The 51,388-nt window shown below is 59.4% G+C and carries 47 protein-coding genes; 29 read left to right on the forward strand and 18 right to left on the reverse strand.

Annotated elements, in window-relative coordinates; translation table 11 throughout:
• Position 1 precedes the first annotated feature (1 nt).
• Positions 2-223, forward strand: coding sequence for a TOBE domain-containing protein (locus AD928_RS06770; protein WP_062249320.1), 222 nt, complete (start codon positions 2-4; stop codon positions 221-223).
• A 71-nt stretch (positions 224-294) separates the two neighbouring features.
• Here AD928_RS06770 and AD928_RS15210 read toward each other — a convergent pair whose 3' ends face one another.
• Together AD928_RS15210 and AD928_RS06785 are read right to left on the reverse strand one after the other, a co-directional pair.
• The gene (locus AD928_RS15210) at positions 295-2,442 is read right to left on the reverse strand and encodes an ELM1/GtrOC1 family putative glycosyltransferase (RefSeq protein ID WP_306308881.1); all 2,148 of its coding nucleotides are present in this window, start codon (positions 2,440-2,442) and stop codon (positions 295-297) included.
• Complete coding sequence (locus AD928_RS06785; RefSeq protein WP_062141734.1) at positions 2,439-3,767, reverse strand: lipopolysaccharide biosynthesis protein; 1,329 nt, start codon at positions 3,765-3,767, stop codon at positions 2,439-2,441. The genes AD928_RS15210 and AD928_RS06785 overlap by 4 nt, the downstream gene beginning before the upstream one ends.
• A 296-nt stretch (positions 3,768-4,063) precedes the next feature.
• On the opposite strand from AD928_RS06785, the gene pqqA reads away from it, so the two are divergent.
• The 6 genes from pqqA (at position 4,064) to AD928_RS06815 (ending at position 8,098) form a co-directional block, all read left to right on the forward strand.
• Positions 4,064-4,144 (forward strand): pyrroloquinoline quinone precursor peptide PqqA, encoded by an 81-nt coding sequence (gene pqqA, locus AD928_RS06790; RefSeq protein WP_043550231.1) that lies wholly within the window; start codon positions 4,064-4,066, stop codon positions 4,142-4,144.
• A 69-nt stretch (positions 4,145-4,213) separates the two neighbouring features.
• A complete protein-coding gene (gene pqqB / locus AD928_RS06795) occupies positions 4,214-5,125 on the forward strand; it encodes a pyrroloquinoline quinone biosynthesis protein PqqB (RefSeq protein ID WP_062249322.1) in 912 nt (303 codons plus the stop codon).
• A complete protein-coding gene (gene pqqC / locus AD928_RS06800; protein ID WP_062249325.1) occupies positions 5,122-5,865 on the forward strand; it encodes a pyrroloquinoline-quinone synthase PqqC in 744 nt (247 codons plus the stop codon). The genes pqqB and pqqC overlap by 4 nt, the downstream gene beginning before the upstream one ends.
• Complete coding sequence (gene pqqD, locus AD928_RS06805) at positions 5,862-6,152, forward strand: pyrroloquinoline quinone biosynthesis peptide chaperone PqqD (RefSeq protein ID WP_062141737.1); 291 nt, start codon at positions 5,862-5,864, stop codon at positions 6,150-6,152. The genes pqqC and pqqD overlap by 4 nt, the downstream gene beginning before the upstream one ends.
• Positions 6,153-6,163: 11 nt before the next feature.
• The gene (gene pqqE / locus AD928_RS06810) at positions 6,164-7,255 is read left to right on the forward strand and encodes a pyrroloquinoline quinone biosynthesis protein PqqE (RefSeq protein WP_156470134.1); all 1,092 of its coding nucleotides are present in this window, start codon (positions 6,164-6,166) and stop codon (positions 7,253-7,255) included.
• A gap of 93 nt (positions 7,256-7,348) precedes the next feature.
• Entirely contained in the window at positions 7,349-8,098 is a 750-nt protein-coding gene (locus tag AD928_RS06815; protein ID WP_156470132.1) for a DUF2987 domain-containing protein, read from the forward strand.
• An 81-nt stretch (positions 8,099-8,179) separates the two neighbouring features.
• Here the strand turns inward: AD928_RS06815 and AD928_RS06820 are convergent, their stop codons facing one another.
• Entirely contained in the window at positions 8,180-9,184 is a 1,005-nt protein-coding gene (locus AD928_RS06820; protein WP_062249332.1) for a ferritin-like domain-containing protein, read from the reverse strand.
• A gap of 129 nt (positions 9,185-9,313) precedes the next feature.
• Positions 9,314-9,997, reverse strand: coding sequence for an ATP-dependent Clp protease proteolytic subunit (locus AD928_RS06825; RefSeq protein WP_179193783.1), 684 nt, complete (start codon positions 9,995-9,997; stop codon positions 9,314-9,316).
• Positions 9,998-10,185: 188 nt separating this feature from the next.
• Between AD928_RS06825 and AD928_RS06830 the strand changes: the two genes are divergently transcribed.
• From AD928_RS06830 to recJ, 5 genes are all read left to right on the forward strand, one after another.
• Complete coding sequence (locus AD928_RS06830) at positions 10,186-11,250, forward strand: hypothetical protein (protein WP_233419992.1); 1,065 nt, start codon at positions 10,186-10,188, stop codon at positions 11,248-11,250.
• Between the two features lie 153 nt (positions 11,251-11,403).
• The gene (locus AD928_RS06835) at positions 11,404-12,633 is read left to right on the forward strand and encodes an LL-diaminopimelate aminotransferase (RefSeq protein ID WP_062249334.1); all 1,230 of its coding nucleotides are present in this window, start codon (positions 11,404-11,406) and stop codon (positions 12,631-12,633) included.
• Complete coding sequence (locus AD928_RS06840) at positions 12,630-13,946, forward strand: homoserine dehydrogenase (RefSeq protein WP_062249337.1); 1,317 nt, start codon at positions 12,630-12,632, stop codon at positions 13,944-13,946. The genes AD928_RS06835 and AD928_RS06840 overlap by 4 nt, the downstream gene beginning before the upstream one ends.
• Before the next feature lie 52 nt (positions 13,947-13,998).
• Positions 13,999-15,000: a class II fructose-bisphosphatase gene (gene glpX / locus AD928_RS06845; protein ID WP_062249339.1), complete on the forward strand. Its 1,002-nt coding sequence runs from the start codon at positions 13,999-14,001 to the stop codon at positions 14,998-15,000.
• A gap of 59 nt (positions 15,001-15,059) precedes the next feature.
• Positions 15,060-16,853, forward strand: coding sequence for a single-stranded-DNA-specific exonuclease RecJ (recJ, locus tag AD928_RS06850; RefSeq protein ID WP_233419993.1), 1,794 nt, complete (start codon positions 15,060-15,062; stop codon positions 16,851-16,853).
• Here recJ and AD928_RS06855 read toward each other — a convergent pair.
• The 3 genes from AD928_RS06855 to AD928_RS06865 all read right to left on the reverse strand — a co-directional run bounded on the left by AD928_RS06855 (position 16,832) and on the right by AD928_RS06865 (position 19,769).
• Complete coding sequence (locus AD928_RS06855; RefSeq protein ID WP_062249343.1) at positions 16,832-17,488, reverse strand: GNAT family N-acetyltransferase; 657 nt, start codon at positions 17,486-17,488, stop codon at positions 16,832-16,834. The two genes, recJ and AD928_RS06855, sit on opposite strands and share 22 nt — an antisense overlap.
• A gap of 17 nt (positions 17,489-17,505) precedes the next feature.
• Positions 17,506-18,393, reverse strand: coding sequence for an RNA polymerase sigma factor RpoH (gene rpoH / locus AD928_RS06860; protein ID WP_062249345.1), 888 nt, complete (start codon positions 18,391-18,393; stop codon positions 17,506-17,508).
• Between the two features lie 401 nt (positions 18,394-18,794).
• Positions 18,795-19,769, reverse strand: a complete 975-nt coding sequence (locus tag AD928_RS06865; RefSeq protein ID WP_062249399.1) for an RluA family pseudouridine synthase — start codon at positions 19,767-19,769, stop codon at positions 18,795-18,797.
• Positions 19,770-19,969: 200 nt separating this feature from the next.
• On the opposite strand from AD928_RS06865, the gene AD928_RS06870 reads away from it, so the two are divergent.
• Both AD928_RS06870 and AD928_RS06875 read left to right on the forward strand, forming a co-directional pair.
• Positions 19,970-21,058, forward strand: a complete 1,089-nt coding sequence (locus AD928_RS06870) for a FecCD family ABC transporter permease (protein WP_062249348.1) — start codon at positions 19,970-19,972, stop codon at positions 21,056-21,058.
• Positions 21,055-21,870, forward strand: a complete 816-nt coding sequence (locus AD928_RS06875; RefSeq protein WP_062249350.1) for an ABC transporter ATP-binding protein — start codon at positions 21,055-21,057, stop codon at positions 21,868-21,870. Before AD928_RS06870 ends, AD928_RS06875 begins: the two co-directional genes overlap by 4 nt.
• A gap of 10 nt (positions 21,871-21,880) precedes the next feature.
• On the opposite strand, the gene AD928_RS06880 is transcribed toward AD928_RS06875, so the two are convergent.
• Complete coding sequence (locus AD928_RS06880) at positions 21,881-23,344, reverse strand: protein adenylyltransferase SelO (protein WP_062249353.1); 1,464 nt, start codon at positions 23,342-23,344, stop codon at positions 21,881-21,883.
• 213 nt (positions 23,345-23,557) lie between these two features.
• On the opposite strand from AD928_RS06880, the gene AD928_RS06885 reads away from it, so the two are divergent.
• The 6 genes from AD928_RS06885 (at position 23,558) to AD928_RS06910 (ending at position 29,363) form a co-directional block, all read left to right on the forward strand.
• Positions 23,558-24,655, forward strand: a complete 1,098-nt coding sequence (locus AD928_RS06885) for a branched-chain amino acid aminotransferase (protein ID WP_062249355.1) — start codon at positions 23,558-23,560, stop codon at positions 24,653-24,655.
• A gap of 199 nt (positions 24,656-24,854) precedes the next feature.
• Positions 24,855-26,162, forward strand: a complete 1,308-nt coding sequence (locus AD928_RS06890; protein WP_062249357.1) for a DUF1800 domain-containing protein — start codon at positions 24,855-24,857, stop codon at positions 26,160-26,162.
• Between the two features lie 3 nt (positions 26,163-26,165).
• Complete coding sequence (locus tag AD928_RS06895) at positions 26,166-27,374, forward strand: DUF1501 domain-containing protein (protein WP_062249359.1); 1,209 nt, start codon at positions 26,166-26,168, stop codon at positions 27,372-27,374.
• Between the two features lie 196 nt (positions 27,375-27,570).
• On the forward strand, positions 27,571-27,975 hold the full coding sequence (locus tag AD928_RS06900) for a PadR family transcriptional regulator (protein WP_062249361.1): 405 nt from the start codon (positions 27,571-27,573) through the stop codon (positions 27,973-27,975).
• Positions 27,972-28,544, forward strand: coding sequence for a DUF1700 domain-containing protein (locus tag AD928_RS06905; protein ID WP_062249363.1), 573 nt, complete (start codon positions 27,972-27,974; stop codon positions 28,542-28,544). Before AD928_RS06900 ends, AD928_RS06905 begins: the two co-directional genes overlap by 4 nt.
• 27 nt (positions 28,545-28,571) lie before the next feature.
• Positions 28,572-29,363: a GIN domain-containing protein gene (locus AD928_RS06910; protein WP_062249365.1), complete on the forward strand. Its 792-nt coding sequence runs from the start codon at positions 28,572-28,574 to the stop codon at positions 29,361-29,363.
• Positions 29,364-29,439: 76 nt separating this feature from the next.
• On the opposite strand, the gene AD928_RS06915 is transcribed toward AD928_RS06910, so the two are convergent.
• Positions 29,440-29,772 carry a DMT family transporter gene (locus AD928_RS06915; protein ID WP_062141754.1) on the reverse strand — a complete coding sequence of 111 codons (333 nt, stop codon included), beginning with the start codon at positions 29,770-29,772 and terminating at the stop codon, positions 29,440-29,442.
• 254 nt (positions 29,773-30,026) lie between these two features.
• Here AD928_RS06915 and AD928_RS06920 point away from each other — a divergent pair, with 254 nt between their 5' ends.
• The 5 genes from AD928_RS06920 to AD928_RS06940 all read left to right on the forward strand — a co-directional run bounded on the left by AD928_RS06920 (position 30,027) and on the right by AD928_RS06940 (position 37,925).
• Positions 30,027-31,442, forward strand: a complete 1,416-nt coding sequence (locus AD928_RS06920) for a TolC family protein (protein WP_233419994.1) — start codon at positions 30,027-30,029, stop codon at positions 31,440-31,442.
• A gap of 95 nt (positions 31,443-31,537) precedes the next feature.
• Entirely contained in the window at positions 31,538-32,698 is a 1,161-nt protein-coding gene (locus AD928_RS06925; RefSeq protein WP_062249366.1) for an efflux RND transporter periplasmic adaptor subunit, read from the forward strand.
• Complete coding sequence (locus AD928_RS06930) at positions 32,688-35,804, forward strand: efflux RND transporter permease subunit (RefSeq protein WP_062249373.1); 3,117 nt, start codon at positions 32,688-32,690, stop codon at positions 35,802-35,804. Before AD928_RS06925 ends, AD928_RS06930 begins: the two co-directional genes overlap by 11 nt.
• Positions 35,779-36,447 (forward strand): response regulator transcription factor, encoded by a 669-nt coding sequence (locus AD928_RS06935; RefSeq protein WP_062249375.1) that lies wholly within the window; start codon positions 35,779-35,781, stop codon positions 36,445-36,447. Before AD928_RS06930 ends, AD928_RS06935 begins: the two co-directional genes overlap by 26 nt.
• Positions 36,444-37,925 carry a sensor histidine kinase gene (locus AD928_RS06940; protein ID WP_062249376.1) on the forward strand — a complete coding sequence of 494 codons (1,482 nt, stop codon included), beginning with the start codon at positions 36,444-36,446 and terminating at the stop codon, positions 37,923-37,925. Before AD928_RS06935 ends, AD928_RS06940 begins: the two co-directional genes overlap by 4 nt.
• Positions 37,926-37,936: 11 nt before the next feature.
• On the opposite strand, the gene serS is transcribed toward AD928_RS06940, so the two are convergent.
• The 8 genes from serS to AD928_RS06980 form a co-directional block, all read right to left on the reverse strand.
• The gene (gene serS, locus AD928_RS06945) at positions 37,937-39,205 is read right to left on the reverse strand and encodes a serine--tRNA ligase (RefSeq protein WP_062249378.1); all 1,269 of its coding nucleotides are present in this window, start codon (positions 39,203-39,205) and stop codon (positions 37,937-37,939) included.
• 3 nt (positions 39,206-39,208) lie between these two features.
• Positions 39,209-40,036: a twin-arginine translocase subunit TatC gene (tatC, locus tag AD928_RS06950; protein ID WP_043550258.1), complete on the reverse strand. Its 828-nt coding sequence runs from the start codon at positions 40,034-40,036 to the stop codon at positions 39,209-39,211.
• Positions 40,033-40,710: a Sec-independent protein translocase protein TatB gene (tatB, locus tag AD928_RS06955; RefSeq protein WP_082779792.1), complete on the reverse strand. Its 678-nt coding sequence runs from the start codon at positions 40,708-40,710 to the stop codon at positions 40,033-40,035. Before tatB ends, tatC begins: the two co-directional genes overlap by 4 nt.
• 132 nt (positions 40,711-40,842) lie before the next feature.
• Positions 40,843-41,718: an SMC-Scp complex subunit ScpB gene (scpB, locus tag AD928_RS14455; RefSeq protein WP_233419996.1), complete on the reverse strand. Its 876-nt coding sequence runs from the start codon at positions 41,716-41,718 to the stop codon at positions 40,843-40,845.
• 86 nt (positions 41,719-41,804) lie between these two features.
• The gene (locus AD928_RS06965) at positions 41,805-42,806 is read right to left on the reverse strand and encodes a segregation and condensation protein A (RefSeq protein WP_082779796.1); all 1,002 of its coding nucleotides are present in this window, start codon (positions 42,804-42,806) and stop codon (positions 41,805-41,807) included.
• Between the two features lie 47 nt (positions 42,807-42,853).
• Positions 42,854-43,885: an SPOR domain-containing protein gene (locus tag AD928_RS06970; RefSeq protein WP_062249382.1), complete on the reverse strand. Its 1,032-nt coding sequence runs from the start codon at positions 43,883-43,885 to the stop codon at positions 42,854-42,856.
• The gene (argS, locus tag AD928_RS06975) at positions 43,885-45,672 is read right to left on the reverse strand and encodes an arginine--tRNA ligase (RefSeq protein ID WP_062249384.1); all 1,788 of its coding nucleotides are present in this window, start codon (positions 45,670-45,672) and stop codon (positions 43,885-43,887) included. The genes AD928_RS06970 and argS overlap by 1 nt, the downstream gene beginning before the upstream one ends.
• A gap of 39 nt (positions 45,673-45,711) precedes the next feature.
• Positions 45,712-46,881, reverse strand: a complete 1,170-nt coding sequence (locus AD928_RS06980) for a deoxyguanosinetriphosphate triphosphohydrolase (RefSeq protein WP_062141800.1) — start codon at positions 46,879-46,881, stop codon at positions 45,712-45,714.
• A 170-nt stretch (positions 46,882-47,051) separates the two neighbouring features.
• Here AD928_RS06980 and AD928_RS06985 point away from each other — a divergent pair, with 170 nt between their 5' ends.
• From AD928_RS06985 to AD928_RS14970, 4 genes are all read left to right on the forward strand, one after another.
• The gene (locus AD928_RS06985) at positions 47,052-47,423 is read left to right on the forward strand and encodes a HesB/IscA family protein (RefSeq protein ID WP_062249385.1); all 372 of its coding nucleotides are present in this window, start codon (positions 47,052-47,054) and stop codon (positions 47,421-47,423) included.
• On the forward strand, positions 47,420-48,202 hold the full coding sequence (locus AD928_RS06990; protein ID WP_062249387.1) for an exodeoxyribonuclease III: 783 nt from the start codon (positions 47,420-47,422) through the stop codon (positions 48,200-48,202). The genes AD928_RS06985 and AD928_RS06990 overlap by 4 nt, the downstream gene beginning before the upstream one ends.
• A 59-nt stretch (positions 48,203-48,261) precedes the next feature.
• On the forward strand, positions 48,262-49,632 hold the full coding sequence (locus AD928_RS06995) for an amidase (RefSeq protein WP_062249389.1): 1,371 nt from the start codon (positions 48,262-48,264) through the stop codon (positions 49,630-49,632).
• 325 nt (positions 49,633-49,957) lie between these two features.
• On the forward strand, positions 49,958-50,311 hold the full coding sequence (locus AD928_RS14970) for an energy transducer TonB (RefSeq protein ID WP_082779794.1): 354 nt from the start codon (positions 49,958-49,960) through the stop codon (positions 50,309-50,311).
• A gap of 24 nt (positions 50,312-50,335) precedes the next feature.
• Here AD928_RS14970 and AD928_RS07005 read toward each other — a convergent pair whose 3' ends face one another.
• Positions 50,336-51,031: a glutathione S-transferase gene (locus tag AD928_RS07005; RefSeq protein WP_062249393.1), complete on the reverse strand. Its 696-nt coding sequence runs from the start codon at positions 51,029-51,031 to the stop codon at positions 50,336-50,338.
• Positions 51,032-51,388 lie beyond the last annotated feature (357 nt).

Here is a 51,388-nt window from a genome sequence, read left to right on the forward strand (position 1 = left end):
CATTCAGCGCAGAAAACGCTCTAGCGCACGTAACCAGATTACCGGTAAAATTGTCGCCATTCAGCCAGGGGCCACAACCTCTCATATCAGTCTGGAACTGCCGGGCGGGACGGTCATGATGGCATCCATCACCAATGAAGCCGTGGCAGATCTCGGCCTGAAAATTGGCCAGCAGGCGACAGCACTCATCAAGGCATCTGATGTCATGATTGGTGTTGAATAAACACCTGAATGTTTTTTGACGTCTATCAGCGGCATGTCCCCTCAGGGCCTGCCGCTTTTTTTTCAGGCCAGTTATTGGTCTTTTAAAATCCTGTTTTCAAAGTTGCCTGAAAGACCATCCCGGATTGCCCCGACCAGCAGGCGCCAGCGGCGCACCATTTTAACGGGGTGCTGAAGGTGGTAGAGGACGCCGCGCGGGGTGCGACACAGAACTTTTATAAACAGAAACAGAACCATATTGAGATTATAAATCAGCCTACAATCTATACTGTTTTTCTCAATAAAAACGCGGTTCCGCAAAGCGAAATAGGGGCGAATTATCCCTTGCTGCTCCTGTAGCCAGGGATGAAGGCAGGAAGGGGTCTGTGTCCAGGATTGCTCAAGGTCCCTTAGAGCGCTATTGCTGCACATCCACAGCGCCCCTCCGTTACGGGTTATGCGTAATGTATAGTCATAATCATCAAAATAGAGAAAAAAGCGTACATCCGGCAGGCCAATACGCTGCACCCAGTCTTTATGAAACCATAAGCCGCCATAGGCGCCCATTTCCATGGCGCGACATTCCAGCCCGTCCTTCTTCCAGAGTGCGACCGTTTTTTTCTGAAAAGGAGCCTGAACGGAAAAGCCAAAAAAGGAATTGGGCTGAATGGCGTTGGGTTTGTTGTTTTCAACCAGCTTGATGTAGGTGCGCTTGTCCTGACGAAAGCTGGCCAGACAGCAGGAGGGTTTTCCACCCATAAGCCGCCATGTGCGGGCGAGAGCTTTGAGTGCGTCAGGATGGGGAACGGTGTCATCATCCAGCGCCCAGATATGTTGGGTTTGCGCTCTTTGTGCTGCTGCGGCAAATCCTGCGGCAAACCCTTCCGCCGATCCCCCATTGCGCTCCAGCCGAACAGTCGTCACCTGCTCTGCACCCCATATCGCCACACTTGTTTTCAGGTTTTCTGCAACTGCGGGGGCTGTTCCGTTATCCACCAGAACCACGTGCCTGACACCGGCCTGAAAAGCCGCATGCAGAACCTGCTCAACAAATGCAACCCGATTGCCATAGGTCACAACCACAGCGCAGGTTCCGTTCAGGATCGCCTGTTCTGTGAGGGTTTCTGAATGTGTCACGCTTTTTCCATCGCAGTTGATTGGAGACGCATTACAATAATGCTTTTTTAGAATAGGGAGCGCCAGAATACGGGTTCGACATCGCATAAGGTCCTTATCGGCCTGATGCCGCACTGGTGCCCAGCGTAAATCCTGCTCGCTCAGATAAGGGGCGACACAACGGATCGCGCCTGAGCGGATCAGCGTGCGATGCCAATGTGTGAAGTTGGCCCCACTTCCCAGGATCCCTCGCGCGATGAGCCAATAGCGAAGAGGCCGGAGTCCCAGAACGTCCACCCCCTGCTGCAATCGGGACATGAGCGTCTGGCGCTGCGGCAAAGGAAACAGCCAGACCGGCGCACAACTACGCCACGCCTCTGCCAGCATGGATGCACTATCGGCAGTCACCACAAATCGGTTGCCAGTTTTCAGAAAGCTGCCGAACACATCTTCACCGGGCTGGAAGACATGCAGGACGGTACCGTATGTCTTCACCTGTTCCTGCATCCATGCCACCGCTTCAGGCGGTGTTCGCGGACTGGTGAGGATGTGCAGTGCTTCCTGATTGGCATGCGCCAGTTTGCGGGCAAAAATTAACAGACGGCGGGTTTCCGCAAGCCCCATCCGGAAGTGGCGGGACGGGCCGCCATACATCACAATGGTGCCTGTATGGCGCTGGCATTCCGTGCTCTCAGGTTTTGGTGTGAGCGATGCCCCGTTAAAGGGCCACAAGACTCTCAGAACATTCGGCCCCGAAGGATAATCATCCTGCGGCAGCGGAATAATCAGATCCAGATCCTTGGCAGGAATATGGCTCGGCCGGCCGATATGCACCACCAATGGCCTTACGACGCAGGACGCCCGTAACGCACAAGCGGCCTGCACCGCATTCCCAAAAGACAGAATAAGACGCAGCCCTGCGGTCTCTGGCCACTGGGCTGGCGACGAAAAAGCGGGCCCAAGTGGCACTGTCCGGAAGGGGAGCCCCAGCGCCTGCGCCAGCGTCCGACACTGTGCCTGTTCTCCGACCCGCCCTGTATCCAGAATCCAGACTGGCTCGGATAAAACTGCTCGGCTCAGGTCACACCCCCCGCTTTCGCGCTCTGGCTCCCGAACAGGTCTCAGGCTTCGGGTTTGCCTTCAAATGATTTGTTACGGTTCATAATAAGGTAAGGACCGAGACGTGTCAGCAGAATGGCCAGTTCGCTTAAGAGGGTTGCAAATCCCGCACCGGTCATACCCCATGCGCTGGCCAGCACATAAAGCAACGGGAGCGAGAAACACATCGTCACCATGCGGCCGATCAGAATCTGATGCGCCTTGTTCAGAGACACCAGTAGCGGCTCAAGCGGTACGTCCCACAGGTCCAGAATGGCGGTCACGGTCATCAGCAACAGCAGCGTGCGGGTGCCTGTCCACGGGACAGTCAGCAGCAGATGCAGCAGCCATGGCCCCACAAACGTGGCCACAACCAGCACCACAGCGGAAAAAATCGCCAGTGCCTGCAAAATGCGGTTGGTGACCTGACGGATGGAGGCCCAGTCCCGTTTATCCCGCAATGCCACCAGTTCCGGATACAAAGCCGGGGTGAGCATTTGCGCCGGGCGCGCCATGCCGTCGGAAATCTGCCATGTCACATTGTAAATGGCGGCGTTTTCCGGCCCTAAAACCGCGCCGACAATCAGCACCGTCAGGCGGGAGCCCAGACGTCCGAGCGCCTGATCCAGACTGGTGGAAAAGGTAAAGCGCCAGATCCCTTTAATCGGGCTGAGCCATGGCACATTGACCAGCCGAAACCCTTTCAGCTTGTCAGAACGCGCCATGACCCAGAAGGCCAGTCCATAATCCAGTACAAACGCTACAGCCGTGGAGCAGTACCAAAGCAGCAGAAAAGCCGGCAGCGTCCAGTGCAGGAAAAACCCTGTCACGCACCCCACGAATTTGACGACAGAACTGGCCGTATCCGCCAGAACCGCCAGTTCATACCGGTTGGCCAGCCGCAGGACGCCCATGGCGCAGCCCGTATTCATGAACAGGATGACGGTCATATACCACAGCGGAATATGCCCATAGGCGGCCGCCCAACCGGAAAGATGCGCCAGCCAGATACTGGAGAAAAGCGCTACGGCCAGCCCCATGAGCGCGCCAAGCGCATCCAGCATGGTACAATGGCGGAAAAGGGTCTGAAACGGTTTTTTCTCGGCGGCTTTGTAAAGAGAGGTGCCGTATTGCAGCAAAGGCTGCCAGGCCTGAAAGCGTGTCGCCACCGCGCAGGACATGACGAAGGAACTCATCAGCAGCAGGACGCCGTAATCCTCCAGCCCGAGCGTACGGACGGCCAGAGCGGTGCTGGCCAGCGCAAGCACGGCCATGGCGCCTCTGCCTGTCAGCAGATAGCCCGTGTTCCGAAACACCCGTCTGAATAACGCCTTGATCTGACTATTCATCAGCCTTCACGCTTCCTTCTCCCGCCTGAAATAGCCTGCGCACGGCACATTATGCCGGGCCGTGTTTAGAAGCCATGCGGCGGAAATAGCAAATCGTCGCGTTTTGGTGTGCCGTCTGTTCAGGGGGGATCCCTGTTCACACTTCCGTGAAAAGGATGAAAAAGACCTCATATTTCTGTGTGCAGGGTTGCACCCTTCGGGCTTTTGCTCACACTCGTTTCTGCGCGGCCAGCCTCCCTCTGGCTCTTTTGCCAGAACAGGAGGCCGCCTGATACATGACCCATAAACGGAGAGTTCTCATGGCCTGGACCACACCGAAAATCACCGAAATCCCGCTTGGCGCTGAAATCAACAGCTACGTTTGCGGCCAGAAGAAATAAGCCTTTCTGCCGCCAGCGCGACCTGCATCAGGTTCGCACTGGCGGCATTTTTGTTTTAAAAAGCCGCGTATGCTTGATCTTCTTGTTCTAGGCGCTGCCGCAGGTGGCGGCTTTCCTCAGTGGAACTCCAACGCGCCCGGTTGCCAGCGCGCCCGCGCCGGAGACCCAAACGCCCCGGCCCGCACGCAGGCGTCCCTCGCCGTAAGCGGGGATGGTGAGCACTGGTTTATCCTCAATGCCTCGCCCGATCTGCGCGCCCAGATCAACCAGACCCCTGCCCTGCACCCCAAAGACGGTTTGCGTTCCACCCCCATTGCCGGTGTGGTGCTGACCAGTGGCGAGATTGACGCCATTACCGGGCTGCTGACCATGCGGGAACGGCAAGCTTACGGGCTCTATGCCACCGCCTCTGTTCTGGCCCAGCTGGACGCCAACCCGATTTTTGATGCGCTGGACCGCACATTGATACCGCGCAAGACCATGGTGCTTGACGAGCCCCTGTCTCTGATGCCCGGCAATCTGCGCATCACGCCGTTTTCCGTCCCCGGTAAAGTGCCGCTTTATGCTGAGCGTGGGGAAAACCCGGCTGAGATCATGAATAACGGGGAAACCATCGGTCTGGACATTACGGATGGCCAGCATCGTGCTCTCTTTATTCCCGGCTGCGCCATGATGACGGACGCCCTGCGCGACCGCCTGAACGGGGCCGATGTGGTATTTTTTGACGGCACGCTCTGGACGGATGACGAGATGGTCCGTGCCGGACTGGGCGCCAAGACAGGCCGCCGTATGGGCCATATGTCCATTGCGGATGAGCCGGATGGTACGATTGCCGCCTTCCGCCCACTGAACGTAGGCCGAAAGGTGCTCATCCACATCAACAATTCCAACCCCATTCTGTTAGCCGACACGCCTGAACGCAGGCAGGTTGAAGAGGCAGGCTGGGATGTCGCCTATGATGGCATGAGGATAACACTATGACAGACCGGCTGCTTTCCCCCGACGAACTGGAAGCTGCCTTACGGGCTATTGGTGCGGAACGGTACCACAACCTGCACCCCTTCCACCGTGCCTTGCATGATGGAAAGTTGAACAAGGGGCAGGTGCAGGCCTGGGCTCTGAACCGCTATTATTATCAGGCCAGCATTCCCGCCAAGGACGCCACACTGCTTGCCCGCCTGCCCACAGCAGAACTGCGGCGGGAATGGCGGCGGCGGCTGATTGACCATGACGGGACCGAACCCGGCACAGGCGGCGTAGCCCGCTGGCTGAAGCTGACCGATGGTTTGGGGCTTGACCGTGCGTATGTGGAATCGCTGGACGGCCTGCTCCCCGGTACGCGCTTTGCCGTGGAAGCTTATGTGCATTTTGTGCGAGACCGCTCCATTCTGGAGGCCATTGCGTCCTCTCTGACAGAGCTGTTCTCTCCCACCATTATCAGTGAACGTGTGTCCGGCATGCTGCGGAACTATGCGTTTATTACGGAAGAAACGCTGGCTTACTTCGCCCCGCGCCTGACACAGGCCCCGCAGGATTCGGCCTTTGCGCTGGCTTATGTGAAGGAACATGCCCGCACTGTAGCCGAACAGCAGGCCGTGCTTGGCGCGCTCAAGTTCAAATGCGGCGCTCTGTGGTCCATGCTGGATGCGCTGGATTACGCCTATGTCACGCCCGCCCGCATTCCGCCGGGGGCTTTCCGTCCGAGTGAGGATGCAGCATGACAGCCGCCACCCTTCTGGCGGAAACCTGTATGCCGCGCTTTGCCCGTGGCACACGGCTGCAATATGACCGCGTGCGGGAACAGTGGTTTGTGCAGGCGCCAGAGCGTGCGTTTCTGGCCGATGCCGTTGCGGCAGAAATTCTGCAACTGGTGAACGGAAAACGCTCTCTGGCGAAGATTATTGACCAGCTTGCAGACAAATTTTCTGCTCCGCGTGACGTCATTGCACAGGATGTTTTGAGCATGACGCAGGAACTGGCCGACAAGCAGGTTCTGCTGCTGGCATGACCCGTTCTGCCATGATCAAAGCCCCGCCCCCCATGAGCCTGCTGGCAGAGCTGACGCATCGCTGCCCGCTGCAATGCCCTTATTGCTCCAATCCGCTTCGACTGGACCCGCGTGCAGGCGAACTGGATACCGCAACATGGATGCGTGTGCTGGATGAAGCTGCCGCCATGGGCGTGTTGCAGGTGCATTTTTCCGGGGGGGAACCCATGGCCCGGCCTGATCTGGCTGATCTGGTCCGTCATGCGGTGTCGCTGGGGCTTTATACCAATCTGATTACCTCCGGCGTGCTGCTGAACCGTGACAGTCTGAAGGTGCTTTCTGACGCCGGGCTGGACCACATCCAGCTCTCCTTTCAGGATGCGGACGCGCAGGAAGGCGAGCGGATTGGCGGCATGGCAGGCGCTCAGGCCAAAAAGCTGGAAGCGGCTCGCCTGATTGTAGAAGACGGCCTGCCCCTAACGCTGAATTTTGTCATCCATCGGCAAAATGCGGAACGCGTGCCGGCCATGCTGGATCTGGCCGAGCAGCTGGGCGCACGCCGGGTGGAAATTGCACATACGCAGTATTATGGCTGGAGCCTGCTCAACCGGGACGCCCTCCTGCCGGACCGCGCACAATTAGAAGCCACGGAACAGGCCGTTGCCGCTGCACGAGCGCGGTTTGGCAACCGGCTTGCGATTGATTTTGTGACACCGGATTATTACGCCGAACGCCCCAAACCGTGCATGGGCGGGTGGGGACAGCGTTTCCTCAATATTTCGCCCTCCGGCAAAGTGCTGCCATGCCATGCGGCGGAAAGTATTCCGGGGTTGACCTTCCCCTCCGTCGCAGAAGACTCGCTTGAAGCCATCTGGCAGGACTCGCCGCTGTTCAACCTGTATCGCGGCACGGACTGGATGCCCCAGCCGTGCCAGAGTTGTGCCTTTAAAGAGGATGACTGGGGCGGTTGCCGCTGTCAGGCTCTGGCATTGGCCGGACAAGCCGACGCGACGGACCCAGTCTGCCACCGCGCCCCGGCGCATGACCGGATTGAGCAGGCCATCGCAGAGCGCCCCGCAACACCGCCTGCGTTCCGTTACCGCCGCTATAGTAATACGGTTTAAAAGGCTTTCCCCAAGTCGTAGATTGTCCATGTTTTGGTAAACAAGAAGCAGTATGATTTGGGGTGTCCCTTTTATGCTGCGAGGCGGCTTTTAATGCGCAGACTCAGTTTTTTCTCGCTCCTGATGACCTGTTGCGGGGCGTACTTCTCCCCGACATACGCCCAGACATCGCAGCCTGAAAATATAGAAGTGCATGCCACGCGCACAGTACAAGTTCAGACCTACCGCGCCGTCGCGCGCGTCTTCAACCGCTTTAACGCATTCCCTGAACAAGACCGGGCCAATCTTTCGCTCCATGTGCTGGGGCGGCTCCAACCCGAAGATGCACCGCTGAAAGCCTCCGGCCTGCATCTGCAAACCCAAAACGGCCCCATCCCGCTATTCAATGCGGATAATGATGAACTGACTGTGCCGCTGACGAAGGCCCTATGGGCCGAAAACCCGCCTTTAATGGCCAACCTGACATCAGATGAGTTTATAGGTTTCACCTTCCAGATTGCCGTCGCAACGCCTCAACCGAACCAGTTCACAGATGCCGAAGCGCGCCATTGGCTAAAGCAACTCAATAACTGCATGGAAGATGTCGTGGGGGTAATTGTCGCCTTTATGCTGCCGGATGCGCATCGGCTGATTGTTTCGGTCGCCCCGCATAGCCGACTGGAGGCAGTCAAAAATGACCAGTCCCAGCTTCTTCTGGATAACCAGAGCGATACGCCGCAAACCTTTGTATTCAGACCGCAGGATTACCCCCGCGATACGCTCTTCCGCAGCACCAAGGCGTTCAATCAGGTCCTCATAAAAATCCCGCTTGATCCCCATGCACGCATGAAGCGGAAAGCGTGAGCCCCTGCAAAAAACTAAAAGGCTCTCTGAGACACGGTTGCGGACAGGAAAGCTGAATACTCCCTGCCCGCACAACCTTGATTAGTGCCGGTTGGCGCGTACCAGACCGGAAACAAACTGCCACCCACGCCCGACATCACGAATAACGCGCGCAATGGCCGGAGCTGTGGTGGGACGCAGCAGGCGCGGGTCATAGCCCGCAAAGCGCCGGTCATCTTCTTCCAGACACAGATCCATAAATTCCGGCAGGTTCAGATCAACGTTGGCAATATCTTTTGCGCCGGTGACGGTAAAGTTGTTGTCCTGCGTGTGGACCTCGCCTTTATCATCCACAGAGGTGGCAATGCTCATGCGTTCATAGGCAAGAAATGCCCAGACCGCCCAGACCTTCATCTCAAAGAACGGACGACGCCACCAGGGCATGACCGCCCGATACCAGGCCAGCCAGTTAGCAAACAGCAGAATGTGGCGACATTCTTCCTGCATCACCGGCTCGAACGTATCAATCAGCTCCGGCGGGAAGAAGCCGGAACGCTGGGCCAGTTCAAACAGGCCAAACGCGAAGAAGCTATCGACGCACTCTGAAAAGCCAGTGACGAGATAGGCCCATTCAACGTCTTTCGGCTCAATGTACGGCGGTTCCGGCGCCATTTTGATGCCGTAGGCCTCAACCAGCTTGGACAGAACTTCCTTATGCCGGTTTTCTTCCCACGCATTGCGGGAAATGGCGTCTTTGATATCCGGATCGGTCACGAGACGGGCATAAGCTGCCATACGCAGGCGGGCCTTACCCTCCGTCTGCACTGCAATATCCCAGATCGGCAGGGAAGTGATGCGGTGCAGCGTTTCCGGGTCCAGCTTCGGCCAGTCAATGACGGAAGGCCGATACGGATTGAAGGTTTCGCGGAACATCGCCGCAATCGCCTTCTTATGCGCGTCAGACCCCGGCTTCAGCGGGCCTTTAACAGGGCTGAGCCAGTGGCGGGCTTTATAATCGGCCTCAACCACAGCCTCATTATCGGGCGGCGGGGGCAGATCATCCACACTGTCTGGCAGGCGGGAATAGATATCGCTGAGAGAACCCATGGCAGGAACCCGTTTACTGGGGGCGCTACGCCACCCGCCCCTGCCACAGCAGAAGCGGGCCACGCAGGGCCCGGGACAACAAACTGACTCCTCTCCCTCCGCAGAAGGAGAGGAGCGCGGGTCTTCCGTTTAGTGAATGTCGGAAAGCTTCGAAATGATCTTTGTCACTAGACCATAGTCAATTGCTTCTTTGGCGGACATCCAGTGGTTGCGGTCCGTGTCCTTGACGATTTTTTCATACGTCTGGCCGGTTTCCCGGGCGAACAGACGGTTCAGACGCTCACGCATCTTGATGATTTCGCGTGCTTCGATGTCGATATCCGTTGCCGGACCGCGCACACCGCCCATCGGCTGATGGAGCAGGAAGCGGGTGTTGGGCAGACAGAAACGACGGTCTTTCTGGCCAGCCGCAAAAATCAGCGCACCGGCAGAGGCCACCCAGCCCGTGCCGATCATGTTGACCGGAGCCACCGAATCGACAAAGCGGATCATGTCATGGATGGTGTCACCACTTTCCACGTGTCCGCCGGGAGAGTTCACATACACATCAATCGGCTTGTCCGACTCACCGGCCAGCGCCAGCAGACGCGCTGTGACGTCCCGGGCCACCTTGTCGTTAATCCCGCCAAAAATCAGCACTTTGCGCTGTTTGAACAGCTTGTTCTCCAGCTCCCCTTCCGGGGCCGCCGGGGTTTTGGCGTCTTCTTTTTCCGGTGCGTCCGGGGACTCCGGGTTATCATCATCCAGCCGGATGGGATCGCAGGGGGAAATGCCCGTCATGCCAGTCTCCGCATGTTCTGTGTCTCTGTTCATGTCTCTTATCCTGCTCTGCCTGCGCGCCCATGCCAAGGGGCAATCATGCGAGGGTGATCCCCTATCTCGCCACAACGGCCCGAAGAGGGTAGAGTGCCCCCTGTTTTTCACCCTGCCAGCGGAGCAACCGTCACGTCATGCAGCAAGCGTGCCCAGAACAGGACCGGCCTTTCCGGCACCGTGTTTACATGGCTTTTCAGTCCGGCAACCCTTTTCGGTCCGGGTTACTGGTGGCGACAGGCGTGCTCTGCCTGACAGGATGCAGCCATAAAGACCCCGTCGATACGACGTTTGAGTGGATGCAGCATATGCGTGGCGGCGTCATTGCCGCACAGCGGCCACCGCCGCCCGGTATTTATGACCCCTACCCACATGTGGGCCTGACGCCGACTACAACGCCGGAGGTCCCCTCCCCTCAGGCACGGTCCCTGATCACGCAACAGCTGATCCGTGACCGGAACCTGATGTACCGCACTGTGGCGGCCAACGGCACCCTGATGCCCGAAATCCCGCCACCGCCCGGTGCTGCTGCATCAGCCACACCAAAAACAGGTACGGCACCGCATGCTGGAAACGACGCTCCGCAACCCGCGACACTCCCGGAAGGCACAGCCGGGGCTATTATGGATGCCGCAGACGCCCCGCCACAGCAGACTGCCGCCACAGCTGCCTCTGCCGGGAAAAGCGCTCAGTCCGCCATTCCGTCTGCCCCCTCACCTGACTCCGGCACTCCGCCCAAAACCGGGAAAAAGACCGAAGCTGGCAAGCAGGACGCCGAAGTCGCCATGCCGGAAGTCGGACTGCCTGAGGTGAAATCTACCGCGCAGACGCCCCCCACTCCGGCCAGCGCCATTCCGCAAATTCCGGCAGGGCCGCCCACGCCGCCGTCTTTCCCCGGGTTTGATGTTCCGTCAGACGCCTATGTGCCGGATGCCGTTCGCCCCAATTATGATCTGTCCGACGCCAAAGGCACGGCGATTCATTGCGTTCCGCAGTCCGACCAGATTTCCTCCGGGCAGGATGACGCGTTTGCAAAGCTGGTCGCCAAGACACCGCATGGGCCGTTCTATGTGCGGGGCTTTGGGTCTGCTGCCTCACTTGATGCGCAGGATCAGGCTGACGCCGTGCAGCTTGGACTGCTGCGCGCCCAGAATATTGCCAAAAAGCTGATCAGCCTGAACGTGCCCGCCTCCGCCATTCACATCCGGGGGGATGCGTTTGGCATGGGCGCACGAATTGCCACGACGCCCTGATCCCTTTCTCCGTCCTGCCGGTGGGATAATCTCATAGTTGAGAACAGATTATCCCATTGGGGCGGTTGCCTGTTCTGTTTCTGCGATTACTATGTTTTTCCCCCGTAATCGTGCGGGGTCTGACCCCTTTCCTAACAAGGGCATTTGAAGTCCATGACCGAAGAATTCCATCGTATCCGCCGCCTGCCGCCTTATGTTTTTGCCTCTGTCAATCAGGCCAAAGCGGCAGCCCGAGCGCGGGGCGAGGATATTATTGACCTCGGCATGGGCAACCCGGACAGTCCCACCCCGCCGCATATTGTGCAGAAACTGGTTGAAACTGTTCAAAACCCGCGGGCGCACGGCTATTCCGTCAGTAAAGGCATCCCGGGCTTGCGTAAGGCTCTGGCCGGATATTATGAGCGCCGCTTTAACGTGAAGCTCAACCCGGATACCGAAGTGATCGCGACACTGGGGTCCAAGGAAGGGCTGGCTAATCTGGCCTCTGCCATTACCAGCCCGGGTGACACCATTCTGGTGCCAAACCCGTCCTACCCCATTCATCAGTTCGGCTTTATTATTGCCGGAGCCTCTGTGCGCTCCATTCCCGCCACGCCGGATGACACCATGCTGCGGGCGCTGGAGCGGGCTGTGCGCCATTCCGTGCCCAAGCCGACGGCACTGATTGTCAACTTCCCATCCAACCCTACGGCCTATCTGGCGGATCTGGATTTCTACAAGGAACTCGTGGCGTTTGCCCGGCGTGAAGAAATCTTCATCCTGTCTGACCTCGCCTATGCAGAAATCTATTTCGGCGACCTCGTGCCGCCCTCCATTCTGGCTGTGCCGGGGGCCAAGGATTTTGCGGTCGAGTTCACATCACTCTCCAAAACCTACTGCATGGCCGGCTGGCGTATGGGGTTTGCGGCTGGGAATGAGCGGCTGATTGCCGCCCTCACCCGCATTAAATCCTATCTGGATTATGGGGCTTTTACGCCCATTCAGGTTGCAGCCGTGGCGGCTCTGAACGGCCCGCAGGACTGCGTGGCGGATATCCGTGCCCTGTATAAAGATCGGCGAGATGTGCTGATCCGTGGCCTGCATGCTGGTGGCTGGGATGTGCCCTCACCAGAAGGCTCCATGTTTGCATGGGCCCCCATCCCCGAACCGTTCCGGGAACTGGGTAGCGTCGAATTTTCCAAACTTCTGCTGAAAGAAGCTGGTGTGGCCGTGGCCCCCGGCCTTGGATTTGGTGAGCATGGGGAAGGCTATGTGCGGATCGGGCTGGTGGAAAACACCCAGCGTCTACGTCAGGCCACCCGTGCCATTCGTGGTTTTCTTTCAGCCCATGGCGTAAAAGCGCCTCCTTCTTCTGCCAGCAAGCCGGAGCCTGTTGAATCGTGACGTCTTCTTTTTCCACTTCCCCCCTTCGTCTTGGTCTCGCTGGTCTCGGCACAGTTGGCGCTGGTGTTATCCGGCTGCTGAACACCAATGCGGATCTGGTCACAGCCCGTGCGGGCCGCCCGCTGAAAGTCACCGCCGTCAGCGCCCGCGACCGCACGCGGGACCGTGGGGTCGATCTGTCTGGCATGCGCTGGTACGATAACGCCACCGATCTGGTCGCCGACCCGGACGTGGATGTGGTGGTCGAACTGATTGGTGGTTCAGAAGGCACGGCGCGCGCTGTGGTGGAAGCCGCCCTTGCTGCCGGAAAGCCGGTGGTGACCGCCAACAAGGCTCTGCTTGCCATTCATGGGCCGGCTCTTGCCCGGCTGAGTGCTGAAAAATCTGCACCACTGCTGTTTGAAGCCGCCGTTGCGGGCGGTATTCCTGCCATTAAAATGGTGCGCGAAGGTCTGGCGGCAGACCGTCTACTGCGGATTGGCGGCATTCTGAACGGCACCTGCAACTATATCCTGACCGTGATGCGGGAAACCGGGAAGGATTTCGGCACCGTTCTGGCCGATGCGCAGCAGCTGGGTTATGCGGAAGCAGATCCCTCCACCGATATTGACGGTCTGGACGCTGCCCACAAGCTGACCATTCTGGCTGGCCTGGCCTTTGGGCAGCCGGTGGCGTTTGAATCACTGCATGTGGAAGGCATCCGCCGCATTGGCGCGCTGGACCTCACCTTTGCCCGCACGCTGGGCTATCGCATCAAACTGCTGGGCATGGCCCGCATGGGTGATGATGGGCTTGAAGCCCGCGTGACCCCCTGCCTTGTGCCGGAAAATGCGCCCATCGCGCAGGTAGATGGCGTGTTTAACGCCGTCGTCGCAGAAGGTGCTTTTGCTGGCCGCCTGATGATTGAAGGCCGTGGCGCGGGGGCTGGCCCCACCGCCAGTGCTGTTGCGGCTGACCTTATTGATATTGCCCGCGGACATACCATCCCTGTTTGGGGTGTTCAGGCCACAGATACGCCTCCTTTGCAGGCTAACCCGGTTTCTGCAGGCACTGGTGCGTTCTATCTGCGTTTACTCGTGGAAGATCGACCCGGTGTGATTGCGGACATCACGGCTGTCCTGCGTGATTGCGGCGTTTCTCTCCGCAGCATGTTGCAGCACACGCCGGAGCAGAATGATGCCGATCCTTATGTGCCACTGGTACTGGTGACGCATCAGACGTCTGAAGCCGCCATGCAGGATGCTGTCGCGCGGATTGATGGCCTGGATGTGGTGACGGATACGCCGGTGATGATCCGGATTGAAACGGACTGAGCGTCTTATAAAAGCCCAGCCCTGGCCTTAAACAGAGAGGATTATCTCTAGAATGTCTGACGCGATTGAGCCGATTCCGAGTTTTGTGGTTTCTGACCGCAATCTGGCCCTTGAACTGGTCCGTGTAACAGAAGCTGCTGCTCTGGCCTCTGCCCACTGGACAGGCCGTGGCAAGAAAAACGACGCTGACGGTGCTGCTGTTGAAGCCATGCGCACGGCGTTTGATACCGTGGCTATTGATGGCACCGTCGTGATCGGCGAAGGCGAGATGGACGAAGCGCCGATGCTGTATATCGGCGAGAAAGTCGGCTCTGGTGGCCCGGCCATGGATATTGCCGTGGACCCGCTGGAAGGCACCAATCTGTGCGCCAAGGACATGCCCAACGCCATTACCGTTGTGGCACTGGCCGAAAAGGGCAACTTCCTGCACGCACCCGATGTGTACATGGACAAAATCGTAGTCGGCCCCGGCCTGCCCGAAGGCGTGGTGGATCTTGACTCCTCCATTGAAAACAACCTGCGCAATCTGGCCAAAGCCAAGGGTAAAGCAATCCGGGACCTCGTTCTCTGCACGCTGGACCGTGAACGGCATGAAGAATTGATTGCCAAAGCGCGCGAAGCGGGCGCTCGTGTTCGCCTGCTGACTGACGGGGATGTGGCCGGGGCGATTGCCGCGTGTCTGGATACCAGTCAGGTTGATATTTACGCAGGCTCAGGCGGTGCGCCGGAAGGCGTTCTGGCGGCTGCGGCAATCCGCTGCGTCAACGGCCAGATGCAGAGTCGCCTGCTGTTTGAAGATGACAGCCAGCGCGAGCGCGCCCAGAAAATGAACCCCGGCAAAAACCCGGACCGCAAGCTTGGCCTGCATGATCTGGCCGCTGGCTCCGTGCTGTTCTCCGCCACGGGTGTAACGTCCGGCACGCTGCTGAAGGGCATCCATCAGTATCCGAACCATGCCGTCACGCATTCTCTGGTCATGCGTTCCAAGTCCGGCACCGTGCGGTTTATTGAAGGCTATCACAACTTCAAAACCAAAACCTGGACCCCGCAATAAGGCGCTCACCCACCAGAATGAACGTTTTATTGCCTGAGAAAATGGACACACTCCCCCCCATGCCAGAGGCCCGCGCGGCCCTTGGCGTGGAAAGCAGCCTGACAGGCCGCCGATGGGTCTGGCGGGACGGGGCGGAAGACCCCGCCCTGCTCCGCATGGGGGCGGCCATTGCCCAGCGGGCAGGCCTTCCGGAAATTGTCGGGCGGCTTTTAGCCCTGCGCGGCATTCCTCTGGAACAGGCTGCCCATTTTCTCGACCCGAAACTCCGCGCCCTGCTTCCTAACCCATCCAGCTTGCAGGATATGGATAAAGCCGCTGCCCGCATGGCGCAGGCGGTCCAGCAGGGTGAAACTATCGGGATTTTCGGGGATTATGACGTGGATGGTGCGTGCGCCTCCGCCATCCTCGCCTCGTTTTTTGAAGAACTCGGCTGCACTGTTCACACACATATTCCCGACCGCATGACGGAGGGCTACGGCCCGAACGTGCCGGCTCTGGAAGGGCTTGTGGCGCAGGGAGCCTCACTGATTATTTGCGTAGACTGCGGCACGGCTGCCGGGTCTGTTCTGGGGGAACTGGCTGGTAAGGCCGACCTGATTGTTCTCGACCACCATAAATCCGAAGATGCCCTGCCCCCTATTCTGGCGACGGTAAACCCGAACCGGCCAGACTGTGCCTCTGGCCTTGGCCATATCTGCGCCGCAGCTCTCGCGTTTCTGGCGGCCGTTGCCACCAGCCGGGACCTCCGCACTGCCGGATGGTTTCATGACGCGCAGCCCGCACCGGACCTGATGCGCCAGCTTGATCTGGTTGCCCTTGCCACCGTGTGCGATGTGATGCCGCTGCATGGGCTAAACCGTGCCTTTGTGACGCAGGGCCTGAAAATCATGGCGCGTCGCCAGCGCACCGGCCTGAACGCGCTTATGGAAATTGCCGGTGTGACCAAAGCACCGGATGCCTTTACCTGTGGGTTTGCGCTTGGGCCGCGCATTAATGCGGGTGGCCGTATTGCCGAAGCCGGACTGGGGCTGACCCTGCTCCGTAGCACAGACGCGCATGACGCCCGCACTATGGCGGAGCGTCTGGACGCGGTGAACCGTCGCCGTCAGGGCGTGGAAGCTGAAATTCTGGACCGCGCTATGGCACAGGCAGCCGAACAGCGGGAAGCAGGCCACCCGGTTATTCTGCTGACTGGCAAAGACTGGCACCCCGGCGTGGTCGGCATTGTGGCTGGCCGCATCAAGGAACAGTTTAACCGCCCTGCGCTAGTGGGTGCGGAACAGGAAGATGGCTCCATTAAAGGCTCCGGGCGCTCTGTGCCGGGGCTTGATCTCGGCACTGTGATTATTGCAGCGCGTCAGGCCGGTTTGCTGACCAGCGGTGGTGGCCACGCCATGGCCGCAGGTTTCTCTCTGCCTGCGGAAAACATTGAGCGCTTCCACACCTTTCTGGATGAACGGCTGGCCGATGCCGCAGTCCTGCCGGATACGGTGGATGTTGCGCTGGATGTCGCACTGTCTGTCTCGGGTGCAACGGTTGAACTCGCGGAAAATCTCGCCATGCTCGCCCCGTTTGGCGCGGGCAATGCTGAGCCGCTCATTGCGGTTTCCAATGCACAAATTATCCGCTCAGACCGGATTGGGCGGGATGGCAACACCTTGCGCCTACTTTTGAAAGGGCAGGATGGTGGCCGCCTGAAAGCCCTGCTGTTCCGTGCGAATGATAATCCACTGGCTATTGGGCTGGAAGACAGCACGCGTCCACCCGTCCATCTGGCGGGCTATCTGCGTTCGGAAACATGGAACGGGCGGACGGACGCGACCTTCTTCATTCAGGATGCTGCACGCGCCTGAAGGCCAGAGCTTACAGCCTGATGATGCTGATATTTTTCCGTCAGACACCAGTGCAGATGGTTGCGCACCGCGGGCCATTCTGCCGCAGTCACGCTATACACGCAGGTATCGCGCAGTGAGCCATCGGGAAGCCGCTGATGGCAGCGCAAAATACCATCCAGCCTAGCCCCCAGCCGCTCAATGGCCCGGCGGCTGCGCTGATTGAGGTAATGCGTGCGGAACTCGACTGCCAGACAGCCCAGCGTTTCAAACGCATAGGAGAGCAGAAGCATCTTGGCTTCCGTATTGACGGGCGTTCTCTGCACACAGGCCGCATACCATGTGGAGCCAATTTCCACGCGCGGGCCGGCCTTATCGATATTCATGAAGGTCGTCATACCGACGATGCGGTTATCCTGCAGGCTGACCACCGTATAAGGCAGCATGGTGCCGCGCTGCTGCAAATCCAGACGGCGCTCAACCTCAGCCAGCATGGCCTCGGGTTTTGGCACCGAGGTGCACCAGACTTTCCATTGCTCTCCATCCTGCACAGCTTGCCGCAGTCCCTCCACATGAGTGAGGGACAGGGGCACAAGCTGGACATGCTGGCCTGTCAGGCCAACAGGAGCGTCGGGGAAGGTACGTCGTGTCGTCATAGGAACTCAGGAGGGCCTTAGCCCTCCTGTGCTGCTCCGCGACGGGCTTCGACTTCTTTCTTCATCGCGGCCTGAACTTTTTCAAAAGCCCGGACTTCAATCTGGCGCACGCGCTCACGCGAGATACCATACTGATGGGCCAGATCTTCCAGCGTAGACGGCTCATCCGTCAGGCGACGTTCCGTAAAGATGTGCCGCTCACGCTCGTTCAAAGAGCTCATGGCGTTGGCAAGCAGGGCTTTACGACCAGAAAGCTCTTCGTTTTCCGCGTAGGTTTCTTCCTGATTGACCTGATCATCCACCAGACGATCCTGCCACTCATTATCCTGATCAGCCCGCATGGGGGCGTTCAGGCTGTGGTCGGGCGCGGCCATACGGCGGTTCATGCTCACCACATCCTGCTCGGACACGCCAAGCGTGGTGGCAATTTTGTTCACCTGTTCGGGCTGAAGGTCACCGTCATCAATCGCCTGCATCTGCCCTTTCAGGCGGCGCAGGTTGAAGAACAGTTTCTTCTGAGCCGCAGTGGTGCCCATTTTAACCAGAGACCAGCTATGCAGAATGTATTCCTGAATGGCCGCACGGATCCACCACATGGCGTAGGTTGCCAGACGGAAGCCCTTGTCCGGGTCAAACCGGCGCACGGCCTGCATCATGCCGATATTGCCCTCACTGATGAGTTCATTCACCGGCAGGCCATAGCCCCGGTAACCCATAGCGATTTTTGCAACCAGCCGCAGGTGAGATGTCACCAGTTTGTGCGCGGCCTTTACATCGCCCTTGTCCTTCCACAAATGGGAAAGACGAAGTTCTTCTTCCGGAGTGAGAAGGGGATATTTACGGATATCCTGAAGATATCTTGAAAGATTATTTTCAGGACCAACATTGATGACAGATGAGACCATCGACTGAGCACTCCTCTTAACTGGAAAGCTCCCTGCAGCGCCTCAGGTTCCGTGAAAATCTGATAAGCGTTGCGTAGAGTTAGGCAAGTTTCCGGTTAACAAGCGGATAAAAATTATGTCCTCTTCCCTCGCCCCCCGAATGGGCAGCGCGAAGGAAAAAACACCCGGTCCGACGGCCTTGCGGACATGTCGGAAAGGACGTTGACGGTGCGCCGGAATTACATTTCTGTCAAGAAAATCCCCGCAAACCCGCAGTTTGCTTAGGGCATGACTGCTTTCTGCCTTTCAGGCGAAGAGGCAGACTCGGAACCGGGCGGAAAGGACTGGCATAGTGCCTTTGACGCATGCAGCCCCGGAAAGTTCCCCGTGGGGCGTTTAAAAACGCATCCGGTTTGATAAAGTCAGGCGATCACCGCTTTCTTTGGATTAAGCCCCAGCGCTTCACCCAGAGCCAGCATATCCTCGGGCATCGGGGCTTCAAACAGCATCTGCTCCCCATTACGAGGGTGAGTAAAACCCAGACGCGCCGCATGCAGGGCCTGCCGGGGGAAATCCAGTGCCGCCGCCCGCGCCGTGGAGGAAAGGGCTTTGGCCGCTGCCGGAATACGCCGCAGATAAACCGGGTCCCCCATCAGCGGGTGACCATTCGCCGCAAAATGCACCCGGATCTGATGCGTGCGGCCTGTTGCCAAGCGGCACTGCACCAACGCCGCGCCCATCTCAAAGGCCTGCAAGGTACGGTAGCGGGTGAGCGCCCATTTGCCACCATGGGTAACAATAGTCATGCGTTTGCGGTCCCGCTTGTCCCGCCCAATGTCACCTTCATACTCGCCTTCCGCTGGCTGCGGGCAGCCCCAGCAAAAGGCCAGATAGGCACGGTCTATCCGTCGGGCGGCAAAATCGGCCGAGAGTGCGAGGTGCGCCTGCTCCGTTTTGGCGGCCACCATCAGGCCGGATGTATCCTTGTCCAGCCGGTGCACGATGCCGGGCCGCCGCTCCCCACCAATGCCTTTCAGACTTTCCCCGCAATGGGCAATCAGGCCATTCACCAGCGTGCCGGTCTCGTTCCCCGGGGCGGGATGCACCACAAGGCCTGCCGGCTTATTGAGCACAATCAGATCCGCATCTTCATACAGAACGTCAAATTCCACGCGCTCGCCTTGCGGCACAGCAGGTGTGGCGGGGGGAATGGTCAGAACATAAGTCATACCCGCCCGCACGGTCTCGGCGGGTTCTGTGATAGGGGCCGCATTGCCTGCCAGATGCCCCTCTTCAATCAGCGCTTTGACGCGCGAGCGGGACAGTGTGCCGGACTGTGCGGCCACAAAGCGATCCACACGGTCTCCGGCATGCTCCTCGGCAGCAACAAAAACCAGAGACGTGCCAGAAAGAGTCCCGGCAGGCGTTGAATCGGGCTGAGGCGTGCCGGTTTGCTTCAAAACTGTTCTACTTTTTTCAGGCGGGACGGAAAGCGCGAGTAAAAGCCTTTTATCCTCTGTGGCGTCAAGAACGCAGCAGTGCAGCTCATGCGGTGCGTATGGTTTTATCATACAGCAACGGATGCTAGGCAGAGAACATGACAGCCCTCCGCCCTTCTGGCCCCTCTCAGCCTTCCGGCACGCCGTCGCTGGCGCAGATCAGAGCCGCCTATCAGGCGTTGCTGGCCCGCCGGCTGAGTATTCTGGCCATTCTGGGCGGCGCTATTTGCCTTTCTGTGCTGCTGGATTTCTCTCTGGGGCCCGCCGGACTTTCCCCCGCACAGCTTATCCATACGCTCCTGCACCCTTCCACTGTGCCTGCCAGCCAGCGGATTATCGTCTGGCAGATCCGTCTGCCTTACGCGCTGATGGCGGTCTGTGTGGGAGCGGCCCTCGGGCTTTCCGGTGCTGAAATGCAGACCATTCTGGCCAATCCGCTGGCCAGTCCATTTACGCTGGGCGTCTCGGCGGCTGCGGCCTTCGGGGCCTCACTTGCCCTCGTATTAGGGCTACATCTTCCGGGGCTGCCTGATACCTGGCTGATTGCGGGTAATGCGTTTGTCTGCGCCATTGGCTCGGTTTTTCTGCTCGATGTGGTCGGGCATTTGCGCCATGCGCGCACGAGCACGGTGGTGCTGTTTGGCATTGCGCTTGTTTTTACGTTTCAGGCGCTGGTGTCCCTCATGCAGTTTATGGCTAGTGAGGATGCGTTGCAGGATCTGGTCTTCTGGACCATGGGCAGCCTGACGCGCACCACATGGCCCAAAGTTGGCTTGCTGGCGGCAATGGGCGCACTTGTCGTGCCATTCTCTTTCCGGGCGGCATGGAGCCTGACCACCCTGCGCATGGGGGAAGAACGCGCCGCCAGTCTGGGTGTGAATGTGCCGCGCGTGCGCCGGGGCGCGTTGTTACGGGTCAGCCTGCTTTCCGCTCTTGCGGTCTCATTTGTTGGTATTATCGGATTTGTGGGGCTGGTGGCACCACATATTGCCCGCAGGCTGCTGGGGGAAGATCATCGCTTTTATCTGCCGGGTAGCATGCTGGCGGGCGCGTTGATTCTCTCACTGTCCTCTGTGACAGCCCGCATGCTGATCCCCGGTGTGATTATTCCTACGGGCATTGTCACGGCACTGGTGGGTATTCCGTTTTTCCTCAGCATCGTATTGCGGCAGCGCGGCTTATCATGACGTCGGCCCCCTCCCCCCAAGCCGGGCTAAGCGCCACACATGTCACGGTGCAGTATGGCAGGCGCATCGTGTTGCAGGACGTGACCGCTGGCCCCTTTAGGCCCGGCTCGGTCTGCGCTCTGCTGGGACCGAATGGCAGCGGCAAATCCACCCTGATGCGTGCCATGGCCGGACTGGTGCCGTCCTCCGCCTGCGTCACGCTAAATGGTGCTGAACTGTCCGGTATGAGCCTGACAGACCGCACTGCGCGCTGCCTGTATCTGCCACAGGCCCTGCCTGCTGCGGTGCATCTCCCGGTTCTGGAAGCCCTGATAGCGGCCCGTAAGACGGCTGACCGTGCCCGCGTTCTTTCGGCCTCTGACGCGCCGGAAGAAGACGCCATTCAGTCCGCGCTGGAAAGCCTCACTCTCTTCGGTATTCCGCAGCTCGCCATGCAGGCCATGGACGAACTCTCCGGCGGTCAGCGGCAACTGGTCGGGCTGGCGCAGGCACTCAGCCGTAAGCCAGACACTCTGCTCCTGGATGAACCCCTCAGCGCGCTGGACCTGCACCACCAGTTTGCCGTGATGGATATTTTGCGTCGGGAAAGTACTGCCCATCAGCTTGTTATCGTGCTGGTCCTGCATGATCTGAACATTGCCCTGAACATGACAGACTTTGTGACGGTGCTGCATGACGGCCAGATGGTTGCCTCCGGCCCACCTGCTGCGGTGCTGACCCCTGACCTGCTGCGCGAAGTTTATCGCGTCCACGCCCGTGTGGAAGAAGGCGCGGACGGCAGGAAGTTTGTCAGCGTGGACGGGATTGCATGAGGCCGTTCCCTCAGGTTCCACAAAACGTATAACGCACCCGCTCACTGGCCTGTGCCGGGCGAGCATAGGCCTCTTTGCCCGGTTGGTCGTCATATGGATGGGTGCAAACGGCGAGCAAGTCTTCAAACGGCGCGAAATCACCCTCTTCCACCGCCGCCTTGATCATAGCTTCCACCAGATGATTGCGGGGGATAAAGGCCGGGTTGACCTGCTTCATGGCGTCTACGCGAGTTGAGACGGAAACTTCCCCCTCCTGCGCCAGACGCTGCCGCCAGCGGCCCAGCCACGCCCCAAACCCAGCGAGGGGCTCTGGCACAGTCTCCCCGTTTATCGCACCCTCGGAGCTAAGGGCGCGGAAGGTCTGTGTGAAGTCCGCTTCCTCCGCCTGCATCGTCTCCAGCAAGCTGCGCAGAAGGGCGGCATCCTCCGGTTGCACTGTGTTCAGCCCCAGCTTGGCCCGCAGACCAGCCAGATAAGTTTCCTGAAAACGTCCTTCAAACGTAGCGAGGGCCTGTTGCGCAACGGGCACGGCCTGTTCTTCATCATCCGCCAGTAACGGCAGGAGCGCTTCTGCCAGACGGGTCAGGTTCCACAGGGCCATACTAGGCTGATTGCCATACGCGTAGCGCCCGCGTTCATCAATAAAGCTGAACACCGTAGAGGTGTCATACTGCTCCATGAAGGCGCAGGGTCCGTAATCAATCGTCTCGCCAGAGATAGCCATGTTGTCGGTATTCATCACGCCGTGAATGAAGCCTTTGAGCATCCACTGCGCGACCAGATCAGCCTGTGCCGCAATCACCTGCTCCAGCAGAGACAGATAAGGAGCCGGAGTCTGGGCTGCATCGGGATAATGGCGGGCTATGGCGTAATCAGCCAGTAGCCGCAGACCCGTAAGGTCCTGACGCGCCGCAAAAAACTGGAACGTCCCTACCCGGATGTGGCTAGCGGCCACGCGGGTCATCACAGCCCCCGGCAGAGGGGTTTCACGCATGACCTGCTCGCCGGTCACGACTGCGGCCAGAGCGCGGGTTGTGGGGATCCCCATCGCGGCCATGGCCTCGCTCACCACATATTCCCGCAGCACGGGGCCGAGTGCGGCGCGCCCGTCTCCCCGGCGCGAATAGGCGGTGCGGCCAGAGCCTTTCAGCTGAATTTCACGTACGTGCCCGCTGGCGTCCGTCACATCCCCCAGCAGCAACGCCCGGCCATCCCCCAACTGCGGCACAAAATGCCCGAACTGATGCCCGGCATAGGCCAGCGCAAGCGGCTGCACACCGGGCGGCATATGAGAACCGGAGAGCATGGCAACACCTTCCGGCCCGGAAAGCCAGACGGGGTCCAGCCCCAGAGATTTGGCCAGAGGAACATTCAGTTTGATCAGTTGAGGCGCTGCAACCGGCGAGAGAGCTGCGGAGGCATAAAAATGGTCAAGCAACTGGCTGTAGGTTTGCCGCAGGGAAAAGGAGGTCATGCAAAGGCCCTTCATGGTCACAGCCAGTGGGGAAAAATCCGGGTCGGGCGCGCAGGAAACAGCCAGACCGCAAGCGTGAAGCTGATATGGGGACGATGGCCCTGCTCTGGCAACACACTTATGATCATGTTATTTAACCGCCACCATCGCAACAAACCCTGTCAATGCAGGCACAGACACACTGCACAGCAGGCCGCGGAGACGCCAGACGTTATGAGCACCCCTACCAAGACCGCTTTCCAGATTACGCCAAAAGCCGACCGGGTCTCCCCGGAAGAGCGGGCCGCCCTGCTTGCCAACCCCGGTTTTGGCCGCGTCTTTTCCGAACATATGGCCGTTGTCACCTACACGGAAGGCAAGGGCTGGCACACGCCGCAAATCCTGCCGCGCGGGCCGCTGACGCTGGACCCGGCTGCCTCTGTCCTGCACTACGCGCAGGAAATTTTTGAAGGCATGAAGGCTTACCGCGCCCCCAATGGTGAAGCCCTGCTGTTCCGCCCGGATGCCAACGCCCGCCGCTTCCGCCATTCTGCTGAACGTATGGCCATGGCACAGGTGCCGGAAGAGCTGTTTCTGGATGCCGTGACGCAGCTCGTCACCATCGACAAGGACTGGATTCCGGCGGCTGACGTTGGCACGCTGTATATCCGCCCCTTCATGATTGCGACGGAAGCTGCTCTGGGTGTGAAACCTGCTTCTGAGTTCAAATTTCTGGTGATTGCCTGCGCAGCCGGGGAATATTTCTCCAAGGATGCCGGCCCGGTGAGCGTGTGGGTGGAAGAACGCACGGTACGCGCCTCCCGCGGTGGCACGGGTGAAGCCAAATGCGGTGGCAACTATGCAGCCAGCCTCACAGCCCAGATGGAAGCCAAGGAAAATGGCTGCCATCAGGTGCTGTTCCTGGATGCGGTTGAACGCAAATGGATTGAGGAAATGGGTGGTATGAACATCGTGATGGTGTTTGATGACGGCACCATCCTCACGCCCCCGCTGGAAGGCACCATTCTGCGCGGCATTACGCGGGATTCCCTGCTGACGCTGGCGCGGGACAAAGGCCTGACGGTGCGTGAAGAACCCTATGCGATTGACCAGCTTTACGCCGATGCCAAATCCGGCCACCTGAAAGAAGTCTTTGCCTGTGGCACGGCTGCGGTTGTGACACCCATCGGCACGCTGAAAAGCGCTGAAGGCACCTGCGTGATCAATGAGGGCAAAACCGGCGAGGTCACCACGGCCCTTCGTAAAGCCCTGTGCGACATCCAGTATGGCCGCGCGGATGACGCGCATGACTGGGTGAAGCAGGTTTCCTGAATTTCCGCTTCTTAACTGCGCGTTTTTTAATCCCGCCCGGTACGTTTTGTCCGGGCGGGATTTTTTATGAGGGCGCGTCCTTCACTCTCTCCACTCGTCTCGGAACGAACGGGCATCCCTGTCCAGATTTTGCCACATAAAGCGAGCAACCTTTCAATAAGTCCAGCAGTTCCCACTCACGGGACATCGTGAGGATGTCATGCGACTTGTCAGTGCAATCAACAGGTTTGGCTGGGGTCAGCGAGACGACACGCTCGCAGAGGCGTCGCTCCATGACTGGCTTTCACGTCAGTTAGGCCAGCCTGATACAGCGGTCTTTAGAAATGTTGGGCCATGTTCGGAGGGTCTCATTGCCCTGCGGGAACAGCGCCGCACCAAAATGCAGGGCGACCCGCTGGTCACTCCAATTTTTCAGGCAGAAGTCGCCGCTCAACTGGATAACCTGCTTCTGACGGAACAGCCTTTCCGGGAACGGCTGGCGTGGTTCTGGCTCAACCATTTTACGGTCAGCCTTCGTCAGGGCAGCACAAAAGCCGTGCTTGGCGCGTATATGCGTGAAGCAATCCGCCCACATGTCACCAGCCGCTTTTCGGATATGTTGCTTGCCGTCATGCGGCACCCCGCCATGCTGATGTATCTGGACAATGCGTCTTCCATTGGTCCCAACAGTCCGGCGGGGCGCAAAAGCCATCATGGCCTGAACGAAAATCTCGCCCGGGAATGTCTGGAGCTGCACACGGTCTCTCCTGCCGCAGGCTATAGCCAGACTGACGTGACATCCTTCGCCGCGATCCTGACGGGCTGGAGTATCGACATGAAAGCCGAACAGCCCGGCTTTGTATTTCGGGAAAAAGCGCATGAACCGGGTGAGAAAACCGTCATGGGCCAGACATTTCCCGAAGGCGAGGACGGCGGCTTACAGGCTTTGCATTTTCTGGGCACTCATCCTGCAACGTACCGACATATAGCCACCCAGATGGTCGGACACTTTATTTCTGATACGCCTGCGCAGCAGGATATCAGCCACATTGCCGCGGTGCTCCAGAGCAGTGAAGGAGACCTGCGGGAAGCGTCTCTGGCTCTTGCAACGCTGCACGATGCCAACCGGACAGGCAGCAAATTCCGCTCCCCCATGGACTATGCCACCGCCGTTCTCCGCGCCCTCTCATTCGGCGGAGAACCCAGTCAGCCAGCCGATCCGCATTCTCCCGCGCATGTGCTTTACGCAGCCTTTGCCTCTCTCGGCCAACCGTTATGGAAAGCCCCGTTACCCAATGGCTGGAGTGACAACGCGGCAGAATGGAGCGCGCCTGCGGACATGCTGGCCCGTACGGACTGGGCATGGAGAATGGCCGCCCATGCCCGGAATGCAGACCCAATGGAGATTGCCCATATCGCCCTTGGCCAGGCGCTGCGCCCCCGGACAGAACTTGCCATGCATCACGCTGGTTCCCGTCAGGACGCGCTGGCCCTGCTTTTTTCTTCACCCGAATTCCAGAGGCGTTGACCCATGATGATCCATCGTCGCACTGCCCTGCTGGGTCTGGCTGCAAGCTGGACACTCGGGCGTTCCTCTCTTGCTTTTGCCGGTCCTGCCGGTGGGCCGGACGACCCACGCCTTGTGGTTATTCTTCTTCGCGGCGCACTGGATGGCCTCTCGGCTGTCACACCGTATGGAGATGCTGACCTCAAAACACATCGGCGGGACCTTGTTCTTCCTGAACCCGGGCAGGAGGGTGGCCTTCTGGATCTTGGGGGGTTTTATGGGCTGCATCCTTCTCTTCAGACACTTCACACCCTTTATCGCGAAGGACAGATGCTGCCTGTCTACGCCGTAGCTGGGCATTATCGCAGCCGCTCCCATTTTGAAGCACAGGACTATCTGGAAAGCGGTGCAGATAACCGCCTGAGCAGCGGCTGGCTGAACCGCGCTGTTGCAAGCCTTCAGGGTAAAACAAACAGGCCTGATGGATATGGGCTGGCCATGGGGCTGACTATTCCTCTTCTGTTACGTGGAACGGCCCGGGTTGGAAGTTATGCGCCAGCAGGAAGCCAGCACCCCAGCGAAGATCTTTATCATCAGATTTCTGCTCTGAACGCTTCCGACCCGGTTACAGGACCTGCTTTCAAAAATGCTCTCAGAGCACGTGGCTTTTCAGACGCGGCCATGACGGGGATGCCAACATCTTCCTCGCTCGACAAGCTCCACAAACCCGACGCCTTTACCCAGCTTTCAACGGCCGCAGGACAGATGCTGTCCACCCTTCATGGCCCTCGGATTGCCGCCCTGGAAATCGGGGGATGGGATACGCATGCGGCGCAGCTTGGCCGTTTGGGAAGCCCTCTTGCCCAGCTGGATCGCGGGATTAATGCGTTGCATCAAAGTCTGGGGGAGAACTGGAAACATACGGTCGTGCTTGCCATGACAGAATTTGGCAGAACCGTACGAATGAACGGAACAGGTGGCACGGACCATGGCACCGGCACAGTCACCTTTCTGGCCGGAGGGGCCGTCGCGGGCGGCAAGGTTGGAGGAACATGGCCGGGCCTGCGCCCCAGCCAGCTTTTTGAAAACAGGGACCTCAGCCCCACAACAGACCTGCGCGCCGTTGCGGCAGGTGTTCTCTGCGATCATCTCCACCTGTCCCCACAGGCCATTGCAACGGTGTTCCCCGGCCCGAGAACAGAGCCCATGAAAGGCCTGATTGCCTCGGCCTGAAGGGGCTTCTTTCAGATGACTGATCCGAAGCTGGCTCAGGGCGTCATGCGAACCCTGAGGCTGGAGAAAACTTTTCATAAACCACTACCTTGCAATAAATGGTTCTGGTTTGTATTGAATAGCTATCGACAGCCACCAGCGAGTCGTCTGCGTCTGCCAAACGCCGGCAGCAGGCCCCTCCGGAACAGGAAAAACCGTGGAACCCAACCTTGTTCAGTTCAAGAAAGGCGTGCTGGAGCTGTGTGTGCTTGCCCTTCTCTCCCGGGCGGACTCATACGGTTATGACATTGCCAGCCGCTTGTCTGAGGCCATTGATATGGGGGAAGGCACCATCTATCCGCTCATGCGGCGGATGCAGAAAGATGGTCTTGTCTCAACCTATTTTGTGGAATCATCCTCAGGGCCGCCCCGTAAATATTATGCGCTGACAGAACATGGCCGCCAGAGCCTGAACAGCCAGCGCACGGCGTGGACTGCCTTCACAAAAGCCGTCCACGCCATTCTGGGGTCTGACGACACAGCACCCGCCGCTTCCACCGAACCCTCTCCTCCCCCCACCACTCTGACGGTGCAGAAAACCGTAAGGAACACAAAGGCATGAACAGCAGACAGATGTTCCTGGACCAGTTGCGCGCAGGATTGAAAGGCCTGCCGCGCTCTGTTGTTGAGGATATTCTTGCCGAATATACCGCGCATTTTGACGAAGGTCGTGCTGCCGGTCGTTCTGACGGTGAGATTGCCGCAGCACTAGGTGACCCGGGCCGGCTGGCGCGGGAAGTCCGGGCCGAAACCGGGGTGCGGCGGTGGGAAGATGAACGGAGCCTGAGCAACGCGCTGGGCGCGATTGTGGGTATCCTTGGGCTCGCAGCACTCGATCTTCTGGTCGTCCTCCCTGTGCTGATGACGATAGGCTCCGTGGACCTCGCGTTTTTCATTGTGGGGATCTGCATCTGTCTGGCAGGCAGCCTGATGCTGCCTTTCGCGCTGATTAACATACTGCCGGGGTTTGATGGAGACTGGCTTCAGGGCCTGCTGATCAGCCTTGGCATGGCCAGTGGCGGGGCTTCGATTGTGGCGGTGTGTGCCCTGTTTACCATCGGCACGCTTAATCTGCTCATCCGCTATGGCCGCGCCCATTACCGCCTGATTGCCAAAGCCAATCCCTCCTGATCCGCCTGCTCTTCAAGGAATTTCATCATGATCCGTGGCATTACAATGATCGCGCTGGGTGGCGCAGCCCTTTCCGCTCTTTGCTTTGGTGCGGCAGCATCCCGCGGGCCGGTCCTCTTCCCGGCAACAAAATGGACCGTTGACTGGACGGACACCGGAGCCGCAGGCCCAACCCAGACGCGCACGCTGGACTGGCAGGGCAGCAACGCCCTGACCCTCAATCTTCCTGCTCAGATTATCTACAAGCAGGGAGACAAACCCGGCATAACCGTCAGTGGGTCGGAAAAACTGGTAGAGCGTGTCACCCTGAAGGATAACACGCTGGATATGGCAGAAAATAAAAGTCACCATGTCCATTGGCGGAGTAGTTCACTGATCGTCACCATTACGGCCCCGGCTCTGAATACACTCACACTGAACGGGTTTGGCTCTCTGGATTTGCAGAATTACCAGCAGCCGCATCTGGACCTCACCATCAATGGGGCTGCCAGCGTGAAAGCCCATGGCCATACAGACAGTCTCAAACTGGTCATTGATGGTGCAGCCTCTGTCAATCTGTCCGACATGACGCTCTCTGACCTTGATCTCTCCATGGACGGGGCCGGGTCTGTCAAAGCCGGACCGACGGGGCGCGTTAAAGTATCCATAGATGGGGCGGGGTCCGTAAAACTCACCAACACGCCGCAATCTCTGACACAGCAGGTCGACGGGATTGGCTCGGTCTCACTCCCGCACGCCACAGCAAAACCTGCGTCCAAAACCGCTCCGCAGTCCAATAAGGACAGTGACGGCGGGGAGAATGAAGATTTGTCTTTCTAAGAACAGAAGGCATCTGTGCATCACGACGCAACAGGCTGGCACCCGGTGTCAGCCTGTTTTTTTATGGCCTGTGGGTTCAGACAGACTTTGAGAGCAGGTTGATCACCAGCACCCCGGCCATGATCAGCGCAATACCTGCAAGAGCTGGCAGGTCCAGTGACTGTTTGAAAACCGTCGCGCCGATAAGGGACACCAGCACGATCCCTACACCGGACCAGATGGCATAAACCACCCCGACCGGAATGGTCTTAATGGGGAGGGACAGAAAATAGAACGCCACCCCATATCCCAGCAGACTGATGATACCGGGCAGGCGTTTTTCAAAACCATGCGACGCGGTCAGGCAGGAGGTTGCAAACACCTCGGCAACAATGGCAACTGCCAGATAGAGATAAGGTTTACCGGGCACGCGTGACCTCACCAGACAAAGAAGAAAAAGCGCACAACGCGCCGTGCGAACCCTGCCAGACAGCAGGGAAAACAGGCAAGAGCATAGCCTGAAAGGAATGCGCCTCTCACGGCGTGTTCAGCTTCCTGTCAGGTTCAGGCTCTATGCAGGAGTTCCTCCTCGCCTGGCGCGTACCATGCCAGAGGGAAAAACCATGTTCAGACCAGGGTGTATGGTAGTTGATGAAGCCCTCTCGCTGTTGCTTAGTTTTGCTGATGGCACTCAGCATTCCGTATCCGGCCTTTGCTCAGAGTGTTTCCTCCTCACTCAGCGCGGACACATCCCCACGTGACCGCCTCTCCTTCCCCGATGCCCTTGCCATGGCATGGGCGCAGGACCCGCTCCGTTCGGAACTAGGCACCAACCGCCGCTCTGCCGAATCCCGGGCCAGAGCTGCCGGAAGCTGGTTTGCCGGCGGCCCGTCCCTCTCCGGTTCCTATTTTGATGACCACGCCGTAGGCTCCAACCTTGGCTATACAACTTATGAAGGCGGCGTGAGTGTACCGCTTTGGCTGCCGGGGCAAGGCAACGCCACCCGTAAGCTGGCCCGTGCTGATGCAGAGGCCGCCGCTGAACGGAGCAGTGCTGAGCATATGGCTCTTGCCGTCCGCCTTCTGGATGCGTCCGCCGCCGTCCTGTTGGCGCACAAACGCGTCGCCACCACGCAGGCACTGTCCAGCGCTGCCGCACGCCTGAGTGCCAATGTCGCCCGCGCAGCCCACACGGGCGAGATGACACAGGCCGACCAGCAGATGGCGGAAGCCGCCCTCGCCTCTGCCCAGACGGACGCTGCCATGGCGCAGGAAGAAGCCCAGACGGCTACCGCCGGACTGGTCGCCTTGCTAGGGTCTCCGGTGGCGCCCGACCTTCTGGCCTTTTCCGCACCACAAAGCGCTGAGCAGAAACTTGTGGCCCACACAGTGGAAGACAATGACCCGCGAATACGGACAGCGCAGAAAGAAACCGCCGCTGCCCGTGCCGATCTGGTTCTGGCCCGTCGTTCCTTCATGCCCAACCCGGAGATTGGCGTCGGGGCGATTCATGAAAAACAATATGGCAGCCCGTGGGATAACCGGGTGGGGGTGAACTTCACCATGCCTCTGCCCAGTGCCGTGCATAATGCGCCCCTGCTGGCCGAAGCCCGCAACCGCGTGGCAGCCGCAGAAACGCAGGAGACGCTGGCCCGCCGCATGGTGCGGCAGGAACTGGTGCAAATCCGCGCTCGCCTCGCATCCGCCTCTGCGGCGCTCAAAAGTGCACAGACCGCCGCCCAGCAACTGGACCGCCGCGCGGATCTGATGGAACGCTCATGGAAGTTGCAGGAAAACTCGCTGGATGATGCGCTCCGAGCAAGACAGGCGGCCTATACAGCTGATCTGGTGAGAGATCGGGCGGAAATCCTCTGGCACAGCGCCATTCTTCGCGCCCTGATTGCAGCCGGCGCGATACCCGGGCTTGAGCAAACCCCTTCCGCACTGCCCCGGCAACCTTCCGCACTGGTTGTGCCTACAACAGCAGAAACCGACAGCATGAATGATGCCGCCCCTCCGCACACACGGCAACCGGGGGAAGCGCTCCGTATCCCGGAGATGGTCTCCTCTCCCCGCAGCAGTGGCGCACCAATGCCATGAGCAGGCATCCGCATACTCCCCGCACCCATGTTCCTGCCACAAGAACATCCCTGTTTTACAGCAGATCCTTTTTTCAAAAACCGAAATTTTTACACATGAAATTTCTTGCTGCTGTTCTGCTCGGCCTGACAGTTGTTCCCGTGCCTGCTCTGGCAGAAGGCACACCTCTGCCGCCCCTCACCCTCTCTGCTGAGGCCATCAGGAACGAGGGGATTCATATAGCCCCTGTCACGCAGGGCACGCTGGCGCATATGCTGCCCGCCATGGCCCGTGTGCTGCCGGATACAACGCGCACCGTCACGCTTCATACCGCAGGCGATGGGAAAGTGCTTTCTGTGCTCGTATTGCCGGGGCAGACGGTAAAAGCGGGCCAGCCTTTGCTGACGTATCAGAACCACACACTGCATCTGGCCCGCCTGCAGAACGCCCAGACACGGGCCGCCCTTGCCGCCGCCAGCGCAGACCGCGCCAATGCTGCGGCGGCGTATGATCGGGCGCGCGCACTGGCTGGCACGACCGTCTCTATTGGGGAAATGCGCCGCCGGCTGGCTGTGCTGAAAGAAACACAGAACACCGTTGCGACCCATGAAGCGGAACTGGGCGTGCTGGCCCACCGCCTGCAGGAAGAATACACCTCGCCTACGGAAACACATGGTTCGGATGAAACCTCGACCATCATTTCCCCTCTGGATGGAACAGTCACGCAGGTTGAGACAGCAGTCGCTGCGGATGTCGCCCCACCCGTGCCGCTGCTGACTGTCAGTGACACCGCCCATGTCTGGGTTGTTTCAGACGTGCCTCCACAGGATGCGCAACGCATTGTGCCGGGCGGCAGACAGGAGACCTTTTTCGCACCCTCAGGTGACACACTACAGTCCCCGCCCCTGCTCTCCACCATTGAAACCATTGATACCGCGACCGACCCGACAAGCGGGCTGGTGCGGGTCCTCAGCCGCGTTGCCAATCCTGCCGGACAGTTGCGCCCCGGAACAATGCTGAACAGCCTTTTGCAAACGACACAGACAGGCTCCGGCCTTATTGTGCCGGCGCAGGCTGTTCAGACTCTTGGAGACCAGACTGTCGTTTTTGTGCAAACCGCGCCAGACCATTTTCAGCCGACCCCCGTGCGCATCGGCATGGAGGAAAATGACAAAACTCTTATTCTCTCAGGCCTGAAAAATGGCGATCAGATTGTAAGTGATGGCAGTCTGGCGCTGAAAGCCATGGTGCTTCTGCCCGGTATGGATGCGGACTAAGCCCGTGCGAACATTTTTTGAAAAACTGAATCAGGCCCGCTTTCTGCTGCTGGCCTTTCTGGTTCTGCTCATGGCGGGAGGCTGTGTCGTTTTGTCGGGCCTGCCGGTGGAGGCTGTGCCGGACATCTCCCCTCAACAGGTTCTGGTCTCTGCCGTAGCGCCCGGTCTGGCGACGGAAGAAGTTGAAAAACTGATTACCTTTCCTGTGGAAAGCAGCATGGCGGGTATTCCGGGCGTGAAGGATTTACGCTCAGTCTCCCGCTCCGGGGTCTCGGTTGTTTATGTTCAGTTTGAGGATGGCTCCGACATCAATCTGGACCGCACCCGTGTGAACGAACGCATGGCGCAGGCCCGCACGCTGCTGAGCGTGCCCGGTGTCACCCTGAACATGGGACCGCTAACCACCGGCATGGGGGAAATTTTCCAGTTCCAACTCAAAGGCCCTGGCCTGTCACTGATGGACCTTAACCGCCTGATGAACTGGACCGTATCCCCGCAACTCAAGCTGGTGCCGGGTGTAGCGGAGGTCAATATTGGCGGCGGTGCTGAAGAAACGTGGGAGGTCACGCTCGACCCTACCCGTCTGCTCGCTTATGGCCTCTCCGTAGGCGATGTATATCGCGCCATAGATACCAGCAACGCGGCTGCGGGCGGCGGCTGGATTGAGCATCATGCCGAACAGCAGGTTGTCGCCGGACGTGGACTTCTGCGCTCCCTTAAGGATTTTGGGGCGATTACCGTCAAAACCGGACCGGGAGGCACCGCCATACGCCTGCGGGATCTGGGCCGCATTAACACAGGACCACGCACCCGTCTGGGAGCCGTGACGCGTGACGGAAAAGGGGAAATCGTCACCGGCGTTGTGATGATGGAAAAAGGCGCAAGTTCCGATGCCACGCTGGCGGGCATCCGGGCGGCTTTGCCTGCCATCACGCAATCCCTCCCTGCGGGTGTAACGCTGGCCCCTTATTACAACCGCGCCATGCTCACCAACCGCACCATTGCGACGGTGCGGGAAAATCTTCTTATTGGCGCAGCACTTGTTGTGGCCGTGCTGCTTGCGGTTATTGGCAATTTGCGGGCATCGCTGCTGATTGCGTCCGTTATTCCATTCGCGCTGGTCTGCGCCATGACGGGCATGCAGGTATTTGGCATTTCTGCCAATCTGCTCAGTCTGGGCGCCATTGATTTCGGCATGATTGTGGATAGCTCTCTGGTGGTCGTGGAGCATGTCCTCAGCCGTCGGCTGAAGGAACCAAATCTGCCATTTGGAACATTGGTGCGTTCTTCCGCAGAACAGATTGTCCGGCCAGTCAGTTTTGCCATTCTGGTCATCATCATGGTCTATCTGCCTGTGCTGACGCTGGAAGGCATTGAGGGCCGGATGTTCCGACCCATGGCGCAAACCGTCATCATGGCGCTGGCGGCCTCCCTCCTCTACTGTCTGGTATGGATCCCCATCCTGTGCGTTTCCGTGCTGCGGAACACGCATGTGCCGCATGAAACCCGGCTGATGGCATGGTTACGCAGGCATTATCTGCCCCTCTTCTCACGCTGTGTGCGCAGGCCGCGGCTGCTTGTTGGCGGCAGTCTTGGCGTATGCCTTCTGGCCGCCGGTCTGGCCATGCCACTGGGCAGCGAGTTTGTGCCCCAGCTGGAAGAAGGCGCGCTGACGCTTACAGCCACGCGACTGCCCAGCACCGCACTGCAAACCGTTCTGGGGTCCGTCCGGCAACAGGAACGGCTGATCAAAAGCTTTCCGGAAGTAGAGACAGTCGTCAGCAACACCGGCACAGGCGCGATCCCGACGGACCCGATGGGACAGAACGAAACCGACAGCTTTATTTTGCTTAAGGAACCTCGTACCGGGCGCTCTCAGGCAGAGCTGGTCGCCGCCATGAACAAGACCCTACAGGAGAACCTGCCCGATGCCCTCTATTCCTGGAGCCAGCCTGTGCAGATGCGGATGGATGATCTGCTCTCCGGCGTGCGCACCCAGATCGCCGTGTCTGTTTACGGGGATGATCTGCCAACGCTCTCCCGCCTGAGCGAGCAGGTTGTTAAAGCCCTCAACAGTGTGCGGGGGGCTGCTGATGTGATGGCAGCGGATGAGGGCACAATTCCGTTCCTGCATATCGACGTCAACCGGGAAAACGCAGGCCGACTGAACGTGCGCGTGCAGGATATTCTGGATCTGGTGGAAGCCATCGGGGGCCATATCGGGCGACCTACAACGGCCAACAATGCCATTATCGCCACACAGGCCCAGCTGGACCCGGCACAAACACGTACCCTTGCCGCAATTGGTGCCCTGCGCGTGCCACAGGCGGACGGGCGCGGGACTGTCCTGCTCTCTCAGGTCGCGGATATTCGGCAGCAGGATGCTCCGCCACGCATTAGCCGGGACGGCATCCGTCGACGTGTGATCATTCAGGCCAATGTGCGCGGCCGGGATCTGGCTTCTTACGTCACCGAAGCCCAGAAGGCTGTGCAACGCACCGTCACCCTCCCGCATGGCTATACTATCCGCTGGGATGGACAGTTCCGAAACCTTCAGTCTGCCTCAAAAAGGCTGGGTATTGTTGTGCCTGTCGCCCTCACGCTGATTTTCCTGCTGCTCGTTGCGGCCCTTGGCACCGTGCGACTGGCCCTTCTGGTGTTCTGCAATCTGCCTCTGGCCGCCTCTGGGGGGATTTTTGCGCTGGTACTGCGCGGGCTTCCCTTCAGCATTTCTGCCGGTATCGGGTTTATTGCGCTCTTTGGCGTCGCGGTGCTGAATGGCGTGGTGCTGGTCAGCACCGCCGAGCAGATCCGCCGCCGGGGCGTGGGGGCGGCCCGCGCCGGATTCACAGCCGCCAGAGAACGCTTCCGGCCTGTCATGGCCACGGCCCTCGTCGCCAGTCTGGGCTTTTTCCCCATGGCGTTTTCCGCCTCTGCCGGGGCGGAAGTGGAGCGCCCGCTGGCCAGTGTGGTGATTGGCGGGCTGGTAACCTCCACCCTGCTCACATTGTTTGTTTTGCCTCTGCTCTATGCGCGTTTTATGAAACAGAAGACCCGCCCAAAAGAGGACACTGAGCCGCATGCGTATCCTGATTATGGAAGATGAACCCCATCTTGGTGCTGCCGTGCAGGAACGGGTAAGGCAGGCGGGACATACGGTGGACTGGTTTACCACGCTGGAAGATGGCCGCGCCGCTCTGGCGACTGTGCAGTATGATGTGCTGCTGCTTGACCTTGGTCTGCCTGATGGCAGCGGCCGCACCCTGCTGCGGGAAATCCGCCAGAGCAGCTCCCCTCTGGCCGTGCTGATTACCACGGCGGAAGATCAGGTGAGCGACCGCATTGCCGGTTTGTCCGACGGGGCCGATGATTATCTGGCCAAACCATATGATCTGGATGAACTGGTCGCCCGGATTGCCGCCGTGGGCCGCCGCTACCGCCCGCTGGTCGATAACCGGCTGAAAGTGGGCGATATCGACATTGATCTGGAACGCTTGCGCCTGACGCGGGACGGACAGGTGATTGACCTGACAGCGCGGGAATGGGCACTGGTAGAGCTGCTGGCCCGCCGCCCGGGTGCAATCTGCTCGCGTGAGCGGATAGAAGATGCGCTGTATAATCTGGGAGAAGAAGTTGGCAGTAATACCATAGAAGTCTTCGTCAGCCGCGTACGCAAAAAACTGGGCGCGGACATTATCCGCACCGTACGCGGACGCGGCTACTGCCTTGAGCAACCAGCAGCTTCATGACCTCGTCCCCGGACAAACCTGTACGCCCCTGGCGGCTGGCAACGCGGCTGATCCGTGGGGTAACGGGGGTGGTGATTGGTTGTCTTGCGATTGTCACTCTGATGACAGCCGGCTTTACAAAATACGAGATTACAGAACGCCTGGATGACTCCCTGCAGGAAGTAGGAGAGCGGCTGCAATTTGCCGTTCTGGCCCTGAACCAGCAGGGGCCGGGGCATGATGTGGCGCATCTGTCCGATATCAAACCCACATCGCTGGCCTATCAGATTACGGATACCGCAGGCCATGTCCTGCTACGATCTTCCAATGCACCCGCAGTCCGTTTTTCCGTACCGCTTTCCAGCGGGTTTTACATGCTGCCGCAGTTCCGTGTGTATGTAACACCCGCTGCGCAGGTGGACCGCTTTATTCTGGTGGGGGAACCCCGCCTGCATCGCACACAGGCCACAAATAAAGCCATTCTGATTGCCGTGCTGCCCATTATTGGCTCGGTGCCCTGCATCTGGCTTCTGGTCATCTGGATTGTGCGCCGGGGGCTGCGGCCGCTGGTCCGCCTGCAGGATGAAATCCGGGAACGAGGCAGCGGCAACCTCAAACCGGTGCCGGAACTAGCTTTGCCAGTTGAACTCTCCACCATTCAGGTCGCCGTCAATTCTCTTTTAGAGCGTTTACAAAAAGCGCTTTCTGCAGAACGCGCTTTTGCCGCCAATGCGGCGCATGAACTCCGCAACCCGATTGCCGCCCTGCTGGCACAGGCGCAGATGCTGCGTTCCACAGCCTTACGCAAACCCTCTGGCGCTGCCAATGCAAACCCAGAAAGTGATGCTGCTCAGGATGCTGCAAATACCAGGCAACGGCTGGATGCACTCATCAGCCAGATCCATCGCCTGAGCCGAACAGTTGAAAAACTGCTGCAACTATCACGCGCTGTTGCAGGCACGGCGTTGCGGCGAGATCAGTTTGACCTGCTTCCCGTGCTGCATGTAGTAGCGGATGAACTGGACCGGCCTGACCACGCCTGCCCACGCATTGTGATTGAAACGGGTGACCTGACACAGCTGGATGTTCTGGGGGATCTGGATGCAGCAGGCATCCTGTTCCGCAATCTGCTGGAAAATGCTTTACGCCATAACCCGCAGGGGTCTGCCGTGCAGGTGCATGTCACCGCCAGCTCCGCTCTTCCGGCGTGCTGTGTGGCTGACACCTCGGCTGCTGATCAGGCACAAGCCTATGAACACAGCGCCTGCGTCACGATTCAAAACACCTGCCCGCCTCTCGGCCCGGATCTGCTCAATCGTCTGACGGACCCGTTTGTGCGCGGCAATCCCAGCACGGAAGGCAGCGGGCTGGGGCTGGCCATTGCACGGACAATCGCCCGGCAAATGGCCATTCGGATGGACTTATTTTCTCCCATCCCCGGACAGAACGATGGGTTTATGGTGCAACTGACATTCCAGAAAGCCCCTCCCCGCGCCTGACAGAAAGGCCTCTAGCCAATCCGTTCCAGGCCGCCCATGTAAGGCCGCAGGACGTCTGGCACCGTGATGGAACCATCTTCATTCTGACCGTTTTCCATCACTGCAATCAACGTACGCCCGACTGCCAGACCAGAACCGTTCAGCGTGTGCACAAACACCGGCGCACCACCGCCCTGCGGGCGGAAACGGGCATTCATGCGGCGTGCCTGAAAATCGCGCGTGTTGGAGCAGGACGAAATTTCACGCCATGCTGCCTGACCCGGCAGCCATGCTTCCAGATCAAACGTCTTAGCGGCCCCAAACCCGGTATCGCCCGCACACAGCAGCACCCGGCGATACGGCACGCCCAGCTTTTCCAGAATTTTTTCAGCACAGCGCGTCATGCGCTCATGCTCTGCTTCACTCTCTTCGGGCGTGGTGACGGACACCATTTCCACTTTTTCAAACTGGTGCTGGCGCAGCATGCCGCGCACGTCACGCCCGGCAGACCCGGCCTCACTGCGGAAGCACTGGCTCAGCGCCGTCATCCGGCGGGGCAGCGTGAGAGCATCCAGAATGTCGCCCGTGACAGAGGCCGTCAGCGGGACTTCTGCCGTGGGGATCAGCCAGCGGCCATCTTCTGTGCGGAAAGACTGATCGGCAAACTTGGGCAGCTTATCCGTGCCATACATGGCAGCATCATTCACCAGCACCGGCACCTGTGTTTCTTCGTAGCCGTTCTCATCCGTATGCTGATCCAGCATGAACTGGCCCAGTGCACGGGCCATACGAGCCAGTGCACCACGCAGCACCACAAACCGGGCACCGGAAAGTTTGGAGGCCATGGCAAAGTCCATCAGGCCCAGCGCTTCCCCCAGCTCAAAATGCTGGCGTGCCGTAAAGCTGAACTCACGCGGCGTGCCCCAGACATGCTGGACCACATTCGCCGTTTCATCCGGGCCTTCAGGCACGGAGGGGTCAAGCCGGTTGGGCAGGCTGGCCAGAATTTCAGCGCTCTGGCCTTCCAGATCGGCCACACGCCGTTCCAGTATTTCCATCTCGGCACGGATCTCAATGCCTTCGGCTTCCAGCGCGCTGCTATCACCACCGGTGCGCTTCATACCGCCAATTTCACGCGCCAGCGCCTTCCGGCGGGCCTGTTTTTCCTGCAGGGCCGTCTGCGCCTGACGCCGTTCTTCATCCCATGAGACAAGCTTCTGCGCGACAGGGTCGATCCCGCGGCGGGCGAGATCGGCATCAAAAGCGGCAGGGTCTGCGCGCAGAGCGCGGATATCATGCATGGATCAGGAAGCCTCTTCCTCTGGAGTGGTCTCTTCGGACAGCGGGTCCGGCCTGGTCTTAGGTTCAACAAGCCGGGCTGCCACAATGGAAATTTCGTAAAGAAGGACAAGCGGCACCGCCAGCCCTATCTGGGTAATCACATCCGGCGGCATCAGAATGGCGGCGATGACAAACGCCCCCACAATGGCATACCGACGAAAGCGCTTGAGCATATCGGCGGTCACAATCCCCACCCGCGCCAGCAGGGTGAGCACCACCGGCAGTTCAAACGCGACCCCAAACGCCATGATCAGCTTCATGACCAGTGAGAGATATTCAGACACCTTGGCCTGAAGCTCAATCTGCACGCCGCCAGAACTGCCCGGTGTCTGGAAGGACAGGAAGAACCGCCATGCGATGGGGAAAATGAAGTAATACGCCAGCGCCGCACCCAGCAGGAACAGGATGGGCGTTGCAATCAGAAACGGAGCAAAAGCCCGCTTTTCCGACCGGTACAAACCGGGGGCGATAAAAATCCACGCCTGAATGGCAATAATGGGGAAGGACATAAATGCCGCCCCGAAAAAGGCCACGCGGATATAGGTGAAAAAGGCCTCATACAGCGCCGTGTAGATCAGATGCGGCTGCTCACCCTGCTGCCGCATGATCTCGCCCAGAGGCCGGGCCAGAAAGAGATAGATGTCACCTGCAAAATGGTAACACAGCGCAAAACACACCAGAAAGGCCGCGCCGGACCATAAAAGGCGGCGGCGCAGTTCAAGCAGATGGTCAATCAGCGGCATGGGCTGATCGTGGATCGGATCATCCTGCAGGGGTTCGTTCTCCTTCATAGCCCGCGCCCGGCCTCCATGCCGTCAAGCGCCTGCGCAGGGTGCTCAGCAACTGACTGACCCGGCACAGCTGGCCCCGGCGCCACCCGGCGTTGCCCGTGCATCAGCCGCACGGGGGGCAGAATCGCAGGCGGGAAAAGCCGCGCACGTTCCTTGACAATCCGCCGCACATGATTGGGCGGCAGTTCCGGCGGAGCATCCACCACTTCATCTTCCACCGGCGGGTTGAGGTCATCCAGCCCGGCACCGCTTGCCGCAGAAGGCGGCAGGCTGGGCAGACCAACGCTGCGTTCTTCCAGCATGGCGGTCGAACCACCTGTCGTGCCGGCAACAGCGGTGGGACGCGGCGGCGTATCCAGTCCGCGCGGACCTGCGGGGCGGACTCCGGGCGGCTCATCAAAAGACCGAGCCAGTGTGCCATCCCCATCAATGGCTTTCATGATGCGGCCCCGTACGTTCAGGTTCCGCAGATCCCGCACATGGTCGCGCACTTCCGTCAGGTCCGCCTCGCGCACCATTTCATCCACGTGCGACTGAAACTCGCTCGCCAGCTTACGTGCTTTTTTTACAAACCCGGCCAGCCCCCGGATGGCCACAGGCAGATCCTTCGGACCAATGACGACCAGCGCCACCGCTCCTATCAGCGCAATTTCCGACCAGGCAAAATCAAACATCCGCAGGACCACCCATCAGCATGAAGCGGGAGAACGAGCCTCTCCACCCATGCGTCTCTCTTGCACGCGTACCCCTGCCCCATGCCAGTACGCCGGAGAGGGCAGGATTTACGCGCAGACGCCGCAGATCTATCACGACCGCCCCGGCTCGGAAACAGTTGCGGCTCCGGCATCTGCCTCCGGCTGGGCGGATACGTCATCAGGCTGAGCTGCCGCATCCGGTTCCAGTTCGGGCTGAACGGGGGCAACCTCTCCCTCAGCGGGGGTTAAATCAGGGTCCGTTTCAACCGGATCGCCTTCTATACCGTCATCGGAAGGAACAACCTCATCCGCATCTACCAAATGCTCTTCAGACGCTTCCGGCTCTGCAGTGGTATGCTCTGTTGCATTCTGGGCGGGCTTTCTAGCTGAGGTCAGCGTATCCGGCACGTCCACCAGAAGTTCCTCGCGCCGGGGCAGGTCAGACAGAGCACGCAGGCCGAAATGCCGCAGGAAATCAGGCGTTGTGCCCCACAGCACCGGGCGCCCCGGCACTTCCTTGCGTCCGCGCGGGGCAATCAGAGACGCCTCAATCAGCGTATCCAGCACATTCTGGCCGAGACTGACCCCGCGAATTTCTTCAATTTCCACGCGGGTACAGGGCTGGTGATAGGCAATAATCGCCAGCGTTTCCATGACCGCACGCGGCAGGCGACGGGGTTTTTCCAGCACGCGGGTGAGAGCAGGAGCCAGATCTGGCGCTGTGCGGAACTGCCAGCCACCGGCCACTTCCACCGGCATGACGCCACGCCCTTCATACCGCGCCACCAGCGCTCCCATGACAGCTGCCACGAAGGCCCCGAGATCGTCCACGCCACCTGGCACCAGTTGCCGGAGTTCCAGCAATTCCGCCAGACGCCGAAGACTGACCGGTTCGGTACCCGCAAAAATCAGAGCTTCCGCCAGACGCACGGCGTCATCCGGCACGGCAAACAGCACATCTACGCCTTGCGGCTCTATACCAGACAGAGCGGCTATAATCTCCGGCGTATCGGCCACCACCTGTGAAGGTTGCGATACCTGCGAAGCGTGCGGGATCGTCTCAGATTCTTCGCTCATGGGGTCTCCCTGCCTGTGCGCCGCGCCTTGCGTCCGGGCCTGTCATCATGCGCGGCTGGCGTAGCACTTCCCTCCGCTGCTTCAACGTCCTTCACCCGCCTGCTCGCCGTTGCGGCGTCATCCGTATGGTCGGTATCCTCGTCCATCGAAACGTCCTGCTCCGCATGCGGGCGCAGCAGGATTTTGCCGAAGGTTTCATCCTGCCGCAGTTCCAGCCGACCGCTTTTGGCCAGTTCCAATCCCGCAATCAGGGTGCCTGCCACGGCGGCCCGCCGCTGGCGCATGGCCTCCTCCCCCACGCCTTCTTCCGGCAACTGCTCCGGTAAAAAGGCATCCAGACTGTTCCAGCCCGGCGGGGTTTTGCCCAGCAAGCGAGTCAGACGGGCAAGCGCATCCTGCACCGTCCAGAACCGGATAGTGCGGGGTGCATAAATCCGCTTCCGGGCGGTACGCCGCATGGCCGCCATATAGGCGCGCATGAGTTGCGGCATATCCAGCGCCAGACCGGAGCGGTCAATTTCAATCAGGGTTTCGCCCTCACCCCGGGCGAACACATCGCGCCCCAGCCGAGGCCGGGCATCCAGCCAGCGGGCCAGTTCCGTCATGCAGGCCAATTCGATCAGCCGTTCCTGCAAAAGCTCGGCGGCGTCTTCCCCCTCCGCTGCCAGTTCATCTTCCGCAGGTAGCAGCAGGCGGGATTTCAGCCAGGCCAGCCAGGCGGCCATAACCAGCCAGTCTGCCGCCAGTTCCAGCCGCACTTTGCGGGCAGATTCCACAACAGCGAGATACTGTTCCACCAACTGCAGGATGGAAATGCGGGACAGATCAACCTTCTGCGCCCGCGCCAGATCCAGCAGCAGATCAAGCGGGCCTTCAAACCCGTCCAGTGACAGCAGGGGGACACGCGGCACACCGCCATCCCTGCCAGCGTCCGCACCTACCGGAACAGCAGCGCCAGAAGCCTCTGCCGGGTCTGGCTGAGGCTCTAGTGTTTCCATCTCTGGCACACTCTCAGGCGGCTGCGCGGCATCCATTCTGTCTGCCCTTAATGAACCTGTGTGCAGCCCAGCCCGCGTTCCCGCACGGCACTACAGAAGCTGCGCGTTTCCGCGACCGAGGCAAAGCCCCCCACCCGCAGGCGATAGAATACAGCGTTATCCCGCTGTACTTTTTCGATCACCGGTGAGCGGTCTGCAAACAGGGTCGGGTAGCGCGTTTTCAGGCGGCTCCATTCCTGCTGTGCCTGTGCTTCGTTCTGAAGTGCCGCCAGCTGGACGCGGAACTTCCCGCTGGTGCCCGCACTGGCCGCCGGGCCTGCCTCTTCCGTTTTACGGGCGGGTTCAGCGTCTTCCGCAGGCGCAACCTTTTTCGGTGCAGGTTTAGGAACGACCTTGCCAGGCACGGGAGCAACGGGGGCTGCCGTCGGTGCGCTGGCTGCGGCATCCCCGGAAGCGGAGTCATCCGCAACACCATTGCCGGATTCAGGCAGGCTTTCCGGCTGCTGAGGGGCATCGGTTTGGGCAGACGTGCCCGCAGGAGCAGACGCGTCACCTTCCGGCGCACCCCCATCCGCTCCGGCGGAAAGACCTTTGGCCTGATCGGCAGATGCTACGTCACCGGGGGCGGAACCTTCCGTGGCTGCCGTTTTGGCTGCCTGCTGGCCATATTGTGCGGCCAGCGCCCCCGGATTAGGCTTTTCCGGCGCGGGTACCGGATGCGCCTGCCCGTCATCAGCCTCCGGCGCGCTCAGGCCATCCACCTGCATCCCGCCCGGATCAACCGGCTTGGTCTTCATGGCAACCGGCGGCGGCCCGAGCACGGGCACCCCGCTCTGATGGTGGCCCATCAGCGCCCAGCCACCAATGCCCAGCACCAGCAGACCACCCAGCCCCGCAGCCCCGTAAACCAGCCGACGGGTTCCGGTATCACTGCTCAGAAACTGAGAAATCACGCCAGCCCCGACGCCGCCCGCAGGGGCAGCCGGACGGCGCGGAGGCGGCGCATCATAATCCGTGCTCATGCGTTCCCGCGCACGGTTGATGCGCTCGTCAAAAGACCCTTTGTCGTTTTCGCTCATTAACGCATCTCCTCCACAGGCTCTACGCCCATGACAGCCAGCCCGGACCGAATCACGGTTGCAGTTGCCGCAACCAGTGCCAGCCGCGCCCGCGTGGCATCAGGCGCATCGGGCTGGAGAAAGCGCAGAGACGCATCATCCCGCCCACGGTTCCACAGCGCGTGGAAATCACCCGCCAGATCCGCCAGATAGAAGGCCACGCGATGCGGTTCACGCGCAAGTGCCGCAGCTTCCACCAGACGCGGCCATTCTGCCATACGGCGCACGAGCGCCATTTCTGCATCGGAATTCAGGCAATCCAGCGGCACAGCGGCCAGAGCGTCCGGCGTAATGGCCCCGTAAGAGCCTTCTTCCTGCGCGGCCCGCAGCACGGAGCGGCAGCGTGCATGCGCATACTGCACGTAAAAGACCGGGTTATCGCGCTTCTGCGCCACAACCAGATCCAGATCGAACTCCATCTGTGCATCGCTTTTGCGGGTGAGCATGGTGAAGCGCACGGCATCCTTGCCCACTTCATCAATCAGGTCCCGCAGCGTGACGAAGGTGCCTGCCCGCTTGGACATTTTCACCGGCTGGCCATCTCGCAAAATATGCACGATCTGACACAGCACCACTTCCAGCGGTACGGTGTCGTTCGTCACGGCACGTACGGCCGCCTTCATGCGTTTGACGTAACCGCCATGGTCCGCGCCCCACACATCCACCATCATCTGCGCACCACGGGCCACCTTGTCCGCATGGTAGCCAATATCATTGGCGAAGTAGGTGTTGGTGCCGTCCGATTTCCGCATCGGGCGATCCACATCATCGCCAAACTGGGTGGAACGGAACAGGAGCTGTTCACGCTCTTCCCAGTCATCCGGCAGCTTGCCTTTGGGGGGCTCCAGCACGCCCTCATAGAGCAGACCCTGTTTTTCCAGCTTGTCGATAGCGGCATCTGTCACGCCATCGCGCAGCACCTGTGCTTCGGACGTAAAAACATTCTGGTGCACGCCCAGGGCTGCCAGATCATCTTTAATGGCCAGCAGCATCTGCGCCACGGCAAAGTCGCGCACCGTGTCCAGCCATGTCAGTTCCGGGGCCGGATTTGCACCGGGTTCCGCCAAATTGTCCCCATACTGAGCGACCAGTGCTTCACCCACCGGGATCAGATATTCGCCACGATATTGCAGGCCGGTCGGGGTCAGAGCGTCAAACGCTTCTTCCGTCACGGTGGTGCCCAGAGCCTGCAGGTAGCGCCAGTAAACCGCCCATGCCAGCGCCTTCACCTGTGCGCCGGCATCGTTGATGTAGAATTCCTTGGTAACGTCAAAGCCTGCCTTGGCCATCAGGTTGGCAAGCGCATCACCCACCACGGCACCACGGCAATGGCCCACATGCATCGGGCCGGTGGGGTTGGCGGACACATATTCCACATTCACCCGCACACCCGCGCCAGACTGCGACTCGCCATAGGCTTCCCCGGCCTTCAGCACGGCAGGCAGAGTGGCGCGCAGCACGTCCGGGGTGAGTGTGATGTTTACAAAGCCCGGACCGGCAGCGGCCACGCGGGCAACGCCTTCAACTTTCTCCAGTGCGGCGACGAGGTCCGTGGCAATGTCGGCAGGCTTGCGGCGGGCCGGCTTGGCCAGCAACAGGGCCGCATTGGTTGCCATATCCCCATGCGAGGGGTCACGCGCCGGGGTGACTTCCACACGGGCCAGCGTTTCTTCCGACACATCAGGCAGCATCGCCCGAACGGCGGCCAGAACGTGGTGACGATAACGCTGGAACAAACAGTCTGACATTACACTCAAGATCCCAAAGAAAGCGGTAGAACCGCGTTTTCAGCCTGCTATGGACAGATCAGTCAACCGGCGATGTTCTTCCATCGCGTAGCGATCCGTCATGGAGGCGACATAATCGGCCACTGTACGCCGCAATCCGGCCTCGTCTCCCGCCAGAGCGGGCTCACGCCAGCCATCGGGCAGCAACTTGGGCGACTCCACCAGAATGGTAAACAGTTCGGACGTCACATGCTTGGCCTTGTAGGTCATGCGGTTGACGCGCCAGTGGCGGTAAAGCTTTGCAAACAGGAACTTCCTGATGCTCTTGTTGGCCTCTGCCATCTCCGGGCTGAAGGCCACAACGGGTTCCGATGCTGCCCGAATCTCTTCCACACTCTGCGGAGCCAGATCGGCCAGTCGTTTCCGGGTGCAAACCAGCACGTCCGTTGTCAGAGCGTGAATGACGCGTCGGACCATTTCGTGCCGGATGCGCTGCTTTATATGCGGCGTATCCTTCGGTAAATCGGCGGCCAGCTTGCGGGCATCCCGCAGGGCCTCCCCCACCAGCGGCACATCCACCAGATCATCCAGTGAAAGCAGGCCGGATTTTACGCCGTCATCCAGATCATGCCCGTGATAGGCAATGTCATCCGCAAGAGCGGCCACCTGCGCCTCCGCCGAGGCATACGTCCCCAGATCCAGAGACCATTGCGCATCAATCTCCCGCAAACGGGCCGAGGGATTCCTTACCGGCCCATTATGTTTAGCCAGCCCTTCCAGTGTTTCCCATGTCAGATTCAGGCCATCAAACGCCAGATAGCGCCGCTCCAGCAGTGTCACCTGCCGCAGGGCCTGCGTATTATGGTCAAACCCGCCCCACGGCTGCATCTGGGCGGCAAGGGCTTCTTCTCCCGCGTGGCCAAACGGCGTGTGGCCCAGATCATGCGCCAGAGCCACGGCTTCCGTCAGGTCCTCATCCAGCCGCAGATACCGCGCCATGGAGCGCGCCACCTGTGCGACTTCCAGAGAATGGGTCAGCCGGGTACGAAAAAAATCGCCCTCATGGTTGATGAAGACCTGTGTCTTATATTGCAGGCGACGAAAGCCGGAGGAATGCACCACACGGTCCCGGTCACGCTGCCAGGGGGAGCGGGTGAGTGATTCCTCTTCCGCATGCAAGCGGCGTCCCCGCTCCGGTGCCATATGCACGGCGTAGGGTGCGAGAGACATCTGTGCGGCAGCCTGTAATCCCATAAGTCTTCCGGTCCTGCTTGCTCTGGTGTGGGCGGTTTTAGCCCCGCGTCCATAGAAGAGGCACCCTAGGCCATTGCGTGAAAATTGACCATGCACGCCCTCACTGCCCCTTCAAACCAGAGCCCGCGCACGCTATCTACAAAGACATGACCCAGCCCCAGCCCTTTTCCGTCTCCGATGCCGCAGCCGCGCGCATTGCCCGCGTGATTGCATCACGCACCGCTTCTGCTTCCGCAGAGGGGAAAGCCCCGCCTGCCGCGCTGCGCGTGGCGGTGGAAGCCGGGGGCTGTAATGGCTTCCAGTATCAGTTCAAACTGATCGGGCCGGACGATATTGCACCGGATGACATCAAACTGGACAAGGGCGAAGCTCTGGTGGTGGTAGACCCCGTCAGCCTCGACCTGCTGGCCGGTGCCCAACTGGACTTTGCGGACAAACTGATGGGCGCGCATTTCACGGTGAATAACCCGAATGCAGCGTCTTCCTGCGGGTGCGGCACGAGCTTTTCCGTCGCATGAAAATCGCAAGCTGGAACGTCAATTCAGTCCGTCAACGGCAAGACCTGATTCTGGACTGGCTGAAACGCCATGAACCAGACGTGCTGATGATGCAGGAAATCAAATGCGAAACCGCGCATTTTCCCGCCGAAATCTTTCGGGACGCCGGGTATGAATGCGCCGTTGTAGGCCAGAAATCCTACAATGGGGTGGCGACACTGGTGCGCGGTGACTTTGAAACCACGACCGACCACCTGCCGGGATTTGAAAACCCCGCAGCCCGCTATGTTGAAGTGCGCACGCAAGGGCTGACGCTGGGCAACCTCTACCTGCCCAACGGCAACTCCGGTGGGGAAGAGGGCTACGCAACCAAACTGGCGTTTTTCGATGCGCTCGCCTGCCGCGCTCAAAGCTTCCTGAATTCTGAAACCGATTTTGTGCTGGCTGGCGATTATAACGTTTGCCCGACCTCTGAAGACTACGCCCCCGGCGCTCTGGGGCCTGATGATGCCCTGGTGCGGCCTGAAAGCCGGGCAGCATGGCGGCGTCTGGTCTGGCTGGGACTGACCGATGCTCTGCGCGCCGTTCACCCCACCGGCACCGCCTACACGTTCTGGGATTATCAGGCGGGAGCATGGCAGCGCGACTGCGGCCTGCGTATTGACCACGCTCTGCTCTCCCCCCGCGTTGCGGAGCGGCTAATTGATGCCCAGCCTGACAAGGAAGAGCGCGCCATGGAACGCCCGTCCGACCATGTGCCGCTGATTGTAACGCTGAAAGACCCGGCTGCCGCAGCCTGATCGCATACCCAGCATTAAGCCGCCCGCCTGACGCGGGATGCAAGACGGAGTTTGTCTGTATGAGCACTGCCCCTCAGTCCCTTCTTTCTATGGCAGAGGCTCTGGCGGACGGCAGGCTGCGCAGTCGGGATCTGGTGGAACAGGCGCTGGACCGCATTGCGGACCCACAGGGTGAAGGCTCCCGCACGTTTGTCGCCGTGCATACTGAAGCCGCTCTCGCTGCGGCGGATGAGAGTGACCGCCTGCGCAGGCAGGGTCGCCCCCTCCCCGCTCTTTCAGGCCTCCCTGCCTCAGTCAAAGATCTGTTTGATGAAGCCGGGTCTGTGACCAAAGCAGGCTCCCGCGTTCTGGAACACGCCGCCCCAGCCACACAGGACGCCCCGGCCATTGCTAATATGCGCAAAGCCGGGCTGATTTCCATTGGCCGCACCAGCATGACCGAATTTGCGTTCTCGGGCGTGGGCATCAATCCGCATACAGGCACACCCGCCAACCCGTGGGACAGAGCAAATCGTCGCATTCCGGGTGGCTCATCCTCCGGGGCGGCCATCTCAGTCACAGATGGCATGGCTGCGGTCGGTATTGGCAGTGACACAGGCGGCTCCTGCCGTATCCCCGCTGCCCTGACCGGGCTTGTTGGCTACAAGCCTACCGCCTCACGCATTTCCACCGCTGGCACAGTTCCTCTGTCTTTTACGCTGGACTCCATCGGTAGTCTGGGACGTACTGTGTCCTGCTGCTGGGCAGCGGATCGCGCCTTGGCCGGGCAAAGCATCAACCCGACGGATGCGCCTGTGGCAGACAGCATCAGCGCGCCGCGTCTGGGTGTTCTACGTAACTACGTGACCGTCGGCATGGACAGCATTGTGGCCCGCACCTATGAGCACGCCCTCCAAAGGCTTGAGCAGGCAGGCGCTATCCTGACAGACGTGACCTTTCCGGAGCTGGACACGCTGCCGGAAATTAACGCGCTGGGCGGTTTCCCCGCACCGGAATCCCTCACATGGCATGAAAAATTTATTGAAGAGCACGGCGATCTTTATGATCCGTTTGTTTTAAAACGCATTTTGCGTGGCAAAGAACAGACTGCCGTCGACTACATCACACTCCTGCTGCGTCGCCGCGCCTTGATTGCAAAAGCGGCTGAGTTACTGGATGCGTATGACGCCATCCTGATGCCCACGGTGCCCATTATCGCCCCCCGCATTGATGACCTGCACGATGACGCCGTTTACGCGATGACCAACCTGCTGCTTCTGCGCAACCCGACAATCACCAATTTTCTGGACCGCTGCGCCATCAGCCTGCCATGCCATGAGCACGGCTCTGCGCCGGTTGGAATCATGGCAATGGGGCATCACATGCGCGATGACCATTTGTTGAATGTTGCCGCGTGGATGGAGCAGGCTTTGGAATATACCCCCTCTTAAATTAGTCCCGCTTCTCTCATAATTATCAAAAGAATTTTTAGAAAATTCTGTTTTAAAAAAGATCAGAAACACCTGATTACGAAAGGAAATACTCAATCATGAGATGGTTCAGATCACGCCTCATCTGTCACCTTCTTGGGCATCAGTGGTCCCCGTGGGTGCTCCAGCGTTCATGGGATGGGAAGCAGGATTTTCTCCATCGCCACTGCACGCGACAGGGATGTCTCGCAACCGAGAAAAAAGCACCCTGACCCTGAACAGGAAGAAGCCGTTTCCAGTTCCTCACCTTACGGCTATCGTCTTCAAAATCCCGCAGGAGGCGAATTTGAAAAGAGTTATCCCGGCAACGCTCACACTTCTTTTGGCGGCATGCGCAACGCAGGAAAAGCCCCCGGCACCTGCGGACGCTATGAGCGCGTCTCAGCCTGTCCAGCCTGCACCGGCTTCTCCAGAACCGACGGCACAGAACCACGCGGAAGCCACCGTTGTGATGAAGGCCGATATCAGCAAAGACGGCCACAACGTAAACTGCCGGATCATATCAAGCGAAAAGCCTGATCTGGACGATATCTCTCTGGATTATTGCCGCAATGAGAACTATCGACGCCCCATCAAAAACGGTGTTCCCGTGATCGAGCATGACCACCTGGTGACCGTTAAATATCACGTGGATAAGTGACGGAGGGATCACCGTTCCCCTTACTCAGGAAGCAGGCTTTCTATCATTATTCACGTAAGCATACTTGCCGCCTCGGTGCAGGGCGCGCTGATACGCGGGGCGGTCATGAATACGGCTCAGGAACGCTTTCACGTGAGGCCGACCGTCCGTCGCCTCGGCGCGGGCAGCAGCGGCTTCAAGAGGGAAGCTCATCTGGATATCCGCTGCGGTAAAGTCATTACTGGCAAACCATGCGCTGTCTGACAGACTACGTTCCCAATAATCCATATGCAGCTTGACCTGCGGATTAATGAATTTTGCCTGCGCTCCTTTCGCAATCAGGAAAGCAAAGGGGCGGAAAGGCAAAGGGGCCTTTTCTGGCAGCATCCCGAATATCAGTTTGAGCAAAAGCGGTGGCATAGCCGACCCTTCTGCATAATGCAGCCAGTAGATGAAGCGGATGTACTCGGGTGTATCGCGCACAGGTGCCAGGCGGCCATTGCCGTATTTATTGATGAGATATTCGATAATCGCCCCGCTTTCTGCCAGCGTCACATTACCATCGGTATCTGTGATGACGGGAGCCTTGCCCAGGGGATGAATGGCCCGCAGAGATTTTGGGGCCATCATGGTTTTGGGATCGCGCTTATAAAACTTGATGTCATAGGGCAATTCCAGCTCCTCCAGCAGCCAGAGGATCCGCTGGGAACGTGAATTGTCCAGATGATGCACGGTAATCATGATAAGCGATCCTTCCTGTGGGTATGAGGCCCCGAGCGCCACCCCAGACCGTATCTATAAGGATCTGATCATAGCTTTGGTTCCGTGCATCGGATGAGGCTTAGTGGAGGAAGGCTTGCCTTAGACAACTTAGGTGCGACTCAGGGAAGAAGGACCCTGTCCTGCACGAAGCACTATCAGCTCGCTTGCAAGAAGCGTGTTTTCTCAAACGCCTCAGAAGCCAAAGCACGCCAAAAAACTGCTTTGGTGAAATTTTTCAGTGATGATTTCAGGAATAAGCCTGAAAAGGCTTATCAAGATAACTCTATCAAAACAGATATTTTTTGAAGTTATCTGGCGGAGAGGGAGGGACTTTTC

Origin of the sequence: Acetobacter cerevisiae, from assembly GCF_001580535.1 — a bacterium.
Lineage (GTDB): Bacteria > Pseudomonadota > Alphaproteobacteria > Acetobacterales > Acetobacteraceae > Acetobacter > Acetobacter cerevisiae.

What these genes read in the sequence shown, in the direction of transcription:
- pqqA (WP_043550231.1), top strand. Translation starts at nt 4,064, where the DNA reads ATGGCCTGGACCACACCGAAAATCACCGAAATCCCGCTTGGCGCTGAA.
- pqqB (WP_062249322.1), top strand. Translation starts at nt 4,214, where the DNA reads ATGCTTGATCTTCTTGTTCTAGGCGCTGCCGCAGGTGGCGGCTTTCCT.
- pqqC (WP_062249325.1), top strand. Translation starts at nt 5,122, where the DNA reads ATGACAGACCGGCTGCTTTCCCCCGACGAACTGGAAGCTGCCTTACGG.
- pqqD (WP_062141737.1), top strand. Translation starts at nt 5,862, where the DNA reads ATGACAGCCGCCACCCTTCTGGCGGAAACCTGTATGCCGCGCTTTGCC.
- pqqE (WP_156470134.1), top strand. Translation starts at nt 6,164, where the DNA reads ATGATCAAAGCCCCGCCCCCCATGAGCCTGCTGGCAGAGCTGACGCAT.
- AD928_RS06815 (WP_156470132.1), top strand. Translation starts at nt 7,349, where the DNA reads ATGCGCAGACTCAGTTTTTTCTCGCTCCTGATGACCTGTTGCGGGGCG.
- AD928_RS06820 (WP_062249332.1), bottom strand. Translation starts at nt 9,184, where the DNA reads ATGGGTTCTCTCAGCGATATCTATTCCCGCCTGCCAGACAGTGTGGAT.
- AD928_RS06825 (WP_179193783.1), bottom strand. Translation starts at nt 9,997, where the DNA reads ATGAACAGAGACACAGAACATGCGGAGACTGGCATGACGGGCATTTCC.
- AD928_RS06830 (WP_233419992.1), top strand. Translation starts at nt 10,186, where the DNA reads ATGGCTTTTCAGTCCGGCAACCCTTTTCGGTCCGGGTTACTGGTGGCG.
- AD928_RS06835 (WP_062249334.1), top strand. Translation starts at nt 11,404, where the DNA reads ATGACCGAAGAATTCCATCGTATCCGCCGCCTGCCGCCTTATGTTTTT.
- glpX (WP_062249339.1), top strand. Translation starts at nt 13,999, where the DNA reads ATGTCTGACGCGATTGAGCCGATTCCGAGTTTTGTGGTTTCTGACCGC.
- recJ (WP_233419993.1), top strand. Translation starts at nt 15,060, where the DNA reads ATGCCAGAGGCCCGCGCGGCCCTTGGCGTGGAAAGCAGCCTGACAGGC.
- AD928_RS06855 (WP_062249343.1), bottom strand. Translation starts at nt 17,488, where the DNA reads ATGACGACACGACGTACCTTCCCCGACGCTCCTGTTGGCCTGACAGGC.
- rpoH (WP_062249345.1), bottom strand. Translation starts at nt 18,393, where the DNA reads ATGGTCTCATCTGTCATCAATGTTGGTCCTGAAAATAATCTTTCAAGA.
- AD928_RS06870 (WP_062249348.1), top strand. Translation starts at nt 19,970, where the DNA reads ATGACAGCCCTCCGCCCTTCTGGCCCCTCTCAGCCTTCCGGCACGCCG.
- AD928_RS06875 (WP_062249350.1), top strand. Translation starts at nt 21,055, where the DNA reads ATGACGTCGGCCCCCTCCCCCCAAGCCGGGCTAAGCGCCACACATGTC.
- AD928_RS06880 (WP_062249353.1), bottom strand. Translation starts at nt 23,344, where the DNA reads ATGACCTCCTTTTCCCTGCGGCAAACCTACAGCCAGTTGCTTGACCAT.
- AD928_RS06885 (WP_062249355.1), top strand. Translation starts at nt 23,558, where the DNA reads ATGAGCACCCCTACCAAGACCGCTTTCCAGATTACGCCAAAAGCCGAC.
- AD928_RS06890 (WP_062249357.1), top strand. Translation starts at nt 24,855, where the DNA reads ATGCGACTTGTCAGTGCAATCAACAGGTTTGGCTGGGGTCAGCGAGAC.
- AD928_RS06895 (WP_062249359.1), top strand. Translation starts at nt 26,166, where the DNA reads ATGATGATCCATCGTCGCACTGCCCTGCTGGGTCTGGCTGCAAGCTGG.
- AD928_RS06905 (WP_062249363.1), top strand. Translation starts at nt 27,972, where the DNA reads ATGAACAGCAGACAGATGTTCCTGGACCAGTTGCGCGCAGGATTGAAA.
- AD928_RS06910 (WP_062249365.1), top strand. Translation starts at nt 28,572, where the DNA reads ATGATCCGTGGCATTACAATGATCGCGCTGGGTGGCGCAGCCCTTTCC.
- AD928_RS06920 (WP_233419994.1), top strand. Translation starts at nt 30,027, where the DNA reads ATGGCACTCAGCATTCCGTATCCGGCCTTTGCTCAGAGTGTTTCCTCC.
- AD928_RS06925 (WP_062249366.1), top strand. Translation starts at nt 31,538, where the DNA reads ATGAAATTTCTTGCTGCTGTTCTGCTCGGCCTGACAGTTGTTCCCGTG.
- AD928_RS06930 (WP_062249373.1), top strand. Translation starts at nt 32,688, where the DNA reads ATGCGGACTAAGCCCGTGCGAACATTTTTTGAAAAACTGAATCAGGCC.
- AD928_RS06935 (WP_062249375.1), top strand. Translation starts at nt 35,779, where the DNA reads ATGCGTATCCTGATTATGGAAGATGAACCCCATCTTGGTGCTGCCGTG.
- AD928_RS06940 (WP_062249376.1), top strand. Translation starts at nt 36,444, where the DNA reads ATGACCTCGTCCCCGGACAAACCTGTACGCCCCTGGCGGCTGGCAACG.
- serS (WP_062249378.1), bottom strand. Translation starts at nt 39,205, where the DNA reads ATGCATGATATCCGCGCTCTGCGCGCAGACCCTGCCGCTTTTGATGCC.
- tatC (WP_043550258.1), bottom strand. Translation starts at nt 40,036, where the DNA reads ATGAAGGAGAACGAACCCCTGCAGGATGATCCGATCCACGATCAGCCC.
- tatB (WP_082779792.1), bottom strand. Translation starts at nt 40,710, where the DNA reads ATGTTTGATTTTGCCTGGTCGGAAATTGCGCTGATAGGAGCGGTGGCG.
- AD928_RS06965 (WP_082779796.1), bottom strand. Translation starts at nt 42,806, where the DNA reads ATGGAAACACTAGAGCCTCAGCCAGACCCGGCAGAGGCTTCTGGCGCT.
- AD928_RS06970 (WP_062249382.1), bottom strand. Translation starts at nt 43,885, where the DNA reads ATGAGCGAAAACGACAAAGGGTCTTTTGACGAGCGCATCAACCGTGCG.
- argS (WP_062249384.1), bottom strand. Translation starts at nt 45,672, where the DNA reads ATGTCAGACTGTTTGTTCCAGCGTTATCGTCACCACGTTCTGGCCGCC.
- AD928_RS06980 (WP_062141800.1), bottom strand. Translation starts at nt 46,881, where the DNA reads ATGTCTCTCGCACCCTACGCCGTGCATATGGCACCGGAGCGGGGACGC.
- AD928_RS06985 (WP_062249385.1), top strand. Translation starts at nt 47,052, where the DNA reads ATGACCCAGCCCCAGCCCTTTTCCGTCTCCGATGCCGCAGCCGCGCGC.
- AD928_RS06990 (WP_062249387.1), top strand. Translation starts at nt 47,420, where the DNA reads ATGAAAATCGCAAGCTGGAACGTCAATTCAGTCCGTCAACGGCAAGAC.
- AD928_RS06995 (WP_062249389.1), top strand. Translation starts at nt 48,262, where the DNA reads ATGAGCACTGCCCCTCAGTCCCTTCTTTCTATGGCAGAGGCTCTGGCG.
- AD928_RS07005 (WP_062249393.1), bottom strand. Translation starts at nt 51,031, where the DNA reads ATGATTACCGTGCATCATCTGGACAATTCACGTTCCCAGCGGATCCTC.